Genomic DNA, 57,671 nt, shown 5'->3' on the forward strand with positions numbered 1-57,671 from the left:
AATAGGGGGAAGTCCCAATGACAAGTGTGGCAATTATGCTAGAGGTTGCTAGCTCCGCGTAGCGGCTTTGTTCAACAATTTTGTATACGACATTTGTCGTTTTATAAACCGACAAATGTCCATATATTACGTTGCATCTATTTTAGCCACGAAATAAATTCATGTAAACAAATGGTTAATATCGAGCCGTTTTTTATAATTGTAGAAATACACCAAAATGGTGGAGATCAGTAATATTGGACAAAACAACAATTACTGTCTGTATTCACAGCATTTATTAACCTAGGCAACCAACTAAATTGATAACACAAGACTGTGTTACTAATAACAAGCACTGCTTTGGCAGTTGTTTTTTTTAGGCTCACCAAGATCAAATTTTAATTTCATATACTAAAGTACTGACTAGCTACTTATCGCTCATTACTGTCTGTTTAATACAATAAGCCTGTTCATTAAATCTATAAACACACACCAACGATGACAGTACCGATTAGTGAAAATATAATGGTTTATTAATACAAAATTGCACGTTATTGTTTAGTGCTTAACACTAAAAAATGATAAATAAATGGCTTTTTATATTCTGGCATTGTCAATATTATGCGTTTTTTCTCGCCGCAATATTTTTATAATGCAACAGCCCCTTTGGCACTGCTTGATGGTTTTGAGTGTTATAAGCGCTTATGCTGAAGGTTATATAAATTTATATGCACTGCTGAGTAGTGGGCTTTATGTTGCTTTATATCACTGTGCGATAAATACAAAGCGGGCAATAATACGCGCTATATTAAGCACTGTTTTTGTTATTACCTCATTGGCATTGGCACTTCATTGGGTGCCTGGTTTTAACAATCTCCCTATTGTTATAAATGAGCGTATTACCAGCGATGCGATTGCTTTTACCCTTTATGCTAATTTTGATAAAGCTATGGCTGGGTTATTTCTTTGTGCTTACTTTTTTTCGAACTTAAACCCTAAAAGTAAAGCGCCAGTAAAAACAGATTCTAAAACGGCAATAAAAACTGAAATTAAAGTAAAACAGCCTATTTTTATAGTAATCAGCACCGTTTTAGCTACGCTTATGGCGGCTTTAATACTCGGACTTGTAAGCTTTGATCCTAAAGTTCCTGACTTTTGGTTGGCATTTATTGCTATAAACCTTTTATTTACCTGCGTTGCCGAGGAAGCTTTATTTAGAGGCTTATTACAAACTAAACTCAGCCAAATAATCACACCTGCACGCTTATCGTTACTTGCTCCTTTAATTACGGCTGGTATTTTTGCTTTGGCACATTTTTCGGGAGGAGTTAATTATGTATTAGTTTCAATTGTTGCTGGTTTTGGCTATAGCTATATTTTTTATAAAACGCAGCGTTTAGAGTGGGCTATTTTATGCCATTGGTTAGTTAATGTTTGTCACTTCTTTTTGTTTACTTACCCTATGTTAAGTAAACCCTAAATACATTTACAAATGCTAACAATTTACGCAGTAGCAAATATTGTTCTCACTTGATTTATATAGTAATTTATATTTTAAATAATAAATTAAAGGACTAATAAATATGCTGCGTTTTATAATGGCAATAACAGTGCTCGCCACAATAACGGGTTGTTCAGGCATTACTTTTCATACCGATATAGATAACGATGTGCTATCTCAAGAAATTGGCACCTACGTTAAAAAAAGAGATTTGCAGCAGTTTTATAGTGACCAAGAAGCGCACGAAAGTGGTGCGACACTTTTGGGGCGAATAGAAGGTGAAAGCTGTGATGGCGACGGTAGAGGCAACAATAATGTAAGCTATAATCGCTCTAAATCAAATGCTATCGATTTACTCAAAGCAGATGCCATGCGCAGAGGCGGCAATGCATTTACTATTAACTCTTGTAGCGAAACGTCTGTATCGTATTGCGACTTATCTGTTTTATGCACCGGACAAGCTTACGACTATCAATAAGTAAAAGTGCAAATTATATATTAAGCGCAAAGCTAAGTAATACGCGCTTTCCAGACTCAATTTTAGATACGCTGTGTTCGTACTTATCGGGTCTGAATAAATACACGCGATTAAATAAGTTAATAATGCATTTTGAGCATTTAAATACTCCACCCGCCTTAGGTTTTTCTACTACAAAATTAAGTTTGTAATAACGCCCTTGCTGCACGGGATCAATATGGTTCATTACACTGTGATTTGTTGGGTAAGTAACAAGGTTTATCGAAAATGTATTACTACTAAAAATGGCTTTGTTTTTAACGGTTGCAATCATACTGCCTCCAACTGTTTATATGCCTTATTGTATCATTGGGCTGGGTCTTACTTCGTTTTTAAGCGAGACTAAAACACCATGACATATAGCCAATCAGACTAGCTCTTATAAGCAATCAGATACAAAAAAGCCGAGCTTAGTAAGCTCGGCTTTTTTTAGCGCATTTTAGTAATTATGCACTTGGGTATTCGCGGTACGCGCGTTCTATATTTTTAGCCTGCTTTTTAGAAATACCTAAATGAGCAAGTGCAACACGTAAACGAGCACGTGATAGGTCAGAGCCTAAAATCTCCATTGCATCAAGCACTGAGGTACTTGATGTTTTGCCTGTAATTGCGACAAATATCGGCTCTAAAAAGTCTTTAATTTTAAGCTCGTGGAATGTTGCTACTTCTTTTGCTATTGCAAAAATAGCTGGTTTTTCAAAGCTACGTAAGCCTTCAAGCTGCCATACAAAAAATTGTAGTGCTTGGCGAATCACGTTTTCGTCTGCTTTGCCCGCAGTTAAAAGCGCTGGGTCGTAAGTTGGAATACCACCAACAAAATGCCCTGCTAACTCAACCATGTCTGATAACGTATTAATACGTGTTTTAGCTTCTGGTAATATTTTAGCGAGCATTTCGCCGTTAAATTTCCAATCAACAAAGCGCTGTATTAGCTGCTCGTCAGTTAGGTTTTCGCGGATCCATGTACCGTTTAACCAGCTTAGCTTATCTACGTCGAACACGGGTCCACCAAGCGATACACGCTTCATGTCGAAGTTTTCAATCATTTCATTCAGTGTGAATTTTTCACGCTCATCTGGCATTGACCAACCCATGCGACCTAAGTAGTTAAGTACGGCTTCTGGCAGGTAACCCATTTCTTTATAATAGTTAATAGACGTTGGGTTTTTACGCTTAGACAGCTTTGATTTATCTGGGTTACGTAGTAATGGTAAGTGACCTAGTACCGGTGCTTCCCAACCAAAATCTTCATACAGTTTTAATAACTTAGGTGCTGAGTTAATCCACTCTTCACCACGGAAAATATGGCTGATTTCCATGTGATGGTCATCAACTACATTTGCTAAAAAGTACGTTGGAAAACCATCAGCTTTTAATAACACTTGCATGTCTACGTTTTCCCACGGGATTACAATTTCGTCGCGCAGGTAGTCGTTAAACTTAAATGTGCCTTCGCTTGGGATTTTCATACGTATAACGTAAGGTTTGCCTTCAGCTAAGTTTGCTTTAATTTCTTCATCTGTATGGTTTAAACCACGACCGTCGTATTTAGGGCGCAAGCCTTCTGCCATTTGCTCTTCACGCATTTGGTCAAGCTCTTCGCTTGTTGCAAAGCAGTAAAACGCTTTGCCGTCGTCAACTAACTGATGCGCGTATTTTTTGTATAAATCGCTACGCTCAGATTGGCGGTATGGACCAAACTCGCCACCAATATCAGGACCATGATCCCACTCAAGCCCTAACCAGCGTAAGCTATCCATAATAGCTTGTTCTGATTCTGACGTGCTGCGCACTTGGTCAGTATCTTCAATACGAAGTACAAATTCACCGCCTTGTTGTTTAGCAAAACAGTAATTAAATAAGGCGATATAAGCGGTGCCAAGATGCGGGTCACCAGTTGGCGACGGGGCAACACGGGTGCGAATTGTCATGGTATGTTCTCTTTAAATAAGTGAGATAGTAAAAGTGGTTTATGCAGCTACTTTGTTTAAGTAAGCAATAATATCGTTTGATTCGTACAGCCATTCTACTTGGCCATTTTGCTCTATGCGTAAGCAAGGTACTTTAACTTTGCCGCCTTGCTCTAGTAGCTCTTGACGATATTGCTCATTGTCTTTTGCATCGCGTGTTTCTATGTTTAAGCCTTCGCGCTTAATGGCGCGGCGTACTTTTACACAAAACGGGCATGCTTTGAATTGGTATAGTTTAAATTGTGAGGTTTGCTGATCAAGCTGCGCTTGCACGTCGCTTGCACGCTTTTTACTGCGAGGAGTAAATACAAAATTAAAAAACAGGATTATACAACCTAAAAACCAACGAACTAATTTCATGTTTTGTGCTCTGCTTACAACAATTTAAGGAGCCAGATTTTAGCACAAATTTACAATCAAAAAAGCTCAATACGATTGAGTTACTAGCTCTTCTTCATAAAGTTCTAGCTCACTGCATGCGGTTACCTTATTTCGACCTGTTTTTTTAGAGTGATAAAGCGCTAAATCGGCCTGATTAACAATACGCGATACCGTATCAAAACGTTGTAACTCTAAAAAACCAATACTTATTGTTAACCTTTCAATATGTACAAAGGAATACTTAGCAATATTAGTTCTAAGTCTATTTAATGCGTTGTAAGCATCAACATGGGTTTTAGCTTGAAACAATATGGCAAATTCCTCACCGCCATATCTAAATACATAATCTTCAACTCTAAAACTCTTTCTTAATAATTTAGCAACTTGAGAAATCACTTTGTCACCCACTACATGACCAAAATTATCGTTTACATTTTTAAATAAATCTATATCTACAATAGCTAAATACCAACCTCGCTTTTTACTAGCATCTTCTCTGGGAAGTAAAAAGCCATTACCCGATACTATCTCCATTACTTTTTTATCAAATGTTTGGCGGTTTAATAGCTCCGTTAGAGGGTCTAAGCGCGATTTATGTAATAACCACAATTGATTAGCATAAATATTTAAAATATGTAAAGCCATCATGCAAGTTTGCTCTTTTAACGCTTGCTCGGTTTCTATAATTAAAACACCAATAACATCATCTAAATGATAAACAGGTACATGGCTAGTTGTACGTCCATATGCATGGGTAACTCTTACTTTATTTGGGGTCGCTTTACTTAATAAATGTTGAGCTTGAGTTGAGCTAATATTATCTAAATCATTCTTAGGGTTAATTAATGTAGGTGGCACCAATGCAGAAAAATGTTTGTTAATATAAATAGAAAAATTATCTACTTTGAGTAAATCACTACTCACCTGAACTAACGCACTATCTAAATCACTTTCTTCCTCTTGCTGTGTAAGCGAAATAATCCATTCGTGACCACATTTATTTGCTTCCATTACATTGCCTAAACTGATTTAACTGCAATCAGTTTAGACAATATCCATGATTTTACTAAATAATGAGGCAATACTTATTAGCTAATCCTTTTGAATAAGGTTTTAAAGCAGTACTAGGTCATCTCGATGCAACACTTCTGCACCGCTATCGTAATCAAGTAACTCACCAATTTGATTTGAATGCGCCCCTTTTATTTTATTTACTTCAACACTGCTAAAACGCGTTAAGCCTCGTGCAATTATTTGATTTTTAGTGTCTATTAAATCAATTAAATCGCCTCGTTCAAAACTTCCAAATGCATTAGTAACGCCTTTAGCGAGTAAGCTTGCGCCTTTATTTTGCAGCGCTGTAATAGCGCCAGCATCTATAGTGATCTGCCCTGTGCTTTTAGGTCCTGCTAGTAACCATTTTTTTCGACCATCTTTTGGAGCGGTGAGTTTTAAAAAACGAGTGCCAGGTAACTCGTCACTCATGCATTTTAAAATAACGTTTTTGCCTGCGCCTTTAGCAATAATAACTTCAACGCCTGCACGCCTTGCAATGTCGGCTGCTTGCAGTTTTGTTGCCATACCGCCGGTGCCTAAATTTGTGCCACTGCCACCAGCAAGTTGGCGTAACTCATCGTTTATATGTGTTACTTCACCAATGAGAGTAGCATCGGCGTTTGTGCGCGGATCGCTGGTAAATAACCCTTCTTGATCGGTAAGTAATAGTAATTTGTTTGCATTAGCCAAAATAGCAACAAGCGCCGATAAATTATCGTTATCGCCCACTTTTATTTCACTCGTGGCTACTGCATCATTTTCATTTATGATTGGCACAACGTCGTAGTTTAATAATGCAGTGAGTGTATCGCGGGCATTTAAGTAGCGCTCTCTGTCGTCTACATCGGCGCGAGTAAGTAGCATTTGCCCTACGTTTACACCGTATAAAGCAAATAGGCTCTGCCAAATATGAATAAGTTGACCTTGTCCAATTGCAGCAAGCATTTGTTTATCAATCAAGCTTCTGCCACAGGGTTTTAATAGTTGTTCGCGCCCAGCGGCAACTGCACCGCTCGAGACTAAAATAACGTGATGACCTTGTTTTTTAAGCTCGCAACATTGGCGTACTAGTTCAACCATATGTGCTTTATCTAGCTTATCAGTGCCGCCAGTGAGTACGCTTGTACCAAGCTTTACAACTATTACCTGTTCACTTTGCATGTGCTTTTACTAATGATTAATTAAAGATAAATTAATTTATACCAGCTCGGTATTTTTGAACAAGTTAAAAATATTCATGCTAGGATCTGATTTTATTAAATTATGTAAATTACTCTCTATGCCTGCCAGTTTATGTTTAATTATTGCCACTTTTTTATGGGGCAGCTCTTTTATTGCGCTCAAATATGCCATTGCCATTTACGACCCTGCATTGGTGATATTTTTACGCATGCTCACCACGTTATTTTTGTCGCTTTGTTTGTGGCGTTACGTTATTCGGTTTGAGTATCTAAAAGGTGACTGGAAGTATTTAGTGGGTATGTCGCTTGCTGAACCTTGCTTGTACTTTTTATTTGAAGGACATGCAATGGAATACACATCGGCCTCGCAGGCTGGGGTTATTGTGTCGTGCTTACCTATTATTATTGCGCTACTTGCCTTTTTATTACTTAAAGAATACATAAGTAAATCCATTGTGGTCGGTTTTACGTTGTGTATTGGCGGCAGTATTTTACTAACTCTTCTTTCACCAAGTTCTGACCAAGCACCTAATCCGTTACTGGGTAACTTTTTGGAGCTTATGGCTATGGTGTGCGCTGCATTTTATACCGTAAGTATTAAGCATTTGGCTAATCGCTACTCGCCTCTTACTTTAATTGCTTTGCAAGGTATTAGCGGTAGTTTGTTTTTTGCGCCATTTTTATTTTTTATCGAACTACCAAGCGAAAATCAACACGACTTAACCGCACTTATGAGCATTTTGTACTTAGGATCGTGTGTAACTCTAGGTGGTTATGGCATGTATAACTACGCCATTAGTAAGGTGTCGGTATTAACCGCAGCTGCATATTCTAATTTAATTCCTATTTTTACGCTTATTTTGTCCGCTATTATTTTGGGCGAAGTGCTCAACGTTTGGCAATGGTTGAGCATATTTGTGGTGTTTATTGGTGTAATGGTAAGTCAGCGTCATCAAGAGCTCGTAATCGATATCCCACTTAATGAATCTGGCGAAGATAATTGCGCAGATACAAGTAACCTCAAGTCAGTACCAGAGGCAAGCGAATCAAAAGGGTAACAGGTAAGCAAATAAAGCCCTGGTGTTTGTAAAAAGTCGTGTTGAGATTGATGGATAACCTCAACCCCCGTTACTTTATAATTTTGCACCACGCCACTTTGCAATTGTAAAGTAAACTGCTCACCCACTTTAGCGTTTTGTAAAAATGCAAAGTGGGTGTCGTTATGCCCTGCTATTAGCGCGCCTTTTTTATTACCAAACTCTTTGCCACCCAACGCTCCTGCGGGTAAAAACTGGCTAGGTGCAAACGCTAAGTTACGACCACTCGCTCCAGCAAGCACACTCAATGTTTTATTATGGCTTGGCCAATTAAGCTGCGCTGTAACGTAGGTATCGGCATAAAACCATGGTTTTACTTGTGCATTAGGGTCATTAAGTGCCTCTTGCCACGCTTGCTCAATTAATACTTGAGCAAGCCACGCTTTAGCTTGCATATAAGCGCCGTGTCCAAATAATCCTAACCCTAATATTAGTAAACCTGCACTTAGCCACTTTTTCATTTTAAGCCTCTTTTTATTTAGCTCTTTGCTTAAATTTAAGAGCGCCAAACCCTAATAATAAAATACAGCCTAGTAAAATATGTAGTCTACTTTGCCCATCGGTTTGTGGTAAACGCATTGCCATACCTTGTGGTAATGCGTTAGTTGCTTGTACGCTTTGCTTTGCCACTTCTTTTGTTTGTGTTTTCTCAATTGCTATAAAAGCAGTAAACGGACTGAGTAATTGATGAGCTAGCGCAAGTTTTTGTACTTCATCTTTAACTGTATTTTGCTCGTTATATAAAAGCAGCGACTTTATTTTTTCACGAGCCCACAGCTTGGCTATTCCTTTTGCATCAGAGCTATTTTGTGTACGAATTTTAATACTGAAAGGACCTTGTGAAGTTTGCCCAGTAAGTACCACATTTTTTACGTTATTGAGCTTTATCGCCGCCATAATGGGTTCTCCAAAATATAAATCGGGTAATGGTGATGGCCAAAAATCTAATGCATTACCATTTTCATCGTTTAAGGCTAAGTTAGTCACTGCCGGATGAGCGAGCTTATCAAACAACTGCTGCATTTTAGGCTGCACTTCGCTTATGCTGCCTATAAATGTGAACGTGCCCTTGCCAACATCGGCGGCTCGTCGCATAAAAAAGCTATTAGGTGCACTGCCAATACCCACCGTAAATAGGCGGCTATCACCTAGCTTATTTTGTATATTTTTAAACAGTGTATCTTCGTTACTGACACTACCGTCGGTTAAAAATACAACTTGGCGCACAAAACCATCAAACTGGCTTGCATCAAGTACGGTATCTAATGCGCTTTGTATTTCGGTGCCACCATCAGCCCTTAAGCTATAAATAAATCGCTCTGCTCGGCGTAAATTAAAGTCGCTAGCAATAAGCGGCTTATCACTCATTGGGTTAACTACACTATCAAAACCAATAATGTTAAAGCTGTCGTCGCTATCAAGTAGTGACAGCGCATAAAATAATGCTTTTTTAGCTTGCTCTATAGATTGCCCATGCATTGAGCCTGATGTATCAACTACAAAAACCATTTCGCGAGGTAAGCGCTGCGTTTGTACAAATTGATCCCCTGGTGGCATTAACATAGCAAGCCCGTAACGATCCCCGTTCTCAAACTGCTCAGTAAAAAAAGCGGCCTGAGCTTGATCTTTTTGCAGTGGTTTAAACTCAAGTAAAAAATCTCGGTTAACTGCATTTGCTTCATTTAAGGCTATTTTATATTGCCCAAATGCGGGATTTTGCACATCAACATTATGAAACTTAGAGTTTATATCTACCAACTCCAAGCCTACATCTATATCAATGCTTAAACTAAATTGGCTGCTTGGTACATTATCATCATTTTTATTACTTTCTTGGGTGCTATATACAGGGCTTAACCAGCCATTTGGCACAGGATTATTCGATGTTTTATTTGTGTTATTTTGCTCAACTTCACCATTTATTACATGGTAACGAGGAGTAATTGTAGTTGGGAACCGAATAGCAAATGTACCGCTGCTGTAATCAATTATTTCTTGGTACTCAAGTTCAATAATTACTTGCTCACCGGGGCCAATATTAGCCACGTTAGTAATAAACATATTCGCACGTTGTTGGCGAACTAAAGCCGCTTGCTTACCTGCTTTTTTAGCCTCAGTGTATTTTTTTTCTGCCTCATCTTTTTTATCAATTTCGCCTTTAATTACTCGATCCCCTATGCGCATCGTCATCGCATGTACTGCGCTTTCATCGGGCAATGGAAATACATAGCGAGCATTTACTGCAAACGGATTTTCGTTTTGATAGGTCTGCGTTACTACAACATGGTTAATGAGACCTGTTAAGGTCATATTAGCGTCGCTTTTTAAAATTATTGCAGAGCTTACTTGCAAGCCCTGACTATCAAAAAGTTCTAATTTAGGCGATTGTGCATGGCTTTTAAAGCTCACTAACATCACAGATATACTTAGTATAAAAAGGCTTACCCATTTAAGGGTAAGCACTTTGGTTGGTCTACTCAATATCAACATAAAATCACTCCATCGAACGCTTAAATTAGTTACTTGCAGTTTGCCCATTTACAGAATTTATTGAGCGAGTGGTAAGGGTCACACGTCTATCAAAAAAGTTATCTTCTACTGTGTTGCTACTTGCCAATGTTTGTTGCTCGCCAAATGCTTGCGTGCTTAATCGTTTATGGCTTACACCATGTTTTATTAAGTAGCTTTGCACGGCATCTACACGCGCTTTAGAAAGTAAAAGATTAGCTTGCTCGTCGCCGCGTTGATCGGCAAAGCCACTTAAATCAAGCGCAAGCTGTGGTTGGTTATTCAAAAGGGCGACAAGTTGATCTAGCTGAAGCGCAAAATGCGAAGCAATAACACTTGAGCCTGTTTTGAACTGCACTGTCATTGCTAATAAGTTATTAATTTGAGCTTGAGTTAATTGCTCATTTTGATTGGCAAGTACTTCTACCTGTTGCTCTAGCATGTTGTTATGATTAAGTACGTGTTGGTAATCATTGGTTTTTTCTTTCATGACCGTAATTGCGCGTTCTTGCTCTGCAATTTTATCGTCGGCTACTTTAGACTCCCCTATTAAACCACCCGCAAATGCACCAACAAAAGCACCAATAGGTCCACCTACTACACCGCCAATAATAGCGCCAGTACCTAAGCCTATAGCTGTTTCTTTGTGTCCTTCTTTTGGTGGCGTATGGGTAGCTGCTGAGGCAAATGCTTCAGTACAAAAACTAGCAATAAGAGTGAGTGCTATTAATGTTTTTTTCATAGTTTGATCCTTAAAATTGTTTTTTACTTTTATGATGTTTTGTTTTGATGCTTGCATTAAAACAATCTCAAGTGGCAACAAAGGGGAGAAAAAATGGCAAACTGCTGAGCAATTGTGGCAAAAAAAAGGCAATTGCCTTTTTAACCTTACTTAGCTTAAAAACTTCGTTATAGTGCACAGCACAGTAGAGTAGCTAATGATTAAAATGAAAAAAATAGCCATCATTGAAGATGAACCTGCAATTCGCGAAAACTACATAGAAATGCTTAGCGCACAAGGCTACCAAGTTAGTGGCTTTGAAAATCGCGCCAGCGCAGAAGCTGAATTTAAAAATGCCCTGCCCGATTTAGCCATTGTTGATATTGGCTTGGGTCATGAAATAGATGGCGGCTTTTTACTGTGCCAAACACTGCGTTCACTTTCTAAAACACTGCCTATTATTTTTTTAACCGCACGCGATAGTGAAATAGATACCGTATGCGGCCTGCGCATGGGCGCCGACGACTACCTAACAAAAGACATAAGCTTGGCTCATTTAGCTGCGCGTATTGGTGCACTATTTCGCCGGATGGAAGCACTTGAGCAACCTGCTGATGCAAACGCACTCATAACACGCGGGCAATTAACGCTCGACACACAACGTATGCAGGTATTTTGGCAACAACAATTAGTTGATTTAACCGTAACCGAATTTTGGATGCTGCATTCACTCGCGCAACGTCCTGGGCATGTTAAAAGCCGTAATGAGTTAATGAGCGATGCAAAAATTTATGTAGACGACAGCACCATTACTTCACACGTAAAACGTATCCGCAAAAAGTTTATAGCACTCGATAGCACCTTTGATTGCATAGATACTGTGTATGGTATGGGCTACCGGTGGGAACAACACTAATGCTACGATTTGGTCTACGCAGTAAATTTATATTACTTTCATGTTTTTTGTTTTTGCTGCCGTGGCTTGGCTACGAGTACGTATGGGAAATGGAAAAGTTTTTACGCCAAGGCCAAGAAAAAACCCTCGTAGGTACTACTCGCGCACTTGCGACCGCATTGCACGAACGCCCTGCGTTATTTGACGAACAAACTAATTTTTTAGATCAAGTAGTAAAAGGCCGTGATTTATACGCTTATAACCTTAAAAACCCTATTCAGCTAGATGGTAAACTCACCGATTGGGAAAGCTACCAACCGCTGTTTTGGCATTACGATAAGCGCTACTTGCAAAAAACAGACAGTAAACATCAAGCCAGTGATTTATCGTTTGATCATATGGTTGGCAAGTTTGATAATTATTTATACGCCGTATTTAAAGTAACTGATAACACACTTATTTATCGCGCTAAAAACAGCTTAAGTATTACCAATAACGATTATTTACAAATTGGTTTAAAAAATCCAGACGGTCAATTTAACACCTACATAATTGCACCGCGCCAAGATGGCTGGGTCAATGCGTTTAATGCAAATACCAAAGCACCTTTTACAAAAATTCAGGGCTATTTTGAAAGTACCAATACAGGTTATAACGTAGAGCTGCGTTTTCCCATTAGCATGTTGGGCAACAAACTTGGCTTTGCTATTGTTGATGTAGATAATAAAGATGCCTTGTTAGAACCAAAAATAATGTCGACCTCAAACTTAAATAACCCAAACGATTTAGGCTCTGTATTAGTTCCCTCTCCAGAGATTAGTCGTATTTTAAAAGGTATGGGGCACAGTGGTAGCCGTATTTGGGTAGTCGATAACCATCATCGTGTACTTGCGCAGTCGGGTACTATTCAAAATGCAGATGGCGTATGGGCTGACGGTCTCAAAAATCAGCCACCAGAAACCACATGGCAACGCTTTGAACAAACTTATTTGCACCCATTGTATTATAAAATTTTAACGCGTCCCGAAAATGAATTTTTAGACACCCTGCACGATGTAGCTTCTATGCAGGGCACGCACTTAGCTAAAGCATTAAAAGGTCAACCTGCATCGTCTTGGCGCTTAACCCCCGACAGCAAAGCCGTTATTTTATCGGCAGCTTACCCTATTTGGATTCAAGACCAAGTAATTGGCGCGGTAATAGCAGAGGAAACCACAAACGGCGTACGAACACTGCGTAACAAATCGCTCGAAAAACTCTTTAACGTTATTTTAGCCGTTATGCTAATTGGCACTGTTACCTTGTTCTTTTTTGCCTCGCGTATATCGAGCCGTATTAGACGACTACGCGATACAGCTGAGCAAGCAATTGATGCACAAGGGCGTGTTACCGGCAGTATTAATTACAGTGACGCAAACGATGAAATTGGCGACCTATCGCGTAGTTTTTCAAACATTGTGAGCCGACTTGGTGGCTATACCGATTACTTAGAAAATATGTCGTCGCGCTTATCGCATGAACTGCGCACGCCTGTTGCGGTAGTACGCTCATCACTTGAAAACTTACAAAGTTTGCCACAAAATGAGCTAAGTCAAAAATACCTCGATCGCGCCAGTGAAGGCGTAGAACGCTTAGGTAAAATTATAACCACCATGAGCGAAGCAACCCGCCTTGAGCAAAGTATTCAAAGCAATGAACCCGAGCCATTTGATTTACAAAAAGTAATAAATGGCTGTATGCAGGGCTACCAACTTACTTATCCAAACCAGTTATTTACGCTTGATTTATACCAAGAAAAATTGCCTATGCAAGGCGCACCAGAATTTATAGCCCAGCTACTTGATAAACTGATTAACAACGCGCTGGAGTTTAGTGAAACCAATATTGCTATTAATGCGAGCCTTAAACATATTGAAAATAAGGCAATATTAACAGTGAGTAATACTGGTCCCGCTTTACCTGAAGGATTAACTGAACATATTTTTGATTCTATGGTGTCGGTACGTAGTCAGCAAATGCAGCAGCAGCCACATTTAGGGTTAGGGCTTTATATTGTAAGGTTGGTGTGCGATTACCATAAAGGGAGCGTAACAGCGCAAAATAACGAACAAGGCGATGGTGTAGTGTTTACAGTAACGCTGCCGTTAGTTAATAGTTAAGCTAAGGTCGTATCTACAACCATGCTATTTATAACGACAACGCTGTAGTGAAATAGTGTTTTACATAATAAACCAAATAAAGCTGTATCTTCTTTGTTAAATTCAGCCATTAAAATTAACTTTAACTACATACGTATTAACACTTAAATTCTACTCACCCCGTAAAACCTGCCGATTACAATTTAGTGCAAGTTCAAATGTAACTATTCACTTTTTATTCAGTCAAATGACCATACCCTAATCATATTAAAGTATTACATTTGAGGAATAACCATGAAGTCACCACTCGAGCGTGAAGAATTAGATTTTATTTTTGATTTATATAGGCCCTCTAAAAAGCCTGTGTCTGAGAACATAAAACCAAAAAGTATTAACTACAAAGAACTAAGAAAGCACGACGCGAGCAAAAACCAAGGCATATCGCACTACTTAGTTTAACTTTATTACGATTGAGACTTCTCTCGTTCTAAAAATGCTTTAATGCAGTTAATTTCTGCAAGCCTTACTTCTTCGCCTATTTCTGGACCTTTTTTACCGCTTTTAAGTGCATTTTGTACTATCTGCTTTTTGTCCATTTTTTGTAGTTCAATATGAATTTCTCGCAGTTTAGCTGCTTGCGGGTATGGCTTATCAACAAGTGTTTCACCTCGCCCTTGCGCATCACACTGGCAAGCTTGAGTAAACGCTATAAAACGCTCTGGGTGCACCAAAGCATTTAGATTAGTGATAATTAACTTATGAATTGTTTGCGCTCTTAACTGATCGACCGTATGGCAAAGCGTATGGTTATCACTGGTGAGCACACCAATATCACGAAAACGGTTAGGCACTTTTAAGCGCTCACAAAACGCCTCAACTACTGCAACGCCTTCGCGTTCATGCCCACGTAAATTTCCGCGTATTTTATAACTAAGTGCTTTACCAAAGTCATGGGTAAGCGCAGCAAAGCGCGTTTCTAAATTAAAACTTAAATCTGCGGCTCGTCTAAGTACTAGCATGGTATGTACAAACACGTCACCCTCGGGATGATGCGCTGCTGGTTGTGGTACATCAACCATACGCTCAAGTTCTGGAAAAATACCTAAGCCTTGTAGTGCTTCAAAATAAAGCTCAGGGTGTTTTTCGCTAAGTGCTTTTTCGGTTTCAAGCCACACACGCTCAGGTACTAAATGATTTAGCTCACCTTTATTTTTAAGCTCACGCATTAATGCGTATGTACTCGGGTGAATACTCCAATCACGGCCATAGCGCGCTAAAAAACGGGCAATACGCAGTACCCGAACAGGGTCTTCTACAAATGCTTCTGTGGTATGGCGCAGTGTTTTGCTTTGTAAATCTGCTTGGCCATTAAAGGGGTCAATAATATTATTATTTTCGTCAAGCGCCATTGAGTTTATGGTTAAATCACGCCTAGCTAAGTCCTCTTCTAGCGTTACCGTTGAGCTGGCATCAACCACAAAGCCGGTATAACCTTTGCCACTTTTTCGCTCTGTACGTCCTAGTGCGTATTCTTCTTTTGTTTTTGGGTGTAGGTAAACAGGAAAGTCGCTACCTATTGGTACAAAACCGAGCGATTGCATTGTGTCTGGCGTTTCACCAATCACGACATAATCGTTATCTTTTGATTTTATATTTAGTAGTTTGTCGCGCACAGCACCACCAACTAGGTAAACCTGTTTTAAGTTACTTTTCACTTTATTCCCAATAACACTTGCCCAATTGTTTGACGCTAATCATATCATTAATTAATAAGTTCTGTGATGTTTGCCAAGCTTAAGTAAGCTCATTACAATGGCGCATTATTTTAATGCCATAGCCTTATATTCAATGAAAAATCATTCATCAAAAAAAGAACTCATGTTACTACCTATTTTATTGGTGGTTATTTTAATGTGTGTGGCAGGTCACTTTTTACTACAAGCTAATTTTCAAGACAGCAATATGGTTGAATACATGCTTGCCGCCTTGCCGTTTGCTATGTTTGGATTAGTTATTGTGGCGTTTAAAATGGCGGCTAAAAGCGAAAAGGATGAGCAAAATGAGCAGGACTCTTAATCCTGCTTTATCTTTTTAGAGCGATCTATTTATTTAAAGTACGTGGTACCCAAACCAATCTGGTTTAATTGCTTGAGCTTGCCCACTAGGCGTGAGTTTAATGTTTAACTGGCTGTCGAGTAAATCAATGGCAAAGCAGTCATCTACGTCGTGTAAGTCATCTTTATGAATATGACTAAGCCCTGCGAGTAAATCATTTTTAGCGCGTTGCTTAGCCTCATTACTGCTACTTGCAACATACAATGCAAAGTCGTGTTGCTCAGCCATAGAATCGCTTCTGTAAGCGCCTAGGTTTACAAAATAGAGTTGTTTATTTTGCTCAACATAAGTATCAACTACTTCTACTTTAAAACCGTCAATATGACTAATTGCCATGTAACTATCCATGTGAACACTGCTTCTGTCGCCTACCCATTGGCTCTTTAATTTAGTATACGTTTGCTCTATGTTTTGCCCTACCACAAAGCGAATGTCATGCATTTCTATGTGGCAGCCTTGAATTCGGCCACCTAAATACACCATAAATAATTGCATGCTTTTCCTTAACCTAAATTATCAACATCAATATTATGTTTTTTAATCAGCTTATAAAAATCAGAGCGGTTACGTTTAGCAAACTTTGCGCCTTCAGCTACATTACCACCTGCCATTTTTAGGGTGTTGATAACGTAGTCGCGCTCAAACTCTTTTTTTGCGTCGTTTAGCGACAATGGCTCTACGTTTGTTTCGTTACTATTCAGCGCTGTTAATACTAAATGTTCTGAAATAACTTCGCTTGGTGTAAGTGCCACTACTTGTTCAATTACATTTTGTAATTGGCGAATATTACCTGGCCAATCGTAGCGTACTAATGCATGCATGGCTTCATTGGCAAAACGTTTTTCATTTTGGTTCATGCGTTTAGCAATGCTGGCACTAAAATGCTGTGCTAATAAACTTATATCTTCGCGGCGCTCACAAAGCGGCGGTAGTTTTAAGTTAACAACGTTTAAGCGATAATATAAATCTTCCCTAAACTGCTGGTTTAAAATAGCATCGGGTAGATTTTTATGTGTTGCTGAAACTATACGTACATCAATCGCAATTTCTTCTTGAAAGCCTACTGGGCGAATAGTTTTTTCTTGTAGCACCCTTAATAACTTAACTTGTAAATTAAGTGGCATATCGCCTATTTCATCTAAAAATAACGTGCCGCCCTCAGCTTGCTGAAACAAACCTTGATGATCTTTAATTGCGCCAGTAAACGAGCCTTTTTTATGACCAAATAATTCTGACTCTAAAAGCTCACCCGGTACAGCGCCGCAGTTTATAGCGACAAACGGACCCTCTTTTACATGACTATGCTGATGAATAGCTTGTGCGAGTAATTCTTTACCAGTACCACTTGCACCCGAAATTAATACATTAACATGAGTCGGTCCAAGCAGTTTTACTTGCTCTAGCAAATGCAACATAGCACCGCTGCGCGTTACTATATTACTTTTTGGCACAACTTCATCTGCATTAACACCATGTATTTCTATCGCTTTAGCGAGGCTGTCAAATAGCTCATCTTTATCTATTGGTTTAGTTATAAATGCAAAAATACCTTGCTTGGTTGCCTCCACCGCATCAGGGATTGAACCATGTGCTGTCATCATAATAACGGGCAATGCAGGATAGCGACTTTGTAATTGACGATGCAATGCCATACCATCCATTTCGTCCATTCGTAGATCAGTTATTACAGCATCAAAAACATGACTTTTTAATGTTTGTAATGCAATTAAGCCACTTTCACAGGTTGTTACTTCGTAGCCTTTTGATTCAATACGAATAGCGAGCAGTTTTAATAAGCTGGCATCGTCATCGACTAATAATACTTTTGCACCTTGTGGTTTTGCTGCTGCCATTATTACTACTCCTTGGTTTCTTCGCGCAATAAAAGCTGTTGCTCTATAGTCGCTAATGACGAGAGGGTTTCTTGCATTTTATTATTGAGAGCTTGTTGCTCTTTTTTAGCATTTATTTGCATAATGACTTGCTGCTTTTGCAACCATAAATATTGCTTGATGTCGTCAGGCCAAAAGTAGGCTAAGTCGAGTTTAAGCAATTTAGTCATTACTGTATTAGGGTCGTTACTGGTGTTTAAACACATAAATTTAAAAAAGCTTTTTAGTTCTTTTTCACCAAGGTAAACCTGCTTAACTGGAGTTACCTTAAATCCACCACATTGATTTGCATGCCATGCAATTACCTGCTCTGCTGGTGGATAAATAGGATCGTCCTTTGGACGAGATTTAGGGCTTGGCTTAGTGTTTTTATCTGTCGTGACCTGAGTATCGATCACTGGTGCCGGTGTTGTTTTTGTTATTGAGGCAGAAACATGTTCTTCTTGTGCGTTGTTAATCTCGCAACCCGATAAAATGATGGTGCTACCAAGCACACATAAAATAGTCATTAAACGCGATCGCATGCTAATTAACTCCTTGAATAGTTGTTATTGGAATTTTAATTAAAAATAGACAACCTTTAGGTTCATTATGTTCCACCACTAATTGCCCTCGTAATTGCTCAACAGACTCTTTTACAATAGTTAAACCCAGTCCACTGCCTTGCAGAGTAACATTTTTACTGTGTTTGCCTTGATAAAATGCGCTAAAAATTTGAGTTTTTTCTTGCTCTTTTATGCCGCACCCTTCATCAGTAACAGCGATACAAAGCTGGTTTTGCTCAAGTGCCAAATTAATAGTGACACTTTGCTTATCTTCAGAAAATTTTAAGCCATTAGAAATTAACTGAATTAAAATCATTTCAATTAATTCGCTCGGTAACGCGAGCGTTTTATTAGGGAGGTGATTTTGCCACTTTATTGCTTGCTCTCGAGCACCTAAACGATGTTCAAAGTGACTGTTTATTTTATTAATAAGATAAGTAAACTCAACTTCGCTTAAGCTATCTTTACTGGTTCGAATAGCGTTGTAACTTAATAAACTGTCGATCATAGTACGTAAGCGCACCATTGATTGAGCAATAAGCTCAAGTACCGCTTTTTGCTCATCAGTAATAGGACCAACTATTTCATCGGCGAGTAAATCGGTACCCTCAACCATTGAAGCCAGTGGCGTTTTAAGCTCATGCGTTACATGGCGTAAAAAGGTATCTTTTTGTTGTTCAAGTACATGAAGCTGCTCTTGCACCCATTGTAACTTATTACCCAATTCAACTAATTCAGCAGAGCCTTTTACCGATATTTTTTGCTGCCAATGACCTTGCCCTAATTTATCTATAATTGATGTTAATCCTTTTAAGCGACCACTTATTCGCCATAAAAAACCGCCCCCTACAATTAAAGTAAGTGGAATAAGTGCTACCAACCAATTTATAAATGATGTTTGTAAGCTTGTTAATTCATTTTTATTATCAGTGATTTGGGTTTCGTTTTTATCACGTAACCACAGTGTAAGCTCCGCCATTAAATCACTTATAGGCACAAATAATTCTGCCTGCTCTTGTTTTTCTTCAACGAGTTGTACGTGCGCGGCTTGTAGAGTTTTACTTAAACGCTGCCATTGCGCACTATGATCTTGGCTTGCATTAATGAGCGTTAGTTCATCTACGCTTTGTAAAGATGACTGCCACTTATCAACAATTAATTTATCGAGCGACTCGCTTTTTAATACCCAGTTTTGTCTTGTAGCGCGCTCAAGGCTGTTTAGTTCTTGCTTTAAAGCATTGAACGATTTAGTGACTTGGTAGTTATTACTTACTATTAGTTGAGTAACGTCTAACTGCTTGTTAAGCGCATTTAAAAATACAATAACGACCAACGAAAGAGGAAGTAGTGACAACAGCATGCTTATTACAAATTGACCTATTAAATTAGGTCGCCAATTAAGCATTGTTTTGTATTTTTCAGCCATGGTTGTTGGCATTATGTTTAATCCTCATTGACGTTAAGCATTCTATTATTAGGCGTCTACCTTATACACTAGCTGAATCAACAATTACATTTAATACGATTAACTGTTCGCGTAATAAAAACACCTTGTCGCTAAACTGCAACAACGTAACTCATTGATTTTAAATACCTAGTATAAATCTCTTAAAATTGTGTTGCTAAAAGCACACAAAAGTTACATCAAATTCAGTAAAAATTTCATACTCACATCTAACTACCTACATAACCGGTTGAAAATAAACAAAAATACTTTTTGGCATCATTTTTGTAATGGGTATAACAACTTTATTTAATAAGGAAATAATTATGAACAATCGCTTTTTAGTAATCTCGTCATTACTCGCTTTGGGCTTTTTAAGCACAGGAGCACTCGCTATGGACGTTCAAGCTACTTTTAACGAGTTAGACAAAGACAGTAACGGTACATTAAACGAAGCCGAAGCTGGCGAAGACGCCGTATTACATGAAAACTTTGCACAAATAGACACAAACCAAGATGGTTTGTTGTCGCTAAATGAATTCAAAAAATTTATTCAATAAACACATTTAATAAGGAACGTGATTATGAAACAACTTATAGCCGCTTTTTCATTAATGTTTTTAGCAATTAGTGCCACAGTACTTGCATCACCAACAAATGTGCGTTTTGCCCATTTAGATAAAGATATGGACGGGCAAATATCAATTACCGAAGCAAAAAAAGACAAAGAAGTAATGAAACAATTTACTGATTTGGATGAAAACGACGACGAAATGATCTCAAAAAAAGAATTTGAGAGCTTTAAACCTTAAGGTTAAGTTTTACTTAAGCTTCTATCTAGTAAAGTGAATTTAAAGTATTTGCCATAATCCCTGAGGGAGTGTGTAAAAGGATTTAATGTTGGGAGTTAAATTATGGCAAGTGCTTTATCCCTTCTAGCTTAAAGCTAAGTATTTAATATTAATTAAATTTAAATATTGACTGTTTTAGTGATCTAAAGCCCCGTTAACCTCGTTTAATGCTTTTTTATATAGAACAACTGTATAAATTTTTTGACTCGTTATCAGGTTCTTTGTGTCGCTAAAGTGGGTTACTTACTTAACACTATGAGTATAAACGTTAGTAAAACCGTAAATACTGCATTTTGGAAGGAACATCATGAAGATACTTACTTTGTTATCAAGCATCTTAATGCTATCAAGTTTTAGCGCCTCAGCACTTGATGTAAAGCAACGCTTTGACCACCTAGACTCAAATAAAAGTGGATACCTAACTCACGATGAACTTGATGCTCAACCACAATTACTAAACACTTTTGTAATGTGGGATAAAGATCAAGACAGTAAAATATCACTAATCGAATTCAAAAATTATCTAACCAATAACCTCTACTGAGTAATTTCATGAAAAATATAAGCTATATAGCGTTTTTTTCGCTTAGCATTTTTAGCACATTAAGTTTTGCCGTAAGTAACGATATTGCTAAGCAATTTGAAAAATTAGATAGAAATAAAGATGGGGCTTTAACACGTTCAGAAACAGCGGCAGATCCCGCTCTGTGGTCGCGCTTTTCTAACTACGATCAAGATAAAGACGGGAAACTAAGACTTAACGAATATGACTTGTATGCAAGTAAGTAATAATTATTAAAGCTAGGTAAATAAAAGTACCTAGCTTTTTTATATTGATACGTTATTAACTGCGACTCTATTTTCCGCAAGGACAATGCGTTAGATACTTTGTATCGCTAGGTTTGGGCTCACGATAAAGTCCATTCGAGCATAAGTTAATATAGGTTGCTTACTTGTATTTTGAGCTGCGGATCATAACGCAATAGATTCATAGTCGCTGCTGCATTTTTATCAAATACTCCCTCAGGGTAGGACGAAATGGTGTTATACCCTTGAGCCCTACCCTGTGAGTTAACTAGCACAGATAACTCAACACAACCTGAAGTACTTTTCTTTGTGGCTTCTATCGGGTATCCCGGCTCAACTCTTTTAGCAACATTCCAATATTCACCTGCCTCACTTTGAAGTTCAGGACTCGATAAATCAACAAAACTCGGCATTTTATCGTTTACTTGTTTATCAGACGTTGAGCTATAGGCTGTTAGCATCATGCTCAAGGGGAGTAATAAATAGAGGGTTTTCATCGCATTTTCTTTTACTTGGTTAGTTATTATTAATTAGATTTTCACTAATGACCTCTTTCGTAAACAGCGCCTGTCTCTCCTATATAAAAAACCCTTATCTCAAGTTGTTGGTATTATAAAAATGGTTTTGCTAGTGTTAACGTACAAACAATAAAAAATAATGCCTCATGTTACTCAAAAAAATAATCAAACCACTCATACTCGCTAGCCTTTGTGCTGGCTCTAGTTACGCTATTGCACAAACTAAAGTAATCTATAACGCCAATGGCTATACCCCTTTATATAAAGGAAAAATGCTAAAAGGCGAAGTTCAACAGTTTTCTACCCTTGTAATAAAAGATGGCAAAGTAGTAAAGCTAGGTGGCGATACATTAAAAAACAGCTACCCCAATGCAAAGTTAATTGATGCAAACGGTAATACATTGCTACCAGGCTTAATTGATGCGCATGGGCACGTTATTGGGTTAGGTGATAATTTATCGCAGCTTGATGTGCGCGGCGCAAAGTCTGTAAATGAAATTACGGAAAAACTAAATATATTTGCTGAGAATAAGCAAGATTGGATTATTGGCCGGGGTTGGAATCAGGAACTTTGGGATAATGCGCAGTTTCCTACCGCAGCTGATTTAGACAAAGTAGTAAAAGATAGACCTGTTGTGCTTTCGCGTATAGATAGCCATGCTATTTGGGTTAATTCAAAAGCGCTTGAACTAGCAGGCATTACGGCTCAAACAAAAGCGCCAGATGGCGGCGAAATAATTAAAGATGAATTTGGCAATCCTACTGGTATATTTGTAGATAAAGCCGAGGCATTAATTACACAACATATGCCAGCGCCATCAAAGCAAGATATTAGCGACTCTCTTGATGCAGCAGGCAAGCATTTACTTAGCTTAGGTATTACATCAACCCACGATGCAGGTATTGATAAAACCACATGGGAAGTATACAAAGAACGAAGCAAGCTTGGTAATTTGCCAGTACGTATTGTTGCGATGCTTAGTGGTGCAAGTCCCGATTTAAAAACGATGTTAAAAGCGGGTCGTTATCAAGATGCTAACGACTTCATGTCTATTCGTAGCGTTAAAGTATACGCAGATGGTGCGTTAGGATCTCGTGGTGCAGCACTCATTGAAGATTATGCAGATAGAGCTAACTACCATGGTTTAATGCTCGAAACTCAAGAAAAACTTGAAGCGCTTTTTACCCTAAGCTTTAAAAGTGGTTTTAGTGCAAACACACATGCTATTGGCGACAAAGCAAATAGAGTCGTACTTGATGCCTACCAAAACGTATTTAAAAAAACAGGTGGCATATTACTTCGTAACCGCATAGAGCATGCGCAAATAGTAACGCCCGACGACATCCCTCGCTTTAAAGCACTAAAAATAATTCCATCAATGCAACCTGTGCATGCTACATCAGATATGCACATGGCAGAGCAACGCTTAACCGAAAAACAATTAAGTGGTGCTTATGCGTGGAAAACCTTTTTAAAGCAAGGTTCAGTTATTGCTGCAGGTTCTGATTACCCTGTTGAATTAGCTAATCCGTTTGATGGTTTATATTCTGCAATTACACGTATGGATCATGAACAACTACCCGCTAATGGCTGGCGTGCAAGTGAAGTCCTAAGTAGAGAAGATGCCCTGCGAGCGTTTACTTTAGGGGGCGCTTATGCGGCTCATCAAGAGTTTAAAATAGGCAGCTTAGAAAAGGGTAAATGGGCTGACTTTATTTTAATCGATAAAGACTATTTTAAAGTGCCGGTTGACGAAATTTATAAAACCAATGTGCTGCAAACATGGATTTCAGGTACGCTTCGTTATGAAAAAGAAGAGGTTACATCAAAAAAATAAATGCAAATAAACGAATTAATTATAAAAATTAACTAAAGTAATCAAAAAGTGTGTCGATAAGGTTGGGTAATTTAAAATTCCCCTTATGTTTCAGGAAGAAAACATGTTATCAAAAAAGATATCTTTAACTTTATCGGCACTTTTTACACTTTCACTTTCAGCTTGTTCTACTCACCCTGTATATAACGGTCATGCTCCACATAATAACAATTCGCAAAATCACGCGCACAATGCTAAATACACTGAGAACTATCAGCCACGCGTAAGTAATTGGCAATTTCCAGAAAACAACTACCGCCCAATTAATAGCAGTAAATTACTAAGTAATTACACTGAACAGTTAGCTATGAAACTAATTGAAAACATGAACTATATAAATAGCACAACACCTATCGCTATTACGTCTTTTGTAAATTTAGACGACAATCTGCAAACAACAAATATTTTTGGTAATCATTTAGCTGAGAGTTTTATAACAGAATTACAAGAATTTGGATTGTCTGTTGTTGATTATAAACACACAGGTACAGTGCATGTAACACCAATGGGTGATTTTTCGTTTAGCCGAAATGGTAAAGACCTTAAAGGTTATCCGCATATAGAATACACATTAACGGGCACACTTACTTACACCAACAGAGGCGTTATTGTTAACGCTCGTATTATTGGTGCTAAATCAAAAGTAGTGGTGTCTTCGGCTAAAGGATTTATACCGAGCTTTATAGTGGAATCGTTATACCCAACGCGCAGAACAGATGGAATAATGTTAGACGCAATTCAATAGATTAAATAAAAAACAAAAAAGGGTTAACGCAAGTTAACCCTTTTTTACTTCAGCTTTTAGGCGCTTCGGCTTTAGGCTGGCGATATATTTTTATAATGTGATATAAATTTACAAGCGACAGTAAGCCATTCGTAAAAATAACGGGCACTGCACCTATCGCAACACCGTACGCTGTAAAGACCATACAACCAAACATGTTGTACCAACGTAGCTTCACTAGGTCTGTCATTGTTAACGATGCAACTAATAAAGCTGATGCAATATAACCTAAATATTCCCAACTCAATTGTTCTCTCCTAGGCTTTAGGTTAGCATTACATTACTGCTAACTTATTGCACTTATAAGTATTGCAAAGTTATACCAATTTTCTTAATTAAGTAATTTATTTTGAGCTAAGAAAACAGGGTCGATAACAAGGCAAAAATTTCGTTATTTAGTTGTTCTAAATCAGAAGTTTTTAACACAGTTAGCGCCAAGTTTAGCTCTAAAATTGATTAAAGATTATTGTGGATTGGTATTACAACAAAATAAAAAAGCTAACTTGCTTAAAAACCTTAAAAAAGTTTGCCGGCAATTGCCAGCAGCTTCCTAAATCATTACACGGGAAATGAAGGTTAAATAATATTATTAGCAAGGCTAATAATAGTAGCAAGTTAGCATAAATTCTTAGAGCCGTAATGCTAACGTCATTAAGGTGTAATAAATAGGACATTTGTCCGAAGAGCGCATTGATGTTTCAATACCATTTTTCTAGTTACCTTGTTGACCAACTCCTCACCTTTGCGGGTAGTAGTTATCAGCAATCAAAAAAAGAAGTGCTTATCCACCAAGATCAGCCCTTAAGCAAGCTTGTGCTTGTGCGCAGTGGTACTGTGTCGTTTAGTTACGACGTAGGTAATGGACGACGCCTGCTGCTAGGTCAATTGGATTGCAATAATACTCTTATTGGCGAAATAGAAGCGCTTAATAATAACCCCTGTATTTATACGGTAACGTGCTTTAGCGATGTTACATATAATCTTATTGAGCTTAGGCATTGGCGTACGCTATTACTTGAAAAGCCAGAGCTTAGCCTTTATACCGCACAAACTATTGCAGCTAAATTTCAAGAAAATCAAAAGATCAATTTAGATAAGCTATTACTACCTTTGAGCTACAACATAGCAAAAGATTGCTTATTAAGAGCGGAGAATAACAACCCTACGCTACTTCGTGCCTACCCAACGGTAAATGCTGAAGCAGAACGTTTTGCAACAACTGAGCGCGCTTACAGGCGTGTTGTTACAGAGCTAGTAGAAAAAGGCTTAGTACTGAGAAGTAACGATGGCTTACAAGCCGTAGATATACCAAGGCTAAGTGAATACGTAGATAGCTTTGCTCAACTTTAAGCCGGTTGCTTAAATAGTTAACCAAGCAGTTAACTAAGCAATTAGCTAAATTTTAAACACAAAAAAGGCCTTTACGGCCTTTTTTATTTATCTTGAATTTTGGTTAAGCAATTAACTCCCCACCATTCAAGTTAGTTATATTTGTATATTACTTTTCTAACAAAATATCGTGTATTTTTGCAAGATCAGATTTACCAGCAATAATTTCATCCGGCGTTAAACCCGAAAGTTCATGCGGGAACACTAACCACTCTTCAGACTCATGAATATAATAATCTGGCTTCATGTCTACTTTAGAGTTTTTAGGTTTGTAATATGGGCATGCAATACGAATATCGCGCGGTAAGTTTAAGCGCATAAGCTCAGAAAGCTTTTCTTTTAACGCAAAAATACTGCGACCAGAATCAAACACGTCATCAACAATTAAAAGTGAATCGCCAGCATTCGCGTTTTCAACAATGTAATGTAAACCGTGTACTTTAATTTCTTTTGACTGCTTACCAATACCGTAATAAGACGAGGTACGCACTGCAATGTGGTCTGTCTCAATACCTTTGTAATCATAAAATTCTTGCACCGCAATACCAATTGGTGCACCACCTCGCCAAATACCAATAATAAAGTCTGGACGAAACCCATCTTTATATACTTGTGCCGCTACGCGGAACGAATCTTCAAGCAGCTGTTGAGCTGTGATGTAGCACTTATCTGACATAGTTAAAAACCCCAGTGGTGAGAATAACATTTGAGCACAGCTTAAAATAAAGCCAAGATTCAACTCAAACAGGTATTGGCGACGGATTTTACCGTAAATCGAACTAAATTGCTTGCCTTGCGCACAAAAAAAATAGGCGCTTGTGAGCGCCTATTTTAAAACTAATTTATATTATGCTTTTTCTAGCAAAGTACGTGCAACCGTACGCATACCTTGCGTTGTTGCACCCGCAGCCCATTGGTTTGTGCTACTCATGTTAAATGCCGCAGCTAAATCAATGTGTACCCAACCTTTACCATCGTTTGGTACAAAGCGTGATAAAAAGCCTGCCGCATTTGATGCGCCGCCGTAACCGCCACCTTTTTGTGCACGGCTATTAGCTGTATCAGCGTAAGGTGATGGACAGTTTTGCTGATGCCATTTTTCAAGAGGTAGAGGCCAAGCAGCTTCCATTTCTTGGCAAGCAAATCCTTCAACTTCACGTACAAACTCTTTATCAAGCGCAAATAATGCATTGTACTCTTGACCAACAGCAACTAATGCAGCACCGGTAAGTGTTGCAGCGTCAATAATAAGTGGTGCGCCTGTCTCTCCTGCGGCCATTAAGCCATCAGCTAGCACTAAACGCCCTTCCGCATCAGTATTTACGATTTCAACTGTTGTACCATTTTTATAAGTAAGAATGTCACCTAACTTATATGCATGACCCGAGATTAAGTTCTCAGCACAACATAAAAACAGCTTAATACGTTTTTCAATACCACGATTAATAGCCAATGCTAAACCTGCAGTTACTGTTGCAGCACCGCCCATGTCGCATTTCATACCAAGCATACCTTCGCTCGACTTAATAGAGTAACCGCCTGAGTCAAACGTAATACCTTTACCTACAAGTGCAGCACTTACTGGCGCATTTTCATCGCTAGTAGGGTTGTAATCAAGCTCAAGCAATACTGGTGGACGAACGCTGCCACGACCAACAGCGTGAATACCAATCCACTGTTGCTCTAATAATGCATCGCCTTTAATGATTTGGTAGCTTACGTGTTCAGGCGCTAATGATTGAATAAATTCAGCGGCTTTTTCAGCTAGGCTTTCAGGGTAAATGTCATCGGCTGTACCGTTAACCATTTCACGCGCCCAAATTGCCGATGTTTTTAAGTAAGCAAGTTCTTTAATATCTGATTGTGCGTTATCAACAAACTCAACACCATCTAATGATTTTGGTGTTACAAAACCTTGGTAAAAAGCCCACTGGCTTTCTGTGCACCAAGTGTCGCCTGCTAATTCAACGTTTTTAACGCCTTGGATTGCAATAGTACGACCTGCTTTTTGAACATTCTTTAATGTTTCTTGTTCAGACAAATGAACCGTTGCACCATGCTCGTTAAAAGATAACGACGCATTTTCGCCCCAATGGCTTGGCGCAGACTGCTCGCTTAGTTGAACAACAAATTTTTCACTCATGTTAGAATACCTTTGCACTTAAATGTGCCACCGAGTTTACTATAGAGCGCTTAAGTTCCCAACAGCTTGAGATAAATAACATAAATCACACTACTGCTTAGCATTTACGCCTTGGAAGTTATTATGAAATATACGCCAGCACTGCAATCAGCTACATTATTAAGGCGCTATAAACGTTTTTTAGCCGACTTACAGCTTAATGACGGTTCTGAATTTACCGCGCATTGTGCTAACACAGGTAAAATGACGGGATGCGCAGAGCCTGGTTTTAATGCTTTTTATTCCACAAGCAATAATACTAAACGAAAGTACCCGCATTCATTAGAGCTTACCCAAAACCATTTATCGCAACTTATATGTGTAAATACAGCCATAGCAAATAAAGTGGTAGAAGAAGCAATAAATAACAACGTTATTAGCGAGCTTACACATTACGAACAATTACAAAGCGAAGTAAAATATGGTAGCGAAAACAGCCGTATCGACTTTTTACTTACAAGTAAAAATAAGCCAGATTGCTACGTAGAGGTTAAATCGGTCACTTTATTAAGTGAAAATGATACACACAATGGACAAGGTTATTTTCCTGATACACAAACAGTTCGCGGACAAAAACATATTCGTGAATTAATAGAAATGGTCGAACAAGGGCATCGCGCCGTACTACTGTTTGCCATTTTGCATGAAGGGATAAATACCGTCAGTGCTGCGGCGCATATAGATGAAAAATATGCTCAGTTATTAAACCAAGCAATTAACAAAGGCGTTGAGGTATTGGCTTACAAAGCTATTATTTCTGCAAATGAAGTTACACTTCATACAAAAATTTCATTTATATAAAAATCTATAAATACAAAGCATTAAGTTAATTGAAATTTTTAAATAGCACTAAACTTTAGTAAAACTTTAAAATAGTCGTTTTGAATTCACTAAACTAACTTGTTTTTAAAAGTTTTGCCCACATAACAAGGCAAGTTTTAGAAAGCGAATACGTGAATGAATAAAAGTGTAAACAAGATATTAATACGCTTTTAAATCACTAAATATGGTTGAAGCTAATTCGATTAATTAAAAATAAATTTGCCTAGGATATAAGTTTCTGTTATTTATACCGCCGGCTAATGCTGAGGCATTAAATTAAGGATTTAGGAGATAGTTATGCCAGACCAAAAGAAACATGGTTTATTGGCTCAAGCCGGTTTAGAACCATACCAAGAAAAACCAGGCGAAGAGTACATGAATGATGCACAACGTGCTCATTTTAGAACGATTTTAGAAACTTGGCGTAACGATCTTCGTAACGAAGTTGATCGTACAAAGTCGCACATGCAAGACGAAGCAGCCAACTTTCCAGACCCAGTTGACCGCGCAGCACAAGAAGAAGAGTTCTCTTTAGAACTTAGAACACGTGACCGCGAACGTAAACTAATCAAAAAAATTGAAAAAACAATTAATTTGATTAAAGAAGATGATTTTGGCTTTTGTGAGTCTTGTGGCATCGAAATTGGCATACGCCGCTTAGAAGCGCGCCCAACTGCTGATTTATGCGTAGACTGTAAAACACTTGCAGAAATTAAAGAAAAGCAATCTGGACGCGGCTAATTAATTTATATTAATTAGTTATGCCTCCTACAGCCGTTACTGCGCCTATGTGTAAATATCGCGGGCGTTTTGCACCGTCTCCTTCTGGACCATTACATTTTGGTTCACTTGTGGCGGCTGTAGGTAGTTACCTTGATGCAAAAGAAAATCAAGGAAAATGGTTAGTACGTATTGAAGATATAGACACCACGCGCGTTATCAAAAACGCCGATACCGATATTCTAAACACCTTACAAGCCTATGCCCTATACTGGGACGAACCTGTTGTTTATCAAACGCAGCGCCTTAATTTATACCAAGACACCGTTAACTCCCTTTTAAAGCAAAACCTTATTTATGGGTGTAACTGCACTCGAAAACAAATAAAAGCCATTGGTGGTATTTATAAAGGGCATTGTAAAGCGCTTAAGCACAACACAAATACTGGCGCACTTCGTCTTATTCAAACTCATGCAACAACGCAATTTAATGATCTTATTCAAGGCGATATTAACGTCAATAGCGCCCTCGCCCATGAAGATTACTTAATAAAACGTAGCGATGGTTTATTTGCCTATCAACTTGTAGTAGTGGTTGATGATATTGAGCAAGGTATTAATCGTATTGTAAGAGGCGCAGATTTAATTGAGCCAACAGCACGACAAATTAGTTTGTTTAAACAGCTTAATAACCCAATACCTGAATTTGCACATTTACCGTTAGCTGTAGCTAAACCAGGATTTAAGCTTTCTAAGCAAAACTATGCACCCGCCATAAGTAAACAAAATCCAAAACCGGCATTAATAAGTGCATTCGAGTTTTTAGGTTTACCAATAAACGCTAATTTAATGGACTTAAATATTGAGCAGTTAATGGCATGGGGAGTAAACAAATTTAACTTAAAACAGGTTCCACACGTACCTGAAATACAAATTTCTCAGCATCCAACTAGCCAAGCCATCCAATTTACACAATTAAGTAAATAAAAATCACTAAAAACGGCTTAATTTCAACACATCAACTTAATTTTTAAACCCTGCTGGTATATGATACCCGCCTAAATATATGCTATTTACGTTAAACAGTTAGTATTACGTTATAACACCTATACTTGCTGTAGTTTTTGATTGCGATGGCGAGCCAATCAACACCTTCTAGGAGACAGATTATTATTTCCAAGCTTTTTCAATTTTGCAGACAAATAATCGGCCCAAATACGAGTGCCGAAAACACGCCTGTAAGTGCATCTGTAAGCAGCGAACCGTTAGTGATCACTCGTGGTGAACATGGTATCTCTCGCAAACAATTTAGCCCAAATGCAATCAAAGTACTTTATCGTTTAAAAGACGGTGGCTACGATGCCTACTTAGTTGGTGGTTGTATTCGCGATATATTGTTAGGTCAGCAACCAAAAGATTTTGATGTAGTAACAAACGCGACACCTGATCAAGTAAAAAAACTATTCAGAAATTGCCGTTTAATAGGTCGTCGCTTTCGTTTAGCACACATTGTATTTGGTCGTGAAATTATTGAAGTAGCGACTATGCGCGGACACCACGAAGCGCCAGAAGATAAAAACCAAATAAGCCAATCAAGCGATGAAGGTCAATTACTTCGCGATAACGTATTTGGCAGTATTGAAGAAGATGCAGAACGCCGCGACTTTTCAATTAACGCGCTTTACTACTCAATCAACGATTTTAGCATTCACGATTACGCCAATGGTTTAGCCGCAATAAAAGCTAAACAAATTGAGTTAATTGGTGACCCAGAAACGCGTTACCGAGAAGACCCTGTGCGTATGTTACGTGCAGTACGCTTTGCAACAAAACTTGATATGAGCATTGCGCCAAACAGCGAAAAACCAATAGCTGAACTAGCAAACTTACTTGATAACATTCCGCCTGCGCGTTTGTTTGAAGAAATACTTAAGCTGTTTTTAAATGGTAAGGCTGAAGCAAACTTTTTAATGCTGCGTAAATACGGTTTATTCCGTTCGTTATTCCCTGAACTAGATAAAATTTTAGATAAAAACCCTGACGGTCTTGAAAACAAACTCGTTCAGCAAATGTTTCAAAATACCGACAAGCGTATAAATTCAAATAAAAAAGTAACGCCTGCGTTTATTTTTGCTGCACTGCTTTGGTTCCCGTTATTGGAGCACACTAAAAAGATTCAAGAACAAGAGCAAATACTTGAGTACGATGCCTTTGCACAAGCAATGAATAAAGTACTTAGTGAAAGCTCTCAACATATTGCAGTACCAAAACGCTTTACGTTAGGCGCACGAGATATTTGGCATATTCAGCATCGTCTAGATAAACGTGCAGGACAACGTGCTTACAGATTAACTCAGCAGCCTCGCTTTAAAGCCGCTTACGACTTTTTATTGCTACGTGTGGATGCTGGCGAAACTCAGCATACTGAGCTTGCACAGTGGTGGACACAATACCTAAGCCAAGATATTAACGGTCAAAAAGACATGGTTAAAAACTTAGGTCATCAAGGCGGTCCTAAACCACGTAAACGCACTCGTCGACGCGCGCCTAAAAAACCAACCGAGTAATAATATGCACTGTGTTTATTTGGGTTTAGGTGCCAATCTAAACTCACCAAAAGAGCAGCTTGATAACGCAATAACTGCGCTTAAAAAGCTGCCTGATTGTGAGTTTGTAAGCGTATCGCATTACTATGCAAGTAAACCGATGGGCCCACAAGATCAACCCGATTACATAAACGCCGTTGCATGTATTAAAACAAGCCTTGAGCCTGAGCAATTACTGGATTTAACACAAAGTATAGAGCTTGAACATGGGCGAGTTAGAAAAGCCGAGCGTTGGGGTCCACGTACACTTGATATAGACACCCTATTATTTGGCGATCAAATTATAAATACCACGCGCTTAACAGTGCCTCATTATGGTTTGAACGTTCGTGAGTTTGTAGTGTATCCATTGTTAGAATTAGCACCCAAACTCATTTTACCTAGCGGCGTTGCATTGCAAGATATTGCAAATAATTTACCGCTCAATGACTTACAACAATTACCTCTGTAATTAACCTAGGCTTATGCCTGCGAGGAATATTATGTCTAAAATAACCGTTTCTACTTTGAACAAAATGAAAGCAGAAAATAACAAAATTACTGCATTAACAGCCTACGACGCTAGTTTTGCAAAGTTATTTCATGATAACGGCGTTGAAGTTATTTTAGTCGGCGACTCTTTGGGCATGGTACTTCAAGGTGGCGATGACACGCTTGCCGTGACCAATCAAGATATTGCATATCATACCCGTTGTGTACGCGCAGGTAGTCGCGAATTATTTGTTATTGCGGACTTACCTTTCATGACTTATTCAAGCGTAAGCGATACCTGTAAAAATGCAGCAGAACTAATGCGCGCAGGCGCTAATATGGTAAAACTTGAAGGCGGAGAATGGCTTTACGAAAGTATTCAAGCGCTTACCCAACAAGGTATTCCGGTATGTGGGCATTTAGGTCTTACGCCGCAATCTGTTCACGTATTTGGGGGCTTTAAAATACAAGGTCGTGAAGAGAGTAAAGCACTTGAAATGATTGCAGATGCAAAAGCGTTAGAAGCGGCTGGCGCGCAATTATTAGTACTAGAATGCATTCCAAGTGCACTTGCTAAACGCATTACCGATGCGATAAGCATTCCTACTATAGGAATAGGCGCTGGTAACTTAACAGACGGTCAAATACTGGTAATGCATGACTTAGTAGGTATTTCAGCTGGGTATATTCCTAAATTTTCTAAGAACTTTTTACTTGAAACAGGCAACATGCCTGAAGCAGTTCAAAAGTATTGTACCGATGTTAAAAGTGGCGCATTTCCAAGCGCTGAACACGAGTTTAAATAATGCAATCAATAACTGAAATCAGATCGTTACGTAGTCAAATTAAAGCATGGCGCCAAGCGGGTCTTAGCGTTGCACTAGTGCCAACTATGGGTAACTTGCATCGCGGGCATTTTTCGTTAGTAGAAAAAGCAAAAAACTTAGCAGATAAAGTCGTCGTTAGTATTTTTGTTAACCCAATGCAATTTGGTGCTAACGAAGATTTAGATAATTACCCTCGTACGTTAAACGAAGATAAACAAGGTTTAGCGGAGCTCGGAACAGATATAGTATTTACGCCAAGCACAGAAACTATTTATCCTAATGGATTAGGTGCACAAAGCTTTGTGGATGTACCTGATATTTCGCTGGGTTACTGTGGTGGCTCTCGCCCAGGTCATTTTAGAGGCGTTGCAACAGTCGTTACTAAGTTATTTAACTTAGTACAACCTGACTACGCCTGCTTTGGTGAAAAAGACTTTCAGCAACTACAAGTTATTAAAACCATGGCGCGCGACTTATCAATTCCGGTTGAAGTAATTGGTGTGCCTACCATGCGCGAAGTATCTGGGCTTGCTATGAGTTCGCGTAATGGTTATTTATCCGATGAGCAAAAAACAACTGCAACTATATTATTTAAAGCACTTAATACTTGTGCAGAGCAGCTAAAAAGTGGCAATAAAGACTTTGTAAAACTTGAAGAAGAAGCTAAACATAATTTAGCTCAAGCAGGTTTAAAACCTGACTATTTTGAGATAGCTCAACGAGATACATTAAAAAATGCTACACTCGATGATACACAATTTGTGATTTTAGCCGCAGCCTATTTTGGTGGTGTTAGATTGATCGACAATATTCAGGTCGAAATTTAATATTATTGCGACTCTATTTTTAAGGATAAGAAGCATGCAAACTTTAATTAAAACAAGCGTAGCCGCCCTTACTTTTTTAGTTTTAGCAGGTTGTCAAAACCAAATAGAAAGCCCTGAACTTAACCAGTGTGCTCAACAAAACTATCAATGCGAAACTAACTGCGAACAGCAATCAATTGGCGAAGGCTTAAAACAACAAGTATGCTCTGGTAAATGTGTTGAGAGCTATAATCAGTGTAAAGTACAAGCTGAAAAATTAGGTAATTTATAATTTAGTTTTTGTTTTTAGTTTTAAAAAACCGCTTAGTTGGCGGTTTTTTTATGCCTTAAACATCGCCGCATGTAAATTTAAGGCGCGTTACGTCCACTCGGCGTTGCTTTAAAGTCTTTAATCATATTATGTGGGTCAACTAATGAACGGTGCTCTTTTGTTGCCTCACCCCACCAAATAAGTCGATTAATGGTTCGGCTAAAATAGTCAAACCATGAAATTTTATCTTCATCTGTTTGCAAAGATCCATCCTCATTAAAAACGTCTTGTGCTTTAAAAAAACGAGAATCTTCATATCTAAAACTCTATTTATTGAATCGTAGAAAATCATCACTGTGATTAATTACCATGCGATAGAAATTATGTTTTTAGGAAAGTTGTACAATTGTTTTTTATTACCAAAGTAATGATTTTTAAGATAAGTATTTTAGATAGGATTTATTCACTAAAGGATAGTTAACTACAAAGTGGGATTTATAATAAAGTAGCTCTGTAATTACCTCTGCATTAGTTTATTTATATTGGCTATCAATCAGATGCCTTTAAAAAACACGTTTTTAATAAATGTACTATAAACAAAAAAACCAGTTAATGAATGTCATTAACTGGCTTTTATATTCGCTATATTAAGGTTTGTTTAATTTAAACCAAGCTTTTTAAGTTCTACCTCTACTAGCTTTGCAGAAAGTGGTACATAACCATCTTTTTCTACAATTTGCTGACCGTCTTTTGAAAGTACCATTTTTAAGAACTGTGCTTCCATTGGAGACAACGGCTTATTTGGGTGCTTGTTTACATAAACATATAAAAAGCGAGACAACGGATATTTACCTTTAGCAACGTTATCTAATGTTGCATCAACAAAGTTATCGCCTTTTTTAGCAAGTGGTACAGTACGTACACCCGATGTTTTATAACCAATACCAGAGTAACCAATTGCATTTAATGACGATGAAATTGACTGTACTACTGATGCAGAACCAGGTTGCTCATTTACGTTGTTACGAAAGTCACCTTTACACAATGCTTTCTTTTTAAAGTAACCGTAAGTACCCGATACAGAGTTACGTCCGTAAAGCTGAATGTCTCTTGCTGCCCAGTTACCTGTTAAGCCAACATCACTCCAACGATTTACTTGCTCAGACGCACCACATTTGCGAGTAGATGAAAAAATAGCATCTACTTGGTCAATACGAAGACCTTCAATTGGGTTGTCTTTATGAACATAAACAGCTAGTGCGTCAATTGCTACGCGTACTTCTGTTGGTTTGTAGCCGTAGCGTTTTTCGAACGCTTCGATTTCTTTTGATTTCATTTTACGGCTCATAGGACCAAGGTTAGCTGTACCTTCGGTAAGTGCCGGTGGAGCAGTAGAAGAACCTGCTGCCTGAATTTGAATATTTACATTTGGGTAAATACGTTTGTACTCTTCAGCCCAAAACGTCATCATGTTGGCTAAAGTATCTGAACCTACTGATGAAAAGTTGCCTGAAACACCGCTAATTTTTTGATACTCAGGAATATTTTGATCTAGAGCAAAAGCTTGAGCAGATACGAAAGTTGTAACAGCCACACCCATTGCGGCAACTAAATTTTTAAATTTCATGGTGGGTTCTCCAGTTTGTTCGTCCCATTTTGTAACTGGTGCCCACTTTAAAGTGAGTACATGACAGTTACATTACTCTTAAATGACACTTTTATGACTTGACTGATTAGCTTAATTTTTTAGTTAATGGAACAATCTTATCCATTGAAAATTCAAAAGAAAAACACGATCCTTTACCTACTTCACTCGTAATATTTAATTGGCTATCGTGGCGTGTTAACACATGCTTTGTAATAGCTAAGCCTAAACCGGAGCCACCAGTTGTTCTACTGCGTGCTTTATCTACTCGATAAAAACGCTCAGTTAAACGGTTAATATGCTCTGCTGCAATACCATCACCGTTATCGATAACACTAAAGCACGCTTTGTTATTTTTACGCTGCCAACACACTTCTACTTTGCCACCAGGCTTTGTGTAATGAATAGCGTTAAATACTAAATTAGAAAATGCACTGCGTAATTCGTCCTCAGAGCCTTTAATATCTAAAGAGGTGTCTATATCAAAAATAAGTTCGTGCGCTTTATCTTGATTGATTGATTGCGCTTCTGTTTGAATATAAGTAAGTAACTGGGGAACATTAATTGCTTTATCGTTATCTTGGCGGCGTGCACCTTCAATACGCGAAAGCGACAATAGTTGGCTAACTAAACTATCCATCCGTTTGCATTGCTCAAGCATTGTTTTTTGTGCTTTACCCCACATAGCCGGTGGCGGCATCATATCGCCATCCATCATCTCAAGATAACCGGCAATAACCGTTAGTGGAGTTCGAAGTTCGTGCGATACATTTGCCACAAAGTCTTTACGCATTTGCTCAAGTTGTTTTAAACGCGTTACATCTCGCACTACCACCATAAGCTGCGTACTAGCATATGGCATTACCCTAAATTCAAGTACTTGCTCCACAGCATGCCCATTATCAAGCTCAAGCGCATCGTCAAACTCGCCTTTGTGCATATATTTAGCAAACTTAGGTTCGCGTATTAAATTATCAAGTCGCTGACCATGATCCCCCGGCCACTGTAAACCAAGTACTTTAAGTGCAAGTTGATTACACCACACAATACTTAAATCGTTTTGCAGCACCACAACGGCATCAGGTACAGCTTCTGCACCATCACGAAAACGGCGAATTAAATCGGCAAGTTCATTACGTTTTTTACGATTACGATGTTGCAGATGATAAATACCTTCGAACACTTGCTCCCATGCCCCCTCACCTTCAGGCGGATTAAAGCTACGTTGATTAAGTAGCCAATCACTCAAACGATAAAGTTGATGGTAGTGCCAAACAAGAAGAGAAAAAGATCCTAAAAATAAAAGCAAAAATGGTGCGCCAACTAGCACACCAATTAATAGTAAGGGTAAAAAATAGATAAACAGGCGTTTTACTAATGCCTGTTTATTAACAACTCGATACATACACTCACTTTACCTTAGAGTAGTAATACATGCGTATTTCACACATTAACTAAGCTTTAAGCTGATCACAGCTTACTTGAAAAACGATAACCGGCACCACGTACAGTTTGTACTAAACGGTCATGTCCAAGTGATCCAATTGCTTTACGTAAACGACGGATATGCACATCAACAGTGCGATCCTCTACATACACATTGGTACCCCATACATGATCTAGTAATTGTTCACGACTATAAACACGCTCTGGGTGGGTCATAAAAAAGTGCAGTAATCTAAACTCGGTTGGTCCCATATCAAGCTCATTACCCTCTGAGGTAACACGATGCGAGATTGGGTCTAAGCGTAAGCCATGTACTTCAATAGCTTCCTCTAATGAGGTTGGCGATACACGGCGAATAACCGCTTTAATACGCGCCATAAGTTCTTTAGGAGAGAACGGCTTAGTTACGTAATCATCTGCGCCTACTTCAAGACCGCGTACTTTGTCTTCTTCTTCACCGCGTGCCGTAAGCATAATAATTGGTATTTGGCGTGTGTGTTCATTTTGTTTGAATTTTTTAGCAATTTGAATACCACTACCACCTGGTAACATCCAATCAAGTAAAACCATATCAGGATACGGTTCAACCATAGCAGCAATAGCAGAGTCGTAATCTTCTGCTTCAATTGCTTGAAATCCATTTTGCTCTAAAACAAAAACCAGCATCTCCCTAATAGGAGCTTCGTCATCTACGACTAGTACTTTACGTGACATTCCAATTTATCTCTTACGCTATCGAATTAGTTTTCATTATTATGACTAAGTATGACATTTTTATGAAAGTGTAACGTGTAAATGAAAATGATAGTAAAAAAAACACAAAATAGTGACAATAAATCTCATTAACACCATATTTTTAAACATTTTTAGTATTTCAGTCAGTAAAAAAGTGATTTGCGATAAATTTATATAAACAAAGACTTTTTATAAATTTAGCCACCCTACCTCTTTCTATATGTTGCTAAATAAAGCTTATTTACTGGGATCAATATTTTACTAACCATACTTTTTTAACTGATCGATTGTTTAAAAAATAGCTTTAAACACAATTTGAAACCGATAAACACGCTTGTATAAGCATCAACATGTACAAAAATAGATCTGTATTTTACTAAGCCCATAATAAAAGATCAGATTTTTACCAAGCTGATCTATTTACAGATCAGAGTTGTACCTAGTCAAACATCTAAACTGTTGATTGTTTATACAAACATATAACGATCAGATTATTTTAAAGCTTAAAATACCGTCAATGTGTATTTTACTTAGTAAAGTAATGATCCCAAATTACTTATGTTAGTAAATGCGTGATCCCAAAATACAACGTTAGTAATGCAGTGATCTCACAAGTGTAATCTGTAAGATAAAGTTACAAGCATTAAAAAAGCCAGCAACTAAGTTACTGGCTTTAAAAATGATCAGTTATAAAATGATCAATTATCTAATTTTAGGGTCTAGCTCACCGCTTAAATACTTAAGGTGCATTTCATCAAGTGAAATTGGCTTAATTTTACTAGCCTGACCAGAGGTACCAAACGAGTTGTAGCGTGCAACACAAATTTCTGTCATTGCTTTAGTCGCTTCGGCTAGGTATTTACGCGGATCGAAGTTAGATGGATTTAGCGCCATATGACGACGAATTGCACCAGTAGATGCTAAACGTAAATCGGTATCAATATTTACTTTGCGAACACCAAACTTAATACCTTCAACAATTTGCTCAACAGGTACGCCGTAAGTTTCTGGAATTTCGCCACCGTACTGATTAATAATTTCTAACCATTCTTGTGGAACAGAAGACGAACCATGCATAACTAAATGCGTGTTAGGAATACGCGCATGAATCGCTTTAATACGGTCAATTGCTAAAATGTCATCGGTTGGTGGACGTGTAAATTTATAAGCACCATGCGATGTACCACAGGCAATTGCAAGTGCATCAACGTGAGTTTTATTTACAAAGTCAGCGGCTTCTTCAGGGTCTGTTAGCATTTGCTCAGTAGTTAATATACCTTCTGCACCAACGCCATCTTCTTCGCCAGCTTCACCTGTTTCAAGTGAACCTAATACACCTAGCTCGCCTTCAACCGATACGCCACAGGCATGCGCCATAGCAACAGTTTCGCGCGTTACTTCTACATTGTATTCGTAGCTTGAAGGGGTTTTACCATCGCTCATTAATGAGCCATCCATCATTACAGATGAAAAACCAAGCTGAATTGAACGTTGGCATACACCTGGCGATGTGCCGTGATCTTGGTGCATTACAACTGGGATATGTGGCCATTCTTCAACGGCTGCTAAAATCATATGACGGATAAATGGAGCACCAGCGTAGGCACGAGCGCCAGCTGATCCTTGAACGATTACTGGGCTGTTTGTTTTGTCAGCCGCTTCCATTATCGCGCGCATTTGCTCTTGGTTATTAACGTTAAAAGCAGGTACGCCATAACCATGCTCTGCTGCATGATCTAAAAGTTGTCGCATACTGATTAAAGCCATTGGGTATTCTCCAATTTATCGACAGTAGTTCCCTACCATCTAGTTTGAACGGATGTGTTAGTTTGGCGTTACTACAACGCCACGAAAAACCACTGCTTTGCAGTAAAATTCCGTATAAATTAACTATTAAATTAGGGTGAGAGGTATTTAATAATTAATTGTCGCAGGTGGAGTAAACCCCACCCGCTTACGCCTAAGTAAAATAAATTACTTAGCGCGTGATTCTAGCATTTCAACAGCAGGAAGTTTTTTGCCTTCTAAAAACTCTAAGAACGCACCACCACCGGTAGAAATATAAGATATTTTGTCGCTAATACCGTATTTATCAATTGCGGCTAGGGTATCACCGCCACCAGCAATCGAAAACGCATTTGAGTTAGCGATAGCTTGTGCAATAGCACGAGTACCATTACCAAACTGGTCAAACTCAAATACGCCAACAGGACCATTCCATACAACAGTGCCCGCATTTGCAATAATTTTTGCAAGCTTGCTCGCTGTATCAGGGCCAATATCAAAAATCATATCGTCGCTTGTCACTTCGCTTACATCTTTAAGCGTAGCTACAGCAGATTCCGAAAACTCATTACCAACTACTACGTCGGTCGGTACCGGAATTTCACCATTATTAGCAACAGCTGCTGCACATAAACGGTTTGCTTCATCCATTAAATCAGCCTCATAAAGCGACTTACCAACAGGATGACCTGACGCTGCAATAAAGGTATTAGCAATACCGCCACCAGTAACTAGTTGGTCAACAATTTTAGAAAGTGAATCTAAAACAGTTAACTTAGTAGATACTTTTGAACCGCCTACGATTGCCACTAAAGGACGAGCTGGGTTATCAAGTGCCTTGCCTAATGCTTCAAGTTCAGCCGATAACAACGGACCAGCACACGCAACATCTGCAAACAAACCAACGCCATGCGTAGACGCTTGTGCACGGTGAGCCGTACCAAATGCATCCATTACGTAAACATCACACAGTGCTGCAAGTTGTTTAGATAACGCTTCGTCGTCTTTTTTCTCGCCTTTGTTAAAGCGCACATTTTCAAACACAACAACTTCGTTATCGGCAACATCAACACCGTTTAGGTAATCTTTTTCTAAACGTACAGTTTGTTCAAGCGCATCGTTTAAGTAATCAACTACAGGCGCAAGCGAAAACGCTTCGTCATACTCGCCTTCTGTAGGACGACCAAGGTGAGACATAATCATTACTTTAGCGCCTTTTTCAAGGGCTAATTTAATAGTAGGTAGTGCTGCACGAATACGCGCATCTGACGTCACTTTACCTGCTTTAATTGGTACATTTAAATCTTCACGAATTAATACGCGCTTGCCGTTTAAATCTAAATCTGCCATTTTTATGACTGACATGAACATCTCCTTAGTTAACGATACTGAACTTAAAATATATGTTTAAAATTATAATATTAATAAATAAAATTACAGCTTTGTTGCCATCATAGCACGTGCAGTGTCGAGCATACGATTAGCAAAACCCCATTCATTATCACACCATACCAACAGCTTTATTAATCGTTTGTGACTAACGCGCGTTTGTGTGCCATCAATAATACAAGAATGCGGATCGTGATTAAAATCAACCGATACTAATGGCTCTTCGGTATAACTTAAAATACCTTCAAGGCGGTCTTTCGCTTGTGCTTTAAGTGCATTATTTACCGCACTTAAATCTACATCGGTATTAACCGTTACACTTAAATCCATTGCCGTTACATTTATAGTCGGAACTCGTACAGCAATTGCCTCAAAACGACCTTTAAATTTAGGTAATATGCGGTCTATACCACGCGCTAATTTTGTATCTACCGGAATAATAGATTGGCTGGCGGCGCGAGTACGGCGTAAATCATGATGATAACCATCAATCACTTGTTGATCGTTCATCGACGCATGAATAGTGGTAATAGCGCCCGACTCAATACCAAACGCATCATCTAATACTTTAATAACCGGCACTACACAGTTAGTAGTGCACGAGCCGTTAGACACAATTGTATGCTCGCTTTTAAGCTCATCGTCGTTAATACCATATACAATAGTGGCATCAACATCGTTATCGGCCGGATGCGAAAACAACACTTTTTTAGCGCCTGCTGTAATGTGCAACTGTGCGTGTTCACGCGAGTGATAAACGCCCGTACATTCAAGTACAACATCTACATCGAGTGTTTGCCAAGGTAATTCAATGGGGTTTTCTTCACAAAAAAGTGCAATGGTATCGCCTGCAACACGAATGGTGTCTTCGCCAAGTTTTACAGGGAAAGAAAAACGACCGTGGGATGTGTCGTATTTTAATAAATGAGCAATAGCTTCAGGGTCAGCAAGTTCGTTAATCGCGACAATTTTTATAACGTCGCTTAAACCTGACTCGTATAACGCGCGGACAATATTTCGACCAATACGACCAAAACCATTAATTGCAAGTTTGATTGCCATGAAATATAAAATCCACTCTTTTAGCGTGCAGATAAAGGCTATTTGCCTTTTTGATGGCAGTATTGTAATCGACCTTGAGTATTATTATAAGAGGGTAATATTAGAAACTTTAAATTATCGTTATAACTAAACATTTATATATCTAAAATTTAAATTCATTTATTGCCTACTTATCGCGTTTCTTATTTTACGTTTAAATCAAACACCACATTTATTGATGATTTAAATGTAATAGTTTCTTGCAGGTACCTGCCTTGTTCAAATGGATTTCTAGTAACTTTAGAACCGGTTACAACTATTCTCTCAAAATTATCTGCGCCATAACCATAACTTGAACGGTTAGAATTTGAATTAATACTGTAAATTTTCCCAAGCTCTGCGCCAAATGCTTTAGCAAGCTCGCTCCCTTTAACTATAGCGTTATCTATTGCGCCTTGTGTTGCTTGTGCTTCTAACTGCGCGAATTTTGAAGACATAAGCTCAATATTCGTCAGTTCATTAATTTTTACACTTAATGCAAAATCGATAAAATCATTCAACTTTTCAATATTTCTTAATGTTACTTTAAGTGTTCTTGTTGCTACATATCCTGCATTAATTGCTGTACCGCTCTCGACATTAAACTTGTCGTCATCATTGTAAGTTAACAGGCTTGTAGCAGAAACATCAGTCTCCTTAACACCGAACTTGCTTAAACCTTTAAGTAGCAAGTTTACTCGATCATCAACATCACGTTTAGCATCAAGTGATTTGTCTTTAAAGCTTATTACTTCAAAAGAAATCTCAGCCATATCGGGCTTTGCTAATACCTCCGCAGTGCCCTGTACTGCAATATGACGATTAGCAGGTAAGCTTGAATTAGCAAAAGTGATAAGTGGGAATAATGTTAGAAAAATAGTAGTGATAAGTTTCATATTCGTTCCTTGAAATGATAATTAGTTAAATAATGACTCCGTAACCGTACCTATAATCATACGAATAACAATAAAAGTAAACTGCTTACCATTAAACCTCGGTGTTAACCGATAAGGTATTTTATCGCTGGGTGTTGCTGTCCTCTACGTCAACTCACCTACTTTTAGCTCTTTACCACGGCTTATTTGATGGCACTGGGCTAGCAGTAACTCGGCGGTGGCTTGTGCATCGGTTAACGCATGATGGCAATGATAGCTTGGTAACTCATAACGTGTGCGGCAAGCATTAAGGGTTAAATCATCTTGTTTTATTTCAGATGAATGATGCAGTAAGCGCTTTTTCTCAATATGGAGTGTGTCGATTATGAGTTTAGGACGTATAGTTATATTGGCATTTTTAAGCGCTATTTTTAAAAACCCCCAATCGAGCATGGCATTATGAAATACTAAAATACAATCACTAAAGTGGCTACTTAACTGCGTTAATATACTGTTTAGGCTTAGCCCTTTTGCTATAGCATCGTCGCTAATTCCATGAAAAACAGGACTTTGCTCAAGGCTTTTTACGTCTTTATTTATAAGGTGCTGCGACTCGCTCATTTTTATACATTGGTTATCTATTATCACCCACGCTACCGATACAATTTCGTGCTGTTTTGCATCAAGCCCAGTGAGCTCTAAATCAATCACCAAATAACGTTGTTGTAAGGCATTTTTACCTAATAATTTACGGCGCTTTAAATACCGAGTGAGCAGCTTTTTAACCATGTTAGTAATCCATTATTATAAACTGCCGCGAGCAAACTTAAACGCGGCGGCTTGCTGCGCTTGTTTAACAAGGTAAAACGCTTCTTTTAGTTGATGGCGTTCTAGTGAGTTTAATTTATTAGGATTAATACAATTACTTGGTAAGCCTTCTTCGTTTATTTGTGTACTCAAGCGAAGCTGCGTTAAAAATCGCCAGCAATCTTTTAGGTTGTATATATCTTCTTTGCTGATCAGTTTGTGTTTTAGTAGTGCGTCTAATCGCTCTTGCGTGTTGGCGCGCTTAATACCCGCTTTTAAAGCGTATAAACGTACTATGTCGTTTATGATCACCACGCCGCGTTTTTTTAAATCTATGTATTTGTCGTTTTTATCTGTTTTTTCGGTTTTAAATTTATTAAATAAACCAATAGGTACGTTGTTGTTACTTATGTCAGTTGCCATAGCAGCGTAAAACAAATCGTTACGCGATATACGAATTAATTGCTCGCAAAAAGCCGTGTATAAAGCGTTTGAACCTTCAATAAATCGCAGGTCAAAAAATATCTTACAGTTAAGCATTGCATTGGGTGTGGGGCTTTTTATCCATTTAAAAAAGCGCTCGCTCCAGTCGTTTACGCTCATTCGGCACTCATCGCTGCTTGCCATAATATTACCTGGGCAACGCCTAATGCCGCACTCAACTAAGTTTTCACATACAAACTCTCCCATGCTTTTAAAGTAAGCGTGTTGTTCGGGGGTTAAGTCGTTAGGGAGTAATAAGCCGTTATCTTGATCTGAATGCAGGGTTTGTTCTTCGCGTGCTTGCGAGCCAAAGCAAATAAAACTAAAGCTGGTTGGCGCTGCGCCATGCTCTTCTTGAAATAAGTGAATAAGGCGCGATGTAAGCGCATCGGTTAAACCACTGAGTAATTTACCAATGAGCGATATGTCGTCAATATTGTACGAAAAACTACGCAGTAGTTCGGGGATTTCTTTTGCGTAGCGCTTTAAATCAGTAACAGTATGCGCTTTATATATGCGCCCAATAAGCTGTACGGGGTCGCTTTTTTGTTGGCGCAGTAAATCGGTGCTGGTTATCATCCCTATCGGGTTGTGACTTTCGTCAAGCACGGGTAAATGATGAATATTATATTTAAGCATTAAGTGCAGCGCCGAAAACACCCGGTTATTTTCAAATATAAACTTGGGCTTGGCGGTCATAATACTGCTTACTGCATCTTGTGGATCTACCTCGTCGGCAAGTACTCGATTACGTAAGTCGCGGTCGGTTACTACCCCTACTAAGTGCGCGTGCTGCGTTATCATTATTGACGATACGCCATGCTCTTTCATTTTTTTAGCACTTTGCCTAATACTTGCATCGGGCGTAAGCGTAATGGCGGTGCGGGTCATCAGCTCTGATATTTTACGCTCAGACCAACTATCGTTTTTACTTTTATAATGCGATGACAACAACCGGTTAGCATGAGCGCGTACAAAGTATTGCTCAAACGATTTATATTCTCTGCGTAAAAAATCAAAGTGCGTTTGAGAGAGCATATACACAATGCCCTCTTTTTGTACTTCTAACCTATTTTGAATTGCCTCGCCGGTTAACAGCGACGGAAAACCAAAATAATCACCTTGCGCCAAGCGTGTAACAACATCGCCCTTGCCATCAACTAGGTCATACAAACCAGAGCGAATTAAAAACAGTTTAGGGTTTTCACTTTGTAACCACTGAGTTTGGTTTTCGCGGGTGAGGTAAATAATATCAAGATGATTTACAAAATATTCGTATGCGCTGCTATCAAGCATAGTAAAAGGCGCTTGCAAACAAACGTATTGGGCTATTTCTTGTTGTTCTACACTCATTGTATTCGCTCTTTAAATGGTGATGTACCAATCTAATGTACTTATTTATTAAACAAATAAAAAGCCCGACTAAAGTCGGGCTTTTGGTGCTTTATGTTATCTAAACTATATCTATAAATTGTAGCCTAGTGGTCGTGCGCTTCTGCAGACCCTTTAGGGTTACGAATGCTTTCAACCATTTCTTGAATTTCAACTGGTGTAGGTTTAGTAAACTTAAGAACAATTGCAGCAACTGCAAAGTTAATAATCATACCAATTAGACCAATACCTTCAGGCGAAATACCTAAAAACCAGTTTTCAGGGCTGTTTAGCTCTGGGCTAACAAACTTGAAGAAAATGATATACGCAGCGGTAAAGCCAATACCCGTTACCATGCCTGCAATGGCGCCTTCGCGGTTCATTGTTTTAGAGAATATACCCATAATAATTGCTGGGAAGAAACTCGCTGCCGCCAAGCCGAATGCAAATGCCACTACCGATGCCACAAATCCAGGCGGGTTAATACCAAAGTACGCGGAGATAACAATAGCGACCATGGCTGCCAACCTCGCTGCAAGTAACTCTTGCTTGTCGGTAATATCGGGCTTAAGGGTTCGCTTGAGTAAATCGTGCGAAACGGAGGTCGAAATAACCAGTAGTAAACCGGCTGTTGTAGACAATGCAGCGGCAATACCACCTGCAGCTACAAGTGCGATTACCCATGCTGGTAAGTTAGCAATTTCTGGATTAGCTAATACCATAATGTCGCGGTCTACGTTTACTTCGTTAGCACTGTTCGGATCGGTGATTTTACCCGCCGTGTAGAACATTTTGCCATCGCCGTTTTTATCATCAAATGTAATTAAACCTGTGCGTTCCCAGTTTTTAATCCACCCTGGTGCTTCTGCGTAAGCTGTACCGCTACCGTCTTTACCATTTATGGTATCAACCATGTTTACGCGAGCAAAAGCGGCTACCGCTGGTGCTGTGGTATAAACAATCGCAATGAACACTAATGTCCATGCTGCAGAAATACGCGTGTCTTTTACGCGAGGTACCGTGAAAAAGCGAACAATTACATGTGGTAAACCCGCAGTACCTACCATTAACGCACCCGTAATAGCGAACACATCAATCATGCTCTTAGAGCCTTCGGTGTATTGCGCAAAACCAAGTTCAGCACTTAAGCCGTCTAGTTTATCAAGTACGTACACGCCATCGCTGCCAATTAACGTGGCACCAAAACCGGTTTGTGGGAAGAAGTGACCCGTCATCATCATCGAGATAAAAATGGCTGGTACTAGGTATGCAAATACAAGCACACAATACTGCGCTACTTGTGTGTAGGTAATGCCTTTCATGCCGCCAAGTACCGCATAAAAGAATACAATCACCATACCAATGTAAACACCAGTTTCAATTTCTACTTCTAAAAAGCGTGAAAATACGACGCCTACACCACGCATTTGCCCTGCAATGTAAGTAAAACAAATGAATATGGCACATACAATTGCCACTAAACGCGCAGTGCGTGAATAGTAACGGTCGCCAATAAAGTCTGGCACAGTAAACTTGCCGAATTTACGTAAGTAAGGCGCTAAACACATGGCTAATAGTACATAACCACCTGTCCACCCCATTAAGTAAACGCTGCCATCGTAACCTGCAAACGAAATAATACCCGCCATTGAAATAAACGACGCGGCGCTCATCCAATCAGCAGCCGTTGCCATACCATTAGCAAGAGGAGGTACGCCGCCGCCCGCTACATAAAACTCTTTAGTTGAACCCGCTCGAGCCCAAATTGCTATGCCGATATAAAGCGCAAAGCTTAAACCAACAATTAAAAACGTGAGTGTTTGAACATCCATTGCTTAGCTCCTATTCGTCTACGCCATATTTTTTATCTAACGTATTCATTTTGAAAACGTACACAAAAATCAAAGCAACAAAGGTATAAATCGCGCCTTGCTGGGCGAACCAGAAGCCAAGTTTAAACCCAAAAAAACGTACTTCATTAAGTACATCAACCAGTAATATGCCAAACCCAAAAGACACAATAAACCACACTGCTAACAGTTTAAATAACAGCGAAATGTTTTCTGCCCAATAAGCTTTTGCTTGTTCTTCATCTTTAAAAGCCATTTTTATTTTTCCCCTTTAAGCATCACAATATTGTAATGAGTGGTTTTTTATCTTCGTTAACCAATTTAGCAATGCTGCTTAAATATTGAATTGAGACTATGGTCGTAACAGCTTGTTAACGTTTACGTAAACTGCATTTAACCATTGACGATAAAGTTCGTATTTTTATTTAATTTCAACTGGTTAAGTAAATATCGCACATTGGCTTTTTTGCTAAACCTATAACTTGTTGATTAATACGACATTAGTCTAATGCTTTACCTTACTTTATTTTTATTATTAGTATTCAATAAGATAGCTTTAAAATTAAAACTTTACTTTAAATTCAACCCTCACACTTAACCTCAGTTCTGGTATTGTGTAGGTACTCGCTATGTCCGAGTGTAAATTTAAATAATAAGGTTAAAAAACAACATGACTGCCGTACTCATTATTGTCGCTTTAGGATATATAGGTGTGCTGTTTTGGCTTGCCAACTGGGGCGATAAAACAACACCTTTAGCAAAGCGCATTAGCCACCATCCCTTTGTGTATTCGCTTTCGTTAGGAATTTATTGTACTTCGTGGACTTATTACGGGTCGGTGGGTACAGCTGCCACAAGTAGTTGGAGCTATTTGCCTATTTTGCTTGGTCCTGCATTGTTGTTTTTTTTCGGGCAAGGGTTTTTACGTAAACTGGTATTGGTAAGTAAAAAACAAAATATTACGACCATTGCCGACTTTATTTCAGCTCGTTATGGTAAACGCCAAACTACCGCAATTATGGTTACTGTAATCGCGTTACTGGCAACTATTCCCTATATTGCACTGCAATTAAAAGCGCTCAGTACTAGCTTTTTACTGCTGCAAAGTAGTACTAAAATATCGGGCGATATGCTCGCGCTTTCGGCAACATTAATTATGGCATTATTTGCAATATTTTTTGGTACCCGCAAGGTTGATGTAACCGAATATCGCTCGGGTTTAATGCTTGCCGTAGCGTTTGAGTCAATGATTAAACTTATTGCACTTGTAGCGGTAGCAGGGCTTGCAATATTTACCTTATTTAATTTACCCGAAGCCACTGAAAACAAAGTAACTGAGTCGATTTGGGCGCATTGGAGCGACTTTAACTTTTTTAATTTTAACTTTATCGGTCAGTCGTTAATGGCCGCTGCGGCAATTATATGTTTGCCTCGTCAATTTCATGTAACGGTGGTCGACAATCAAAATAAACGCCATTTGCTTACCGCTCGCTGGGCTTTTCCGCTGTATTTACTACTAACAGCCGCAATGATTTTACCTATTGCGACTGCGGCAATTCATCCTGAAATTGGCAGCGGCTATTCACCCGACAGCTTTGTACTTGCCCTACCGTTAATTAACGACAACGCCTTTTTAACCACCTTTGTATTTATAGGTGGTTTGTCGGCCGCAACCGCAATGATTGTGGTCGCAACGCTTACGTTAAGCACCATGATCTCAAACGACGTAGTGCTGCCACTTATACTCCGCCGTAAATTTAAACGTAACTTAATAACCACCAGTTACAAATCGCAAATTTTACTGGTTAGGCGCTTTACCATTGCCGGTATATTAATTTTGGCTTACTTTTATCAGCAATGGTTTGGTCATAGCAGTGCACTGGCAAGTATGGGCTTAGTTGCTTTTTCGCTTGTTACTCAATTATTACCCGCTATTGTGGGCGGTTTATATTGGCGAAAAGGCCATGCTTATGGGGTTTATGCGGGGTTATTAGCAGGCTTTATTTGCTGGATACTTTTTTTAATGCTGCCAATTTTAGATGCAGGAAACACGCTAAATAGTGAGCTGCAACAAACATTAATTACACGCGGTACGCTCATTGCCTTATTTGCTAATATTGGTTGTTATATTAGCTTTTCGTTAGGGGCTGAAGAGCGCTTAATTGATAAAATTCAGGCTGCTGCATTTGTTAATCCAAAAGATCAGGCTATTTTATCAAGACGTTTAAATAAAGACGTAAAAGCCACTGTTTACGACTTTAAAATACTACTACAAACATTTTTAGGTATTCAGCGTAGCCAACAAGTATTGGCACATTACGCACTCGCTCATCACTTAAACGATAACAACGCCCACCCAGAGCCAGAGTTTATTGCTTATTGCGAACGCGCATTAACGGGCGTATTAGGTGCGTCATCAGCGCAAGCATTAATACACACGGTTTCGTCGGGTAAACGTATGGCATTTGAAGAAGTGGTAAACTTTTTTGACGAAACCACACAAGCCCTGCAATTTAACCAAAACCTATTGTTTACATCGCTTGAAAATTTAAGCCATGGTATTTCTGTTGTCGATAAAGATTTAAAACTAGTTGCATGGAATAAGCGTTACGGCGAAATGTTTGGCTACCCAGAGGGATTTTTAGAAGTAGGTCAACCCATAGAAGACATTATAAGATACAACGCTAACCGGGGTGAATGTGGCCCAGGTGAAATAGAACGCCAAGTAGAAAAACGTGTACAGCATTTAAAATACGGTAGCTCGCATCACTTTATTCGTCATCGTCGTAATGGGCAAGTATACGAAATGATAGGTAATCCACTGCCCGATGGCGGATTTGTTACCAGCTTTTCAGATATTACTAATCACATAAGTACGCAAAATGCGCTTGAAGAAGTAAATATGGATCTTGAAAACCGCATAGAAGCGCGTACTCAAGAAGTACAAACCATTAATAAAGACCTACAAGCACAAATAGATAGCCGTATACAAACCGAGCAAGCACTTACTTTAGCCAAGCGTGAAGCAGAGCAAGCAAACGACAGTAAAACACGCTTTTTAGCATTAGCGAGTCACGACATTTTACAGCCATTAAATGCAGCGCGTTTATACCTTGCCGCCATTGACGAAAAACAGCTCGATAGCACCAACCAAAACAACTTTGATAAACTCGGTGATAGCCTCGACTCAACCGTGCATTTAATGTCGGCACTGCTTGAAATAGCCAAGCTAGAACAAGGTGCTATGACCCCTACCCCACGCCACTTTTACATTGAAGATATTTTAGCGCCACTGCAAAGTGAATACGCTATTTTATCAAGCGATAAAGGCCTTAAATTAGGTGTACGTTCAAACCATCAGGTTGTGCACAGCGATATAACCTATTTGCGCCGAATTATTCAAAACTTGGTGTCTAATGCGGTTAAATATACCGATAACGGCCGTGTATTGATTGCCTGTAGAAACCGTAAGCATAATTTACGCATAGAAGTATGGGATACAGGACCTGGCATTAGTGAAGTAGAACAAGCCAAAATATTTAACGACTTTTATCGCGTAGAATCGGGTGATAACAAAGGCGTTGGCTTAGGACTTGGCGTAGTAAAACGAATGGCAGACCTACTAAGTTTACCGCTAGACGTACATTCAGAGCCCAATAAAGGCAGCCGCTTTAGTATTGAGGTGCCCTACGGCGATGTACAATTTGTACAACAAAAGCCAACAGCAAGTAACTTAATAGAAAACCGCGCTGCAATTAATATTGTAGCCGTAGACGACGACCCCGAAAACCTAGCTGCAATGGCAAGTTTACTTAAAAAATGGCAGGCTAATTACACACTATTTGATAATGTAGATACGGTACTAAGGCACGCTAAAGAAAACGGCGCACCCGATGTTATTTTAATGGACTACCAATTAGGTAATGACTGCGATGGCATAACGCTTATTAAAACTCTACGTGAAATATGGCAAAGCCAAGTACCTGCTATTTTAATTACAGCAGTGCGCGACACAGAGCTTAAACAAGAAACCAAAGCCGCCAATATTCATTATTTAAGTAAGCCAATTAAACCAGGCAAACTAAAAGCACTGCTTAACCACAGTACTTAATACCAATAACTATTAGCTAACTTTTACCGGCACAAAACAAAAAGCCCAGTATCAATACTGGGCTTTGCTTTAGCTAAACTTTACTTAACTTGAACTCTGGTTAAGAGGTTTTCAGTGAAAACAAGGCAAACTTACGCGTCAATAGCTGGCCTATTGTAAGTAAATTCAACGCAGTAAGCGCTGAAAATAGCTGCTTGAGATAGATTTATTATCCAAAGTTCAGGTTACCTAACTAACTCTGCTTCTAAGCTTTTGGAATAACCAGCTTAACCCAACCAACGATAGCCCTAAACCAATAAACGAAAGCGCTTTAAGTAAGCCCTCCAAGTTAGCCATATCAATTAAAAATACTTTTACAATAACGGCAGCCAATATACCTAAGCCTAATTTTTGTATTAATAGCTGATTTTTAAGATGACCAAAAATAACCGTACCCGCACCTAATACTAACCAAATAACAGAGTAGCTATAAAGTTCTGCATCGCTTACCCCTTTTGATAAATAAATATAAGGACCTTGCCAGTATTGGCGAATAAAACTGTTTATTGCTAATAAAATAAATGCACCAGCAATAGCCAATATAAACGGCGTCGCTTTAGCGTTAATAGGCTTTATAAATGTTGAAAGCCAAAGCGTTAACCCACCAGGCACTAACCACAATAACAATAACCAGTTAAATAATGGCAACTCACCAACATAAATAGATTCAAATAGCGGATTATTATCTAACAGTGTTTTTAGTGCAAAAAGCCCCGCTAATCCTACAAGTATAAAGCCCGCTGTTTGATACAACTTAGTTAAACTACCTGCAATGCGTGCTCTGTGTAAATACACACACCCAAGCGCAAGCCAGTTACAGGTAAGTAATACTTGCTCGTAAAAGCTAAGGGAGTCAAATTGCGGATAATGCCCGACTAGCTGATAACTTGTTTCGGTGGTAATAAAAAGTGCTAAACAGTGCAGCGCAGCGCCCTCTAGCCATACCTTCATTTTAGATTCGTTAAAACACTTGGCCGCTACAAAAAATAACGCAGTACATAACGGATACACCACAATACTCCAATGCAAGCCCAATATAGTTAGTGCATCGTAATTATCTAGCCATGGTGCAGCAGTCAACCGCAGTAATAATACAGCTACTAGCGCTTTTATAGGCCAGTGCGGCATAGGTACATTATGGCGCTTAACCAGTACGCTTATAAGCAACACTTGAACGGCAAGCGCTATAGTTAAACCACTGTCGTTTAATAGCATAGTTATGGCAAGCGTAATGTTAGCATTAGCACCAACCCAATACGTAAAACGCTGCCAAAGTGTAGTGCCTTGCTGTGCTAATTTAATTAAAGCGGCGCTGACTAAAAACAAAATTACGGCCCAAAATGGGTATGCGGTGCTTAACGCCGAATTTGGAATTATTGCGTATAAAGTACCTATCATTACAAATAAGCTAAATGCAGCGGTAATATGAAAAGCCAAACGTTTAGATTTCTTTTTACCGTAGTAAAGCCCATAAGCCGTAAGCGCAAGCCCTAGTAATATCCCTAAGCCATATTCGTTTTTAAATATAAATAAAGCGTCATCAAATAGCTCAGGGGTAAATTGGGTTTGCTCTGCACTGAGCACTAATACCGTAGCAGTCACTAGCGCTACACCTTGCCATAAATCCCAGCGGCTATTTTTAAGTACTAAAAATAAAATAACAACAATGCTTATTAAGCTAATTACCTGCCATTGCATATCAAAAGAATCAATAGCCATCGCAAATACAAGCGGTGCTATTAAAGCAACAAGCAATAAATGATCAGGAAACACTTTTGTTAGGCGTTTTAAACTGTGTGGTCGATGTTCAATAACATCTAATTTTAAGCCCAAGCGAGGTATCGCAATTAAACCTATAACACTTAGTAATGCAAACGCACCCATAAGCCAAATAGTGTCATTTTTAAATAATGAAAAGCCCACTAAATACCAACCAATGTGCCCTGCCCATAATAAATACCAAAGCCAAATTCGTTGTACTTTACGCGCAACTAACGCAGCCGATAAACTTACAAAACCAACATACATAAATAACGCAAACAAGTTACCGCTACCTGTATTAACCCATATTGGTACGCTATAAGCACCAATAATACCTAATACTGCCAATAAAGGACCAAGTCTAAGTGCCATAGCGCTCGCACTAATTGCAATAACTGCCAGTGCAAAAAATGCCACTGTAGGGCTAAGCATATTGTAATTACTGTATGCTAAAAGCGTTAAAGCAAAACAGGTAATAAACCCGCCACTGGCAAGCGCCGCAGGTATGTAGTTATTAAAGCCTTCAAATACAATACGTTTATAATGCAAATAAGCCGCAGCTGCAATTAAGCCCAGCCCAAATAAGCCGCCTAAACTCAGCCTCATTACAGGCGATAGTAATCCAGCTTCTAGGCTGTATTTAGCTAAAAATATGCCCCCAAACGCAAGCGCTATTGCGCCTATCCAGGTCATCCAGTTTTCTTCAAACCCTGCTCGTAGTTTATTAAATAACAACTCAATAGAAGATTGCTTTACCGGTTTAGCTTTTGTTGTATGACCTGATTGGGGTTTAGCACTTGCTGGGTGAACTGTTTGAGTAACGTGTTCAGAATTAGAACTAATAGTTGGTTTAATAGTTTGCTCAGTTAGTAACTCATCACCCTTTTGGATGTTTGATGAATTAACTGATTGCATTGAAACCTGGGAGGTATGCAAATTTGCTGACTGAGCATTGTTTTGCACTGCCGTGTTTTTTTGCACTGCTGTAGTGTTTTGCCCAGCAGTATTGGGTTGCAAGTTGTGCACTTTTGTTTTTAAAAGTACAACCTCATGCTTTAAATTACTTAGTTTTATAAGCGCAATTAAACCGCAAATAGCGCCCGCTAAAACAACCAATATAAATATTATTGCTAAACCAATTAAATCATCCATGGCACACTCTATTGTTATTTTTTACCTGCTTAGTGTACCTATGTTTATCTGTATATGTATATTTTGTTTATAAAAAAGCCTAAGCATTTAACACGCTTAGGCTTTGAGTTACTTAATTTATTTAAATTTAGTCAACGCTGTCGGTAATAGTCCGATTTAACGTCATTTTATAACCAGAACTCGTTGTTTCATCATGCTCTAAAATTAATATGTAGTTACCCTCTTGAGTAAAGTCCATATCGCCTTCTTGAATAAGCACAATTTGCTGACCATTATCTTCAAATACAGCATAAACAGTGTAAATTTCGTTATCTACAACCTGCTCTTCTTGATCGTATTTATCAAGCCCGTCAACCACGTTAGTTGTATCGTCTACTGTTTCGCCATTAAGTGTAAAGTACACATCAATGTCTGAAACCGACTGCCCAGCATAGCTTTCAATAAGGTTTACAACCGATACAGTATGGCTGTAACTACTTGGTGTTAGGTTTTCTTCAACGCTCATCATACGTAAACCGTTATCAGCGTCGTTATAAAAAATACCAACCGCGCTTTGTTCACGCTCAAGTGTCATTAAAAAGTTATCAGCAAGCTTAGTGCCTGCCTCATCATACATAGCCACACTGTAACTATTAGGCGAAAGCTCAACATAATCTGTGTATGAGTCGCTTGTTACCGTATTTGTTGTATTTACAGTTGTACCGCGTGTAGTCGAAAAACTTACAGGCGAGTAATCATCAACCGTATTAATAAAGCGTAACTGCCCTAATGCAGATTGATGCTTAAGCTCAGTTACATAGTTATTGTCGGTTACTACATCGAGTGTAATACCGTCATCTTCTGTTGCGTAGCTTGGGCGAATAATTGCCACATAACTTGCTTCGTCATATAAATAAACAGATGCCGACTCATACACCACATCGCTACTACCTGCTGGTGTAATATAAATAGTGTAATAACCTTCATCAACACCTTGTAAATCAAGCTCATTTAAATATTGTGCAGAAGCAAATAACGTCGCGCTTTCAAAAACACCGTCGTCGGTAGCCATGTAAATATCGTAGCTGGTGTCTTCACCCGTAATATTAAAAAAGCCTAAATTAAACTCACCTGTATCGCTTGAAATAGGAACACTAAGCTCTGTAAATGTAGGTTCAGCAAAGTCGCCACTCATTACGATTAACTGCGTTTTATCGCCTTTAATCGATATTTCTTGATCGCTAATTGTTATGTAGCTGTCGTTTGCATCTAAGTACTCAAAACTTACATCATAAGTACTTGTGCTGTAATTATGGCGAGTTGTTACATCAGCAAAATCAGCGCCTGAACGCTCAGTTTCTTCAACAAACAAACGTGTATAAGGGCTGTTATACGAGCCATTATACATTTGAATGTAGCCTGTTGAGCTAGAGCTATCATCAGAGCCACAGCCCGATAAAATAGTAATTAAACTTAGTGGTAATGCAGCTTTTAAAAGGGAGTTGGTCATTAAGGTTATTCCTTATTATTAATATCCCCATTATGACCCAAATGTTCTATTTTAATTTCATGATTTACAAAGCATTACCTGCACTGACACTTCTTTACGAAAACGTTAAAAAGTGTAGTAAATGTGCAAACAATAAGGACGAAGTTTACACTTGGTTAAAATGCGTTACTGAGCTATTTCAAAGCGATCACGCCCGCTATTTTTAGCCTTGTATAATGCCTGATCAGCACGTTTTATAACGCTATCAAAGGGCTCACATTGAGTATTTTTAGCAATGCCAATACTCACAGATACAAAACGTTCATCTTTAATATTAATAGTGCGTGCAACATTCAAAATATCTTCAGAAAACTGAACTATTTCATCAGTGTTACTTGATGGAAAATAACCCGCAAACTCCTCACCGCCAATGCGTGCAAAAATATTCTCATTTTCAAATAAAGCATTAATTTTTTGTGCAAACTCTTTAAGAATTTTATCGCCCATATCATGACCAAAGTCATCATTAATTAATTTAAAATGGTCTATATCAATAATTATAATTGTGTACAGTACCGCAGTCGCATTCTTAACTTCTTTGTAAAAGCAGCGCCTGTTATAAACTTGAGTTAAATCGTCTACTATAAATTCTTGCGCTAAGCGGTTATGCATTTTTTGCATAAACGATATGGTTTTAAATAAGCCATAAGCCGTAATAGTTATTCCTATGGTTCTGCAAAAACTATCTAAATAAAGGCTTATCCAATAAGGCAGTATAACTACATCCCCAAGGAGCTGTGCTGT

General features: G+C 38.7%; 55 protein-coding genes (1 of these 55 running past the window's edge). 23 read left to right on the forward strand and 32 right to left on the reverse strand.

Annotated features, from left to right (window positions below; genetic code table 11):
• Positions 1–658: 658 nt before the first annotated feature.
• Positions 659–1,459, forward strand: a complete 801-nt coding sequence (locus I6F65_RS12320; protein ID WP_231613170.1) for a CPBP family intramembrane glutamic endopeptidase — start codon at positions 659–661, stop codon at positions 1,457–1,459.
• A gap of 103 nt (positions 1,460–1,562) precedes the next feature.
• A complete protein-coding gene (locus tag I6F65_RS12325) occupies positions 1,563–1,958 on the forward strand; it encodes a hypothetical protein (RefSeq protein ID WP_024611686.1) in 396 nt (131 codons plus the stop codon).
• Positions 1,959–1,971: 13 nt separating this feature from the next.
• Here I6F65_RS12325 and I6F65_RS12330 read toward each other — a convergent pair whose 3' ends face one another.
• The 5 genes from I6F65_RS12330 to proB form a co-directional block, all read right to left on the reverse strand.
• Complete coding sequence (locus tag I6F65_RS12330) at positions 1,972–2,271, reverse strand: hypothetical protein (RefSeq protein WP_024611687.1); 300 nt, start codon at positions 2,269–2,271, stop codon at positions 1,972–1,974.
• A 172-nt stretch (positions 2,272–2,443) separates the two neighbouring features.
• Entirely contained in the window at positions 2,444–3,928 is a 1,485-nt protein-coding gene (gene gltX, locus I6F65_RS12335) for a glutamate--tRNA ligase (RefSeq protein WP_197113088.1), read from the reverse strand.
• Between the two features lie 39 nt (positions 3,929–3,967).
• A complete protein-coding gene (locus tag I6F65_RS12340; RefSeq protein ID WP_197113089.1) occupies positions 3,968–4,327 on the reverse strand; it encodes a glutaredoxin domain-containing protein in 360 nt (119 codons plus the stop codon).
• 66 nt (positions 4,328–4,393) lie between these two features.
• Entirely contained in the window at positions 4,394–5,359 is a 966-nt protein-coding gene (locus tag I6F65_RS12345) for a GGDEF domain-containing protein (RefSeq protein ID WP_197113090.1), read from the reverse strand.
• A 102-nt stretch (positions 5,360–5,461) separates the two neighbouring features.
• Complete coding sequence (proB, locus tag I6F65_RS12350) at positions 5,462–6,565, reverse strand: glutamate 5-kinase (RefSeq protein WP_197113092.1); 1,104 nt, start codon at positions 6,563–6,565, stop codon at positions 5,462–5,464.
• A 118-nt stretch (positions 6,566–6,683) separates the two neighbouring features.
• Between proB and I6F65_RS12355 the strand changes: the two genes are divergently transcribed.
• The gene (locus I6F65_RS12355; protein ID WP_197113131.1) at positions 6,684–7,643 is read left to right on the forward strand and encodes a DMT family transporter; all 960 of its coding nucleotides are present in this window, start codon (positions 6,684–6,686) and stop codon (positions 7,641–7,643) included.
• Here I6F65_RS12355 and I6F65_RS12360 read toward each other — a convergent pair.
• The 3 genes from I6F65_RS12360 to pdsO are packed head-to-tail and all read right to left on the reverse strand — an operon-like array spanning position 7,538 to position 10,932.
• Positions 7,538–8,143 carry a class GN sortase gene (locus I6F65_RS12360; protein WP_166112280.1) on the reverse strand — a complete coding sequence of 202 codons (606 nt, stop codon included), beginning with the start codon at positions 8,141–8,143 and terminating at the stop codon, positions 7,538–7,540. The genes I6F65_RS12355 and I6F65_RS12360 overlap by 106 nt on opposite strands.
• A 13-nt stretch (positions 8,144–8,156) precedes the next feature.
• On the reverse strand, positions 8,157–10,166 hold the full coding sequence (locus tag I6F65_RS12365) for a marine proteobacterial sortase target protein (RefSeq protein WP_197113133.1): 2,010 nt from the start codon (positions 10,164–10,166) through the stop codon (positions 8,157–8,159).
• A gap of 31 nt (positions 10,167–10,197) precedes the next feature.
• Positions 10,198–10,932: a sortase-associated OmpA-like protein PdsO gene (pdsO, locus tag I6F65_RS12370; protein ID WP_197113094.1), complete on the reverse strand. Its 735-nt coding sequence runs from the start codon at positions 10,930–10,932 to the stop codon at positions 10,198–10,200.
• A gap of 205 nt (positions 10,933–11,137) precedes the next feature.
• On the opposite strand from pdsO, the gene pdsR reads away from it, so the two are divergent.
• The 3 genes from pdsR (at position 11,138) to I6F65_RS12385 (ending at position 14,403) form a co-directional block, all read left to right on the forward strand.
• A complete protein-coding gene (gene pdsR / locus I6F65_RS12375; RefSeq protein ID WP_024611695.1) occupies positions 11,138–11,827 on the forward strand; it encodes a proteobacterial dedicated sortase system response regulator in 690 nt (229 codons plus the stop codon).
• Positions 11,827–13,965 carry a proteobacterial dedicated sortase system histidine kinase gene (gene pdsS, locus I6F65_RS12380; RefSeq protein WP_197113135.1) on the forward strand — a complete coding sequence of 713 codons (2,139 nt, stop codon included), beginning with the start codon at positions 11,827–11,829 and terminating at the stop codon, positions 13,963–13,965. The genes pdsR and pdsS overlap by 1 nt, the downstream gene beginning before the upstream one ends.
• Before the next feature lie 273 nt (positions 13,966–14,238).
• On the forward strand, positions 14,239–14,403 hold the full coding sequence (locus tag I6F65_RS12385; protein ID WP_166112271.1) for a hypothetical protein: 165 nt from the start codon (positions 14,239–14,241) through the stop codon (positions 14,401–14,403).
• Between the two features lie 5 nt (positions 14,404–14,408).
• On the opposite strand, the gene I6F65_RS12390 is transcribed toward I6F65_RS12385, so the two are convergent.
• Positions 14,409–15,659: a multifunctional CCA addition/repair protein gene (locus I6F65_RS12390; RefSeq protein ID WP_166112268.1), complete on the reverse strand. Its 1,251-nt coding sequence runs from the start codon at positions 15,657–15,659 to the stop codon at positions 14,409–14,411.
• Between the two features lie 133 nt (positions 15,660–15,792).
• Between I6F65_RS12390 and I6F65_RS12395 the strand changes: the two genes are divergently transcribed.
• Positions 15,793–16,020, forward strand: coding sequence for a hypothetical protein (locus I6F65_RS12395; protein WP_024611697.1), 228 nt, complete (start codon positions 15,793–15,795; stop codon positions 16,018–16,020).
• A 33-nt stretch (positions 16,021–16,053) separates the two neighbouring features.
• Here the strand turns inward: I6F65_RS12395 and I6F65_RS12400 are convergent, their stop codons facing one another.
• The 4 genes from I6F65_RS12400 to I6F65_RS12415 are packed head-to-tail and all read right to left on the reverse strand — an operon-like array spanning position 16,054 to position 19,934.
• The gene (locus I6F65_RS12400; protein WP_024611698.1) at positions 16,054–16,554 is read right to left on the reverse strand and encodes a DUF1543 domain-containing protein; all 501 of its coding nucleotides are present in this window, start codon (positions 16,552–16,554) and stop codon (positions 16,054–16,056) included.
• Positions 16,555–16,562: 8 nt separating this feature from the next.
• A complete protein-coding gene (locus I6F65_RS12405; RefSeq protein ID WP_024611699.1) occupies positions 16,563–17,912 on the reverse strand; it encodes a sigma 54-interacting transcriptional regulator in 1,350 nt (449 codons plus the stop codon).
• Between the two features lie 5 nt (positions 17,913–17,917).
• Entirely contained in the window at positions 17,918–18,475 is a 558-nt protein-coding gene (locus I6F65_RS12410; protein ID WP_166112265.1) for a hypothetical protein, read from the reverse strand.
• Position 18,476: 1 nt separating this feature from the next.
• Positions 18,477–19,934, reverse strand: coding sequence for a HAMP domain-containing sensor histidine kinase (locus tag I6F65_RS12415; RefSeq protein ID WP_166112262.1), 1,458 nt, complete (start codon positions 19,932–19,934; stop codon positions 18,477–18,479).
• A gap of 332 nt (positions 19,935–20,266) precedes the next feature.
• Between I6F65_RS12415 and I6F65_RS12420 the strand changes: the two genes are divergently transcribed.
• The 4 genes from I6F65_RS12420 (at position 20,267) to I6F65_RS12435 (ending at position 21,580) form a co-directional block, all read left to right on the forward strand.
• Positions 20,267–20,500 (forward strand): cag pathogenicity island protein Cag25, encoded by a 234-nt coding sequence (locus I6F65_RS12420; protein ID WP_024611702.1) that lies wholly within the window; start codon positions 20,267–20,269, stop codon positions 20,498–20,500.
• A 24-nt stretch (positions 20,501–20,524) separates the two neighbouring features.
• Positions 20,525–20,752, forward strand: coding sequence for a hypothetical protein (locus I6F65_RS12425; RefSeq protein WP_024611703.1), 228 nt, complete (start codon positions 20,525–20,527; stop codon positions 20,750–20,752).
• A 346-nt stretch (positions 20,753–21,098) separates the two neighbouring features.
• The gene (locus tag I6F65_RS12430; RefSeq protein WP_024611704.1) at positions 21,099–21,335 is read left to right on the forward strand and encodes a calcium dependent protein; all 237 of its coding nucleotides are present in this window, start codon (positions 21,099–21,101) and stop codon (positions 21,333–21,335) included.
• 8 nt (positions 21,336–21,343) lie between these two features.
• The gene (locus I6F65_RS12435) at positions 21,344–21,580 is read left to right on the forward strand and encodes an EF-hand domain-containing protein (RefSeq protein WP_166112259.1); all 237 of its coding nucleotides are present in this window, start codon (positions 21,344–21,346) and stop codon (positions 21,578–21,580) included.
• Positions 21,581–21,726: 146 nt separating this feature from the next.
• Here the strand turns inward: I6F65_RS12435 and I6F65_RS12440 are convergent, their stop codons facing one another.
• The gene (locus I6F65_RS12440; protein WP_231613172.1) at positions 21,727–22,095 is read right to left on the reverse strand and encodes a TonB family protein; all 369 of its coding nucleotides are present in this window, start codon (positions 22,093–22,095) and stop codon (positions 21,727–21,729) included.
• A 167-nt stretch (positions 22,096–22,262) separates the two neighbouring features.
• On the opposite strand from I6F65_RS12440, the gene I6F65_RS12445 reads away from it, so the two are divergent.
• Together I6F65_RS12445 and I6F65_RS12450 are read left to right on the forward strand one after the other, a co-directional pair.
• A complete protein-coding gene (locus I6F65_RS12445) occupies positions 22,263–23,954 on the forward strand; it encodes an amidohydrolase (RefSeq protein WP_197113096.1) in 1,692 nt (563 codons plus the stop codon).
• 103 nt (positions 23,955–24,057) lie between these two features.
• Entirely contained in the window at positions 24,058–24,738 is a 681-nt protein-coding gene (locus I6F65_RS12450; RefSeq protein ID WP_024611514.1) for a FlgO family outer membrane protein, read from the forward strand.
• A gap of 49 nt (positions 24,739–24,787) precedes the next feature.
• On the opposite strand, the gene I6F65_RS12455 is transcribed toward I6F65_RS12450, so the two are convergent.
• Positions 24,788–25,024: a YgjV family protein gene (locus I6F65_RS12455; protein WP_024611515.1), complete on the reverse strand. Its 237-nt coding sequence runs from the start codon at positions 25,022–25,024 to the stop codon at positions 24,788–24,790.
• Positions 25,025–25,470: 446 nt separating this feature from the next.
• Between I6F65_RS12455 and I6F65_RS12460 the strand changes: the two genes are divergently transcribed.
• Positions 25,471–26,127 (forward strand): Crp/Fnr family transcriptional regulator, encoded by a 657-nt coding sequence (locus I6F65_RS12460; RefSeq protein WP_024611516.1) that lies wholly within the window; start codon positions 25,471–25,473, stop codon positions 26,125–26,127.
• 148 nt (positions 26,128–26,275) lie between these two features.
• On the opposite strand, the gene I6F65_RS12465 is transcribed toward I6F65_RS12460, so the two are convergent.
• Both I6F65_RS12465 and pepB read right to left on the reverse strand, forming a co-directional pair.
• Positions 26,276–26,842 (reverse strand): phosphoribosyltransferase, encoded by a 567-nt coding sequence (locus I6F65_RS12465; protein ID WP_024611517.1) that lies wholly within the window; start codon positions 26,840–26,842, stop codon positions 26,276–26,278.
• A 171-nt stretch (positions 26,843–27,013) separates the two neighbouring features.
• Positions 27,014–28,309: an aminopeptidase PepB gene (gene pepB / locus I6F65_RS12470; protein ID WP_024611518.1), complete on the reverse strand. Its 1,296-nt coding sequence runs from the start codon at positions 28,307–28,309 to the stop codon at positions 27,014–27,016.
• Between the two features lie 123 nt (positions 28,310–28,432).
• Between pepB and sfsA the strand changes: the two genes are divergently transcribed.
• The 8 genes from sfsA to I6F65_RS12510 all read left to right on the forward strand — a co-directional run bounded on the left by sfsA (position 28,433) and on the right by I6F65_RS12510 (position 34,891).
• Positions 28,433–29,149, forward strand: a complete 717-nt coding sequence (gene sfsA, locus I6F65_RS12475) for a DNA/RNA nuclease SfsA (RefSeq protein WP_024611519.1) — start codon at positions 28,433–28,435, stop codon at positions 29,147–29,149.
• A gap of 318 nt (positions 29,150–29,467) precedes the next feature.
• Entirely contained in the window at positions 29,468–29,911 is a 444-nt protein-coding gene (gene dksA, locus I6F65_RS12480; protein ID WP_024611520.1) for an RNA polymerase-binding protein DksA, read from the forward strand.
• A 20-nt stretch (positions 29,912–29,931) separates the two neighbouring features.
• Positions 29,932–30,876, forward strand: coding sequence for a tRNA glutamyl-Q(34) synthetase GluQRS (gluQRS, locus tag I6F65_RS12485; protein WP_197113098.1), 945 nt, complete (start codon positions 29,932–29,934; stop codon positions 30,874–30,876).
• A gap of 146 nt (positions 30,877–31,022) precedes the next feature.
• The gene (gene pcnB / locus I6F65_RS12490; protein ID WP_024611522.1) at positions 31,023–32,456 is read left to right on the forward strand and encodes a polynucleotide adenylyltransferase PcnB; all 1,434 of its coding nucleotides are present in this window, start codon (positions 31,023–31,025) and stop codon (positions 32,454–32,456) included.
• Between the two features lie 4 nt (positions 32,457–32,460).
• On the forward strand, positions 32,461–32,946 hold the full coding sequence (folK, locus tag I6F65_RS12495) for a 2-amino-4-hydroxy-6-hydroxymethyldihydropteridine diphosphokinase (RefSeq protein WP_166112244.1): 486 nt from the start codon (positions 32,461–32,463) through the stop codon (positions 32,944–32,946).
• Positions 32,947–32,977: 31 nt separating this feature from the next.
• Positions 32,978–33,772 (forward strand): 3-methyl-2-oxobutanoate hydroxymethyltransferase, encoded by a 795-nt coding sequence (gene panB / locus I6F65_RS12500; protein WP_197113100.1) that lies wholly within the window; start codon positions 32,978–32,980, stop codon positions 33,770–33,772.
• A complete protein-coding gene (gene panC / locus I6F65_RS12505) occupies positions 33,772–34,620 on the forward strand; it encodes a pantoate--beta-alanine ligase (protein WP_024611525.1) in 849 nt (282 codons plus the stop codon). The genes panB and panC overlap by 1 nt, the downstream gene beginning before the upstream one ends.
• 34 nt (positions 34,621–34,654) lie before the next feature.
• Positions 34,655–34,891 carry a hypothetical protein gene (locus I6F65_RS12510; protein ID WP_197113103.1) on the forward strand — a complete coding sequence of 79 codons (237 nt, stop codon included), beginning with the start codon at positions 34,655–34,657 and terminating at the stop codon, positions 34,889–34,891.
• Between the two features lie 77 nt (positions 34,892–34,968).
• On the opposite strand, the gene I6F65_RS12515 is transcribed toward I6F65_RS12510, so the two are convergent.
• The 12 genes from I6F65_RS12515 to I6F65_RS12570 form a co-directional block, all read right to left on the reverse strand.
• Positions 34,969–35,133 carry a hypothetical protein gene (locus I6F65_RS12515; protein WP_197113105.1) on the reverse strand — a complete coding sequence of 55 codons (165 nt, stop codon included), beginning with the start codon at positions 35,131–35,133 and terminating at the stop codon, positions 34,969–34,971.
• A 395-nt stretch (positions 35,134–35,528) separates the two neighbouring features.
• Positions 35,529–36,497, reverse strand: a complete 969-nt coding sequence (locus I6F65_RS12520) for a PstS family phosphate ABC transporter substrate-binding protein (protein WP_024611528.1) — start codon at positions 36,495–36,497, stop codon at positions 35,529–35,531.
• 106 nt (positions 36,498–36,603) lie between these two features.
• A complete protein-coding gene (phoR, locus tag I6F65_RS12525) occupies positions 36,604–37,920 on the reverse strand; it encodes a phosphate regulon sensor histidine kinase PhoR (RefSeq protein ID WP_166112235.1) in 1,317 nt (438 codons plus the stop codon).
• 65 nt (positions 37,921–37,985) lie between these two features.
• A complete protein-coding gene (gene phoB / locus I6F65_RS12530; protein WP_024611530.1) occupies positions 37,986–38,675 on the reverse strand; it encodes a phosphate regulon transcriptional regulator PhoB in 690 nt (229 codons plus the stop codon).
• A gap of 723 nt (positions 38,676–39,398) precedes the next feature.
• On the reverse strand, positions 39,399–40,463 hold the full coding sequence (gene fba, locus I6F65_RS12535; protein ID WP_007377491.1) for a class II fructose-bisphosphate aldolase: 1,065 nt from the start codon (positions 40,461–40,463) through the stop codon (positions 39,399–39,401).
• 207 nt (positions 40,464–40,670) lie between these two features.
• A complete protein-coding gene (locus tag I6F65_RS12540; RefSeq protein ID WP_166112232.1) occupies positions 40,671–41,846 on the reverse strand; it encodes a phosphoglycerate kinase in 1,176 nt (391 codons plus the stop codon).
• A 69-nt stretch (positions 41,847–41,915) separates the two neighbouring features.
• Complete coding sequence (gene epd / locus I6F65_RS12545; protein ID WP_197113106.1) at positions 41,916–42,932, reverse strand: erythrose-4-phosphate dehydrogenase; 1,017 nt, start codon at positions 42,930–42,932, stop codon at positions 41,916–41,918.
• Between the two features lie 182 nt (positions 42,933–43,114).
• Complete coding sequence (locus I6F65_RS12550) at positions 43,115–43,846, reverse strand: SIMPL domain-containing protein (RefSeq protein WP_197113107.1); 732 nt, start codon at positions 43,844–43,846, stop codon at positions 43,115–43,117.
• A gap of 144 nt (positions 43,847–43,990) precedes the next feature.
• On the reverse strand, positions 43,991–44,614 hold the full coding sequence (locus tag I6F65_RS12555; RefSeq protein ID WP_197113108.1) for a 3'-5' exonuclease: 624 nt from the start codon (positions 44,612–44,614) through the stop codon (positions 43,991–43,993).
• 15 nt (positions 44,615–44,629) lie between these two features.
• A complete protein-coding gene (locus I6F65_RS12560) occupies positions 44,630–46,468 on the reverse strand; it encodes a DUF294 nucleotidyltransferase-like domain-containing protein (RefSeq protein ID WP_166112214.1) in 1,839 nt (612 codons plus the stop codon).
• Between the two features lie 125 nt (positions 46,469–46,593).
• On the reverse strand, positions 46,594–48,318 hold the full coding sequence (locus I6F65_RS12565) for a sodium:solute symporter family protein (RefSeq protein ID WP_197113109.1): 1,725 nt from the start codon (positions 48,316–48,318) through the stop codon (positions 46,594–46,596).
• Between the two features lie 10 nt (positions 48,319–48,328).
• On the reverse strand, positions 48,329–48,592 hold the full coding sequence (locus tag I6F65_RS12570) for a DUF4212 domain-containing protein (protein ID WP_007377498.1): 264 nt from the start codon (positions 48,590–48,592) through the stop codon (positions 48,329–48,331).
• Positions 48,593–49,006: 414 nt separating this feature from the next.
• On the opposite strand from I6F65_RS12570, the gene I6F65_RS12575 reads away from it, so the two are divergent.
• Complete coding sequence (locus I6F65_RS12575) at positions 49,007–52,447, forward strand: PAS-domain containing protein (protein ID WP_197113117.1); 3,441 nt, start codon at positions 49,007–49,009, stop codon at positions 52,445–52,447.
• A 228-nt stretch (positions 52,448–52,675) separates the two neighbouring features.
• Here I6F65_RS12575 and I6F65_RS12580 read toward each other — a convergent pair whose 3' ends face one another.
• The 3 genes from I6F65_RS12580 to I6F65_RS12590 form a co-directional block, all read right to left on the reverse strand.
• Positions 52,676–55,399, reverse strand: coding sequence for a DUF2339 domain-containing protein (locus I6F65_RS12580; protein ID WP_197113119.1), 2,724 nt, complete (start codon positions 55,397–55,399; stop codon positions 52,676–52,678).
• Between the two features lie 127 nt (positions 55,400–55,526).
• Positions 55,527–56,888 (reverse strand): hypothetical protein, encoded by a 1,362-nt coding sequence (locus I6F65_RS12585; RefSeq protein WP_024612997.1) that lies wholly within the window; start codon positions 56,886–56,888, stop codon positions 55,527–55,529.
• A gap of 165 nt (positions 56,889–57,053) precedes the next feature.
• Positions 57,054–57,671, reverse strand: partial view of a GGDEF domain-containing protein gene (locus I6F65_RS12590; protein ID WP_197113137.1) — the 3' portion only. It continues 285 nt past the right edge of the window; the window shows 618 of its 903 coding nt (coding positions 286–903); its start codon lies beyond the right edge, outside the window — the gene reads right to left on this strand; it ends in the stop codon at positions 57,054–57,056.

Source organism: Pseudoalteromonas sp. SWXJZ94C, assembly GCF_015864385.1.
Taxonomy (GTDB): Bacteria; Pseudomonadota; Gammaproteobacteria; order Enterobacterales; family Alteromonadaceae; genus Pseudoalteromonas.

What these genes read in the sequence shown, in the direction of transcription:
- I6F65_RS12345 (WP_197113090.1), bottom strand. Translation starts at nt 5,359, where the DNA reads ATGGAAGCAAATAAATGTGGTCACGAATGGATTATTTCGCTTACACAG.
- I6F65_RS12410 (WP_166112265.1), bottom strand. Translation starts at nt 18,475, where the DNA reads ATGCGATCGCGTTTAATGACTATTTTATGTGTGCTTGGTAGCACCATC.
- panC (WP_024611525.1), top strand. Translation starts at nt 33,772, where the DNA reads ATGCAATCAATAACTGAAATCAGATCGTTACGTAGTCAAATTAAAGCA.
- I6F65_RS12435 (WP_166112259.1), top strand. Translation starts at nt 21,344, where the DNA reads ATGAAAAATATAAGCTATATAGCGTTTTTTTCGCTTAGCATTTTTAGC.
- pcnB (WP_024611522.1), top strand. Translation starts at nt 31,023, where the DNA reads ATGGCGAGCCAATCAACACCTTCTAGGAGACAGATTATTATTTCCAAG.
- I6F65_RS12420 (WP_024611702.1), top strand. Translation starts at nt 20,267, where the DNA reads ATGAACAATCGCTTTTTAGTAATCTCGTCATTACTCGCTTTGGGCTTT.
- I6F65_RS12430 (WP_024611704.1), top strand. Translation starts at nt 21,099, where the DNA reads ATGAAGATACTTACTTTGTTATCAAGCATCTTAATGCTATCAAGTTTT.
- I6F65_RS12360 (WP_166112280.1), bottom strand. Translation starts at nt 8,143, where the DNA reads ATGAAAAAGTGGCTAAGTGCAGGTTTACTAATATTAGGGTTAGGATTA.
- I6F65_RS12340 (WP_197113089.1), bottom strand. Translation starts at nt 4,327, where the DNA reads ATGAAATTAGTTCGTTGGTTTTTAGGTTGTATAATCCTGTTTTTTAAT.
- pepB (WP_024611518.1), bottom strand. Translation starts at nt 28,309, where the DNA reads ATGAGTGAAAAATTTGTTGTTCAACTAAGCGAGCAGTCTGCGCCAAGC.
- I6F65_RS12570 (WP_007377498.1), bottom strand. Translation starts at nt 48,592, where the DNA reads ATGGCTTTTAAAGATGAAGAACAAGCAAAAGCTTATTGGGCAGAAAAC.
- I6F65_RS12550 (WP_197113107.1), bottom strand. Translation starts at nt 43,846, where the DNA reads ATGAAACTTATCACTACTATTTTTCTAACATTATTCCCACTTATCACT.
- I6F65_RS12580 (WP_197113119.1), bottom strand. Translation starts at nt 55,399, where the DNA reads ATGGATGATTTAATTGGTTTAGCAATAATATTTATATTGGTTGTTTTA.
- gluQRS (WP_197113098.1), top strand. Translation starts at nt 29,932, where the DNA reads ATGCCTCCTACAGCCGTTACTGCGCCTATGTGTAAATATCGCGGGCGT.
- I6F65_RS12355 (WP_197113131.1), top strand. Translation starts at nt 6,684, where the DNA reads ATGCCTGCCAGTTTATGTTTAATTATTGCCACTTTTTTATGGGGCAGC.
- pdsO (WP_197113094.1), bottom strand. Translation starts at nt 10,932, where the DNA reads ATGAAAAAAACATTAATAGCACTCACTCTTATTGCTAGTTTTTGTACT.
- fba (WP_007377491.1), bottom strand. Translation starts at nt 40,463, where the DNA reads ATGGCTTTAATCAGTATGCGACAACTTTTAGATCATGCAGCAGAGCAT.
- epd (WP_197113106.1), bottom strand. Translation starts at nt 42,932, where the DNA reads ATGGCAATCAAACTTGCAATTAATGGTTTTGGTCGTATTGGTCGAAAT.
- I6F65_RS12385 (WP_166112271.1), top strand. Translation starts at nt 14,239, where the DNA reads ATGAAGTCACCACTCGAGCGTGAAGAATTAGATTTTATTTTTGATTTA.
- I6F65_RS12320 (WP_231613170.1), top strand. Translation starts at nt 659, where the DNA reads ATGGTTTTGAGTGTTATAAGCGCTTATGCTGAAGGTTATATAAATTTA.
- I6F65_RS12415 (WP_166112262.1), bottom strand. Translation starts at nt 19,934, where the DNA reads ATGCCAACAACCATGGCTGAAAAATACAAAACAATGCTTAATTGGCGA.
- I6F65_RS12325 (WP_024611686.1), top strand. Translation starts at nt 1,563, where the DNA reads ATGCTGCGTTTTATAATGGCAATAACAGTGCTCGCCACAATAACGGGT.
- I6F65_RS12445 (WP_197113096.1), top strand. Translation starts at nt 22,263, where the DNA reads ATGTTACTCAAAAAAATAATCAAACCACTCATACTCGCTAGCCTTTGT.
- pdsS (WP_197113135.1), top strand. Translation starts at nt 11,827, where the DNA reads ATGCTACGATTTGGTCTACGCAGTAAATTTATATTACTTTCATGTTTT.
- I6F65_RS12400 (WP_024611698.1), bottom strand. Translation starts at nt 16,554, where the DNA reads ATGCAATTATTTATGGTGTATTTAGGTGGCCGAATTCAAGGCTGCCAC.
- I6F65_RS12395 (WP_024611697.1), top strand. Translation starts at nt 15,793, where the DNA reads ATGAAAAATCATTCATCAAAAAAAGAACTCATGTTACTACCTATTTTA.
- I6F65_RS12565 (WP_197113109.1), bottom strand. Translation starts at nt 48,318, where the DNA reads ATGGATGTTCAAACACTCACGTTTTTAATTGTTGGTTTAAGCTTTGCG.
- I6F65_RS12405 (WP_024611699.1), bottom strand. Translation starts at nt 17,912, where the DNA reads ATGGCAGCAGCAAAACCACAAGGTGCAAAAGTATTATTAGTCGATGAC.
- dksA (WP_024611520.1), top strand. Translation starts at nt 29,468, where the DNA reads ATGCCAGACCAAAAGAAACATGGTTTATTGGCTCAAGCCGGTTTAGAA.
- I6F65_RS12510 (WP_197113103.1), top strand. Translation starts at nt 34,655, where the DNA reads ATGCAAACTTTAATTAAAACAAGCGTAGCCGCCCTTACTTTTTTAGTT.
- I6F65_RS12460 (WP_024611516.1), top strand. Translation starts at nt 25,471, where the DNA reads ATGTTTCAATACCATTTTTCTAGTTACCTTGTTGACCAACTCCTCACC.
- pdsR (WP_024611695.1), top strand. Translation starts at nt 11,138, where the DNA reads ATGAAAAAAATAGCCATCATTGAAGATGAACCTGCAATTCGCGAAAAC.
- folK (WP_166112244.1), top strand. Translation starts at nt 32,461, where the DNA reads ATGCACTGTGTTTATTTGGGTTTAGGTGCCAATCTAAACTCACCAAAA.
- I6F65_RS12585 (WP_024612997.1), bottom strand. Translation starts at nt 56,888, where the DNA reads ATGACCAACTCCCTTTTAAAAGCTGCATTACCACTAAGTTTAATTACT.
- gltX (WP_197113088.1), bottom strand. Translation starts at nt 3,928, where the DNA reads ATGACAATTCGCACCCGTGTTGCCCCGTCGCCAACTGGTGACCCGCAT.
- I6F65_RS12555 (WP_197113108.1), bottom strand. Translation starts at nt 44,614, where the DNA reads ATGGTTAAAAAGCTGCTCACTCGGTATTTAAAGCGCCGTAAATTATTA.
- I6F65_RS12465 (WP_024611517.1), bottom strand. Translation starts at nt 26,842, where the DNA reads ATGTCAGATAAGTGCTACATCACAGCTCAACAGCTGCTTGAAGATTCG.
- panB (WP_197113100.1), top strand. Translation starts at nt 32,978, where the DNA reads ATGTCTAAAATAACCGTTTCTACTTTGAACAAAATGAAAGCAGAAAAT.
- I6F65_RS12560 (WP_166112214.1), bottom strand. Translation starts at nt 46,468, where the DNA reads ATGAGTGTAGAACAACAAGAAATAGCCCAATACGTTTGTTTGCAAGCG.
- phoR (WP_166112235.1), bottom strand. Translation starts at nt 37,920, where the DNA reads ATGTATCGAGTTGTTAATAAACAGGCATTAGTAAAACGCCTGTTTATC.
- I6F65_RS12440 (WP_231613172.1), bottom strand. Translation starts at nt 22,095, where the DNA reads ATGAAAACCCTCTATTTATTACTCCCCTTGAGCATGATGCTAACAGCC.
- I6F65_RS12575 (WP_197113117.1), top strand. Translation starts at nt 49,007, where the DNA reads ATGACTGCCGTACTCATTATTGTCGCTTTAGGATATATAGGTGTGCTG.
- I6F65_RS12330 (WP_024611687.1), bottom strand. Translation starts at nt 2,271, where the DNA reads ATGATTGCAACCGTTAAAAACAAAGCCATTTTTAGTAGTAATACATTT.
- I6F65_RS12520 (WP_024611528.1), bottom strand. Translation starts at nt 36,497, where the DNA reads ATGAAATTTAAAAATTTAGTTGCCGCAATGGGTGTGGCTGTTACAACT.
- phoB (WP_024611530.1), bottom strand. Translation starts at nt 38,675, where the DNA reads ATGTCACGTAAAGTACTAGTCGTAGATGACGAAGCTCCTATTAGGGAG.
- sfsA (WP_024611519.1), top strand. Translation starts at nt 28,433, where the DNA reads ATGAAATATACGCCAGCACTGCAATCAGCTACATTATTAAGGCGCTAT.
- I6F65_RS12425 (WP_024611703.1), top strand. Translation starts at nt 20,525, where the DNA reads ATGAAACAACTTATAGCCGCTTTTTCATTAATGTTTTTAGCAATTAGT.
- proB (WP_197113092.1), bottom strand. Translation starts at nt 6,565, where the DNA reads ATGCAAAGTGAACAGGTAATAGTTGTAAAGCTTGGTACAAGCGTACTC.
- I6F65_RS12540 (WP_166112232.1), bottom strand. Translation starts at nt 41,846, where the DNA reads ATGTCAGTCATAAAAATGGCAGATTTAGATTTAAACGGCAAGCGCGTA.
- I6F65_RS12450 (WP_024611514.1), top strand. Translation starts at nt 24,058, where the DNA reads ATGTTATCAAAAAAGATATCTTTAACTTTATCGGCACTTTTTACACTT.